General features: G+C 47.4%; 59 protein-coding genes, 3 pseudogenes and 1 riboswitch (2 of these 63 only partly in view). Of the genes and pseudogenes, 15 read left to right on the forward strand and 47 right to left on the reverse strand.

The features are described from left to right. Positions 1–97, forward strand: partial view of a Fur-regulated basic protein FbpB gene (gene fbpB / locus Y79_RS1000000120760; protein WP_016937183.1) — the 3' portion only. Its footprint begins 50 nt before the window's first position; 97 of the gene's 147 nt are visible here — the last part of the coding sequence; its start codon lies beyond the left edge, outside the window; the stop codon is at positions 95–97. Between the two features lie 25 nt (positions 98–122). Here the strand turns inward: fbpB and Y79_RS0107945 are convergent, their stop codons facing one another. The 8 genes from Y79_RS0107945 to Y79_RS0107980 all read right to left on the reverse strand — a co-directional run bounded on the left by Y79_RS0107945 (position 123) and on the right by Y79_RS0107980 (position 8,467). Next, the gene (locus tag Y79_RS0107945) at positions 123–1,268 is read right to left on the reverse strand and encodes an acyl-CoA dehydrogenase family protein (protein WP_016937184.1); all 1,146 of its coding nucleotides are present in this window, start codon (positions 1,266–1,268) and stop codon (positions 123–125) included. A 114-nt stretch (positions 1,269–1,382) separates the two neighbouring features. Beyond that, positions 1,383–1,718, reverse strand: coding sequence for a hypothetical protein (locus tag Y79_RS0107950; RefSeq protein ID WP_003156210.1), 336 nt, complete (start codon positions 1,716–1,718; stop codon positions 1,383–1,385). Positions 1,719–1,812: 94 nt separating this feature from the next. Beyond that, on the reverse strand, positions 1,813–2,553 hold the full coding sequence (locus Y79_RS0107955) for an ABC transporter permease (protein WP_099744903.1): 741 nt from the start codon (positions 2,551–2,553) through the stop codon (positions 1,813–1,815). Between the two features lie 19 nt (positions 2,554–2,572). Continuing rightward, positions 2,573–3,499 carry an ABC transporter ATP-binding protein gene (locus tag Y79_RS0107960; RefSeq protein WP_016937186.1) on the reverse strand — a complete coding sequence of 309 codons (927 nt, stop codon included), beginning with the start codon at positions 3,497–3,499 and terminating at the stop codon, positions 2,573–2,575. 99 nt (positions 3,500–3,598) lie between these two features. Next, positions 3,599–4,648 (reverse strand): AI-2E family transporter, encoded by a 1,050-nt coding sequence (locus tag Y79_RS0107965; RefSeq protein WP_016937187.1) that lies wholly within the window; start codon positions 4,646–4,648, stop codon positions 3,599–3,601. Positions 4,649–4,833: 185 nt separating this feature from the next. Next, positions 4,834–6,090 (reverse strand): C4-dicarboxylate transporter DctP, encoded by a 1,257-nt coding sequence (gene dctP, locus Y79_RS0107970; protein ID WP_016937188.1) that lies wholly within the window; start codon positions 6,088–6,090, stop codon positions 4,834–4,836. Positions 6,091–6,198: 108 nt separating this feature from the next. Then, positions 6,199–6,870, reverse strand: coding sequence for a response regulator (locus tag Y79_RS0107975; RefSeq protein WP_016937189.1), 672 nt, complete (start codon positions 6,868–6,870; stop codon positions 6,199–6,201). After that, the gene (locus Y79_RS0107980; RefSeq protein ID WP_016937190.1) at positions 6,845–8,467 is read right to left on the reverse strand and encodes an ATP-binding protein; all 1,623 of its coding nucleotides are present in this window, start codon (positions 8,465–8,467) and stop codon (positions 6,845–6,847) included. The genes Y79_RS0107975 and Y79_RS0107980 overlap by 26 nt, the downstream gene beginning before the upstream one ends. Positions 8,468–8,547: 80 nt before the next feature. Here Y79_RS0107980 and Y79_RS0107985 point away from each other — a divergent pair, with 80 nt between their 5' ends. Together Y79_RS0107985 and Y79_RS0107990 are read left to right on the forward strand one after the other, a co-directional pair. Continuing rightward, the gene (locus Y79_RS0107985) at positions 8,548–9,600 is read left to right on the forward strand and encodes a TRAP transporter substrate-binding protein (protein ID WP_016937191.1); all 1,053 of its coding nucleotides are present in this window, start codon (positions 8,548–8,550) and stop codon (positions 9,598–9,600) included. An 82-nt stretch (positions 9,601–9,682) separates the two neighbouring features. Beyond that, entirely contained in the window at positions 9,683–10,504 is an 822-nt protein-coding gene (locus Y79_RS0107990) for a manganese catalase (protein WP_016937192.1), read from the forward strand. Positions 10,505–10,528: 24 nt separating this feature from the next. Here Y79_RS0107990 and Y79_RS0107995 read toward each other — a convergent pair whose 3' ends face one another. From Y79_RS0107995 to Y79_RS0108010, 4 genes are all read right to left on the reverse strand, one after another. After that, positions 10,529–10,888: a YdbC family protein gene (locus tag Y79_RS0107995; protein WP_016937193.1), complete on the reverse strand. Its 360-nt coding sequence runs from the start codon at positions 10,886–10,888 to the stop codon at positions 10,529–10,531. Beyond that, entirely contained in the window at positions 10,882–11,223 is a 342-nt protein-coding gene (locus Y79_RS0108000) for a cupin domain-containing protein (protein ID WP_016937194.1), read from the reverse strand. Before Y79_RS0108000 ends, Y79_RS0107995 begins: the two co-directional genes overlap by 7 nt. 133 nt (positions 11,224–11,356) lie before the next feature. Beyond that, positions 11,357–11,728 carry a glucose starvation-inducible protein GsiB gene (gene gsiB, locus Y79_RS0108005; protein ID WP_003156229.1) on the reverse strand — a complete coding sequence of 124 codons (372 nt, stop codon included), beginning with the start codon at positions 11,726–11,728 and terminating at the stop codon, positions 11,357–11,359. A gap of 100 nt (positions 11,729–11,828) precedes the next feature. Then, complete coding sequence (locus Y79_RS0108010; RefSeq protein ID WP_029575266.1) at positions 11,829–12,635, reverse strand: EcsC family protein; 807 nt, start codon at positions 12,633–12,635, stop codon at positions 11,829–11,831. A 162-nt stretch (positions 12,636–12,797) separates the two neighbouring features. On the opposite strand from Y79_RS0108010, the gene Y79_RS0108015 reads away from it, so the two are divergent. From Y79_RS0108015 to Y79_RS0108025, 3 genes and pseudogenes are all read left to right on the forward strand, one after another. Continuing rightward, positions 12,798–13,163: a DMT family transporter gene (locus tag Y79_RS0108015; protein WP_016937196.1), complete on the forward strand. Its 366-nt coding sequence runs from the start codon at positions 12,798–12,800 to the stop codon at positions 13,161–13,163. Continuing rightward, entirely contained in the window at positions 13,160–13,567 is a 408-nt protein-coding gene (locus Y79_RS0108020; protein ID WP_016937197.1) for a DUF5360 family protein, read from the forward strand. Before Y79_RS0108015 ends, Y79_RS0108020 begins: the two co-directional genes overlap by 4 nt. Positions 13,568–13,624: 57 nt before the next feature. Further along, a pseudogene (locus Y79_RS0108025) lies at positions 13,625–13,840 on the forward strand (DUF2188 domain-containing protein); the annotation flags it as partial. Between the two features lie 58 nt (positions 13,841–13,898). Here Y79_RS0108025 and Y79_RS0108030 read toward each other — a convergent pair. Beyond that, positions 13,899–14,252: an SH3 domain-containing protein gene (locus tag Y79_RS0108030; protein ID WP_016937199.1), complete on the reverse strand. Its 354-nt coding sequence runs from the start codon at positions 14,250–14,252 to the stop codon at positions 13,899–13,901. Positions 14,253–14,888: 636 nt separating this feature from the next. On the opposite strand from Y79_RS0108030, the gene Y79_RS0108040 reads away from it, so the two are divergent. The 5 genes from Y79_RS0108040 (at position 14,889) to Y79_RS1000000121965 (ending at position 18,160) form a co-directional block, all read left to right on the forward strand. After that, the gene (locus Y79_RS0108040) at positions 14,889–16,166 is read left to right on the forward strand and encodes an Nramp family divalent metal transporter (protein ID WP_116746213.1); all 1,278 of its coding nucleotides are present in this window, start codon (positions 14,889–14,891) and stop codon (positions 16,164–16,166) included. Between the two features lie 107 nt (positions 16,167–16,273). Next, complete coding sequence (locus Y79_RS0108045; protein WP_029575267.1) at positions 16,274–16,540, forward strand: hypothetical protein; 267 nt, start codon at positions 16,274–16,276, stop codon at positions 16,538–16,540. A gap of 508 nt (positions 16,541–17,048) precedes the next feature. Then, positions 17,049–17,333, forward strand: coding sequence for a hypothetical protein (locus Y79_RS0108050; RefSeq protein ID WP_016937203.1), 285 nt, complete (start codon positions 17,049–17,051; stop codon positions 17,331–17,333). Positions 17,334–17,405: 72 nt separating this feature from the next. After that, positions 17,406–17,963, forward strand: coding sequence for a hypothetical protein (locus tag Y79_RS0108055; protein ID WP_016937204.1), 558 nt, complete (start codon positions 17,406–17,408; stop codon positions 17,961–17,963). Between the two features lie 17 nt (positions 17,964–17,980). Continuing rightward, positions 17,981–18,160, forward strand: a complete 180-nt coding sequence (locus Y79_RS1000000121965) for a hypothetical protein (protein WP_016937205.1) — start codon at positions 17,981–17,983, stop codon at positions 18,158–18,160. Between the two features lie 540 nt (positions 18,161–18,700). Here Y79_RS1000000121965 and Y79_RS1000000121225 read toward each other — a convergent pair. Next, complete coding sequence (locus Y79_RS1000000121225) at positions 18,701–18,862, reverse strand: hypothetical protein (protein ID WP_007410191.1); 162 nt, start codon at positions 18,860–18,862, stop codon at positions 18,701–18,703. 177 nt (positions 18,863–19,039) lie between these two features. Further along, a pseudogene (locus Y79_RS01000000120095) lies at positions 19,040–19,240 on the reverse strand (ArpU family phage packaging/lysis transcriptional regulator); the annotation flags it as partial. 168 nt (positions 19,241–19,408) lie between these two features. Here Y79_RS01000000120095 and Y79_RS0108075 point away from each other — a divergent pair. Continuing rightward, positions 19,409–19,841, forward strand: a pseudogene (locus tag Y79_RS0108075) (N-acetyltransferase family protein). A 119-nt stretch (positions 19,842–19,960) separates the two neighbouring features. Here the strand turns inward: Y79_RS0108075 and Y79_RS0108080 are convergent. The 10 genes from Y79_RS0108080 to Y79_RS0108125 form a co-directional block, all read right to left on the reverse strand. Continuing rightward, positions 19,961–21,682 (reverse strand): pyruvate oxidase, encoded by a 1,722-nt coding sequence (locus Y79_RS0108080; RefSeq protein ID WP_016937208.1) that lies wholly within the window; start codon positions 21,680–21,682, stop codon positions 19,961–19,963. Positions 21,683–21,740: 58 nt separating this feature from the next. After that, entirely contained in the window at positions 21,741–22,187 is a 447-nt protein-coding gene (locus Y79_RS0108085; RefSeq protein WP_016937209.1) for an NUDIX hydrolase, read from the reverse strand. Positions 22,188–22,240: 53 nt separating this feature from the next. Continuing rightward, positions 22,241–24,061 (reverse strand): APC family permease, encoded by a 1,821-nt coding sequence (locus tag Y79_RS0108090; RefSeq protein WP_016937210.1) that lies wholly within the window; start codon positions 24,059–24,061, stop codon positions 22,241–22,243. Positions 24,062–24,217: 156 nt separating this feature from the next. After that, positions 24,218–24,364, reverse strand: a riboswitch (cyclic di-AMP (ydaO/yuaA leader). Positions 24,365–24,498: 134 nt separating this feature from the next. Then, on the reverse strand, positions 24,499–26,616 hold the full coding sequence (locus Y79_RS0108095) for a cellulose biosynthesis cyclic di-GMP-binding regulatory protein BcsB (RefSeq protein WP_016937211.1): 2,118 nt from the start codon (positions 26,614–26,616) through the stop codon (positions 24,499–24,501). Between the two features lie 5 nt (positions 26,617–26,621). After that, positions 26,622–27,884 (reverse strand): glycosyltransferase family 2 protein, encoded by a 1,263-nt coding sequence (locus tag Y79_RS0108100; RefSeq protein ID WP_016937212.1) that lies wholly within the window; start codon positions 27,882–27,884, stop codon positions 26,622–26,624. Continuing rightward, on the reverse strand, positions 27,877–29,604 hold the full coding sequence (locus Y79_RS0108105; RefSeq protein WP_029575268.1) for a DUF2334 domain-containing protein: 1,728 nt from the start codon (positions 29,602–29,604) through the stop codon (positions 27,877–27,879). Before Y79_RS0108105 ends, Y79_RS0108100 begins: the two co-directional genes overlap by 8 nt. Continuing rightward, complete coding sequence (locus tag Y79_RS0108110; protein WP_016937214.1) at positions 29,594–30,442, reverse strand: diguanylate cyclase domain-containing protein; 849 nt, start codon at positions 30,440–30,442, stop codon at positions 29,594–29,596. The genes Y79_RS0108105 and Y79_RS0108110 overlap by 11 nt, the downstream gene beginning before the upstream one ends. Beyond that, positions 30,423–31,508, reverse strand: a complete 1,086-nt coding sequence (locus Y79_RS0108115; protein WP_016937215.1) for a hypothetical protein — start codon at positions 31,506–31,508, stop codon at positions 30,423–30,425. The genes Y79_RS0108110 and Y79_RS0108115 overlap by 20 nt, the downstream gene beginning before the upstream one ends. A 233-nt stretch (positions 31,509–31,741) precedes the next feature. Next, the gene (locus Y79_RS0108120) at positions 31,742–33,928 is read right to left on the reverse strand and encodes a DNA topoisomerase III (protein ID WP_029575269.1); all 2,187 of its coding nucleotides are present in this window, start codon (positions 33,926–33,928) and stop codon (positions 31,742–31,744) included. A gap of 63 nt (positions 33,929–33,991) precedes the next feature. Further along, the gene (locus Y79_RS0108125) at positions 33,992–34,426 is read right to left on the reverse strand and encodes a transcriptional regulator LrpC (RefSeq protein ID WP_003156263.1); all 435 of its coding nucleotides are present in this window, start codon (positions 34,424–34,426) and stop codon (positions 33,992–33,994) included. Positions 34,427–34,602: 176 nt separating this feature from the next. On the opposite strand from Y79_RS0108125, the gene Y79_RS0108130 reads away from it, so the two are divergent. Beyond that, positions 34,603–34,893: a DUF3817 domain-containing protein gene (locus tag Y79_RS0108130; RefSeq protein ID WP_016937217.1), complete on the forward strand. Its 291-nt coding sequence runs from the start codon at positions 34,603–34,605 to the stop codon at positions 34,891–34,893. 37 nt (positions 34,894–34,930) lie between these two features. On the opposite strand, the gene Y79_RS0108135 is transcribed toward Y79_RS0108130, so the two are convergent. From Y79_RS0108135 to Y79_RS0108180, 9 genes are all read right to left on the reverse strand, one after another. Continuing rightward, positions 34,931–35,740, reverse strand: coding sequence for a lipid II flippase Amj family protein (locus Y79_RS0108135; protein WP_014304362.1), 810 nt, complete (start codon positions 35,738–35,740; stop codon positions 34,931–34,933). A 498-nt stretch (positions 35,741–36,238) separates the two neighbouring features. Then, entirely contained in the window at positions 36,239–36,661 is a 423-nt protein-coding gene (locus Y79_RS0108140; RefSeq protein WP_016937218.1) for a pyridoxamine 5'-phosphate oxidase family protein, read from the reverse strand. A 6-nt stretch (positions 36,662–36,667) separates the two neighbouring features. Next, positions 36,668–37,291, reverse strand: coding sequence for a GNAT family N-acetyltransferase (locus tag Y79_RS0108145; RefSeq protein WP_029575270.1), 624 nt, complete (start codon positions 37,289–37,291; stop codon positions 36,668–36,670). An 87-nt stretch (positions 37,292–37,378) separates the two neighbouring features. Then, positions 37,379–37,882: a D-lyxose/D-mannose family sugar isomerase gene (locus tag Y79_RS0108150; protein ID WP_016937220.1), complete on the reverse strand. Its 504-nt coding sequence runs from the start codon at positions 37,880–37,882 to the stop codon at positions 37,379–37,381. A 12-nt stretch (positions 37,883–37,894) separates the two neighbouring features. Next, positions 37,895–38,755, reverse strand: coding sequence for an SDR family oxidoreductase (locus tag Y79_RS0108155; protein ID WP_016937221.1), 861 nt, complete (start codon positions 38,753–38,755; stop codon positions 37,895–37,897). Positions 38,756–38,914: 159 nt separating this feature from the next. Then, a complete protein-coding gene (locus Y79_RS0108165; protein ID WP_029575271.1) occupies positions 38,915–40,429 on the reverse strand; it encodes a class I adenylate-forming enzyme family protein in 1,515 nt (504 codons plus the stop codon). A 220-nt stretch (positions 40,430–40,649) separates the two neighbouring features. Then, positions 40,650–42,734 carry a BglG family transcription antiterminator gene (locus Y79_RS0108170; protein WP_016937224.1) on the reverse strand — a complete coding sequence of 695 codons (2,085 nt, stop codon included), beginning with the start codon at positions 42,732–42,734 and terminating at the stop codon, positions 40,650–40,652. 296 nt (positions 42,735–43,030) lie between these two features. After that, positions 43,031–43,933, reverse strand: coding sequence for an aldo/keto reductase (locus Y79_RS0108175; protein ID WP_016937225.1), 903 nt, complete (start codon positions 43,931–43,933; stop codon positions 43,031–43,033). Positions 43,934–44,047: 114 nt separating this feature from the next. Continuing rightward, positions 44,048–46,051, reverse strand: coding sequence for a penicillin-binding transpeptidase domain-containing protein (locus tag Y79_RS0108180; protein WP_016937226.1), 2,004 nt, complete (start codon positions 46,049–46,051; stop codon positions 44,048–44,050). 155 nt (positions 46,052–46,206) lie between these two features. Here Y79_RS0108180 and Y79_RS0108185 point away from each other — a divergent pair, with 155 nt between their 5' ends. Further along, complete coding sequence (locus Y79_RS0108185; protein WP_016937227.1) at positions 46,207–46,527, forward strand: antibiotic biosynthesis monooxygenase family protein; 321 nt, start codon at positions 46,207–46,209, stop codon at positions 46,525–46,527. On the opposite strand, the gene Y79_RS0108190 is transcribed toward Y79_RS0108185, so the two are convergent. The 9 genes from Y79_RS0108190 to Y79_RS0108230 form a co-directional block, all read right to left on the reverse strand. After that, positions 46,498–46,713 carry a YczI family protein gene (locus Y79_RS0108190; RefSeq protein ID WP_395941101.1) on the reverse strand — a complete coding sequence of 72 codons (216 nt, stop codon included), beginning with the start codon at positions 46,711–46,713 and terminating at the stop codon, positions 46,498–46,500. The two genes, Y79_RS0108185 and Y79_RS0108190, sit on opposite strands and share 30 nt — an antisense overlap. Positions 46,714–46,909: 196 nt before the next feature. Further along, positions 46,910–47,551: a GDSL-type esterase/lipase family protein gene (locus tag Y79_RS0108195; protein ID WP_016937229.1), complete on the reverse strand. Its 642-nt coding sequence runs from the start codon at positions 47,549–47,551 to the stop codon at positions 46,910–46,912. Positions 47,552–47,615: 64 nt separating this feature from the next. After that, the gene (locus Y79_RS0108200; RefSeq protein WP_016937230.1) at positions 47,616–48,365 is read right to left on the reverse strand and encodes an IclR family transcriptional regulator; all 750 of its coding nucleotides are present in this window, start codon (positions 48,363–48,365) and stop codon (positions 47,616–47,618) included. Between the two features lie 18 nt (positions 48,366–48,383). Then, positions 48,384–49,391, reverse strand: a complete 1,008-nt coding sequence (locus Y79_RS0108205) for a 5-oxoprolinase subunit C family protein (RefSeq protein ID WP_155816730.1) — start codon at positions 49,389–49,391, stop codon at positions 48,384–48,386. Between the two features lie 2 nt (positions 49,392–49,393). After that, positions 49,394–50,125, reverse strand: coding sequence for a 5-oxoprolinase subunit PxpB (gene pxpB, locus Y79_RS0108210; protein WP_016937232.1), 732 nt, complete (start codon positions 50,123–50,125; stop codon positions 49,394–49,396). 29 nt (positions 50,126–50,154) lie between these two features. Then, the gene (locus Y79_RS0108215) at positions 50,155–50,949 is read right to left on the reverse strand and encodes a putative hydro-lyase (RefSeq protein WP_016937233.1); all 795 of its coding nucleotides are present in this window, start codon (positions 50,947–50,949) and stop codon (positions 50,155–50,157) included. A 4-nt stretch (positions 50,950–50,953) separates the two neighbouring features. Continuing rightward, positions 50,954–52,168 (reverse strand): NRAMP family divalent metal transporter, encoded by a 1,215-nt coding sequence (locus Y79_RS0108220; RefSeq protein ID WP_016937234.1) that lies wholly within the window; start codon positions 52,166–52,168, stop codon positions 50,954–50,956. Positions 52,169–52,190: 22 nt separating this feature from the next. After that, positions 52,191–52,955 (reverse strand): 5-oxoprolinase subunit PxpA, encoded by a 765-nt coding sequence (locus tag Y79_RS0108225; RefSeq protein WP_016937235.1) that lies wholly within the window; start codon positions 52,953–52,955, stop codon positions 52,191–52,193. A gap of 200 nt (positions 52,956–53,155) precedes the next feature. Beyond that, complete coding sequence (locus tag Y79_RS0108230; protein WP_016937236.1) at positions 53,156–53,905, reverse strand: Cof-type HAD-IIB family hydrolase; 750 nt, start codon at positions 53,903–53,905, stop codon at positions 53,156–53,158. A gap of 127 nt (positions 53,906–54,032) precedes the next feature. Here Y79_RS0108230 and Y79_RS1000000121230 point away from each other — a divergent pair, with 127 nt between their 5' ends. After that, complete coding sequence (locus Y79_RS1000000121230; RefSeq protein WP_016937237.1) at positions 54,033–54,197, forward strand: hypothetical protein; 165 nt, start codon at positions 54,033–54,035, stop codon at positions 54,195–54,197. A gap of 39 nt (positions 54,198–54,236) precedes the next feature. Here Y79_RS1000000121230 and Y79_RS0108240 read toward each other — a convergent pair whose 3' ends face one another. The 4 genes from Y79_RS0108240 to Y79_RS0108255 form a co-directional block, all read right to left on the reverse strand. Beyond that, complete coding sequence (locus tag Y79_RS0108240; protein ID WP_016937238.1) at positions 54,237–54,632, reverse strand: 3-hydroxyacyl-ACP dehydratase FabZ family protein; 396 nt, start codon at positions 54,630–54,632, stop codon at positions 54,237–54,239. Between the two features lie 69 nt (positions 54,633–54,701). Then, positions 54,702–55,823, reverse strand: a complete 1,122-nt coding sequence (locus Y79_RS0108245; protein WP_016937239.1) for a mannitol-1-phosphate 5-dehydrogenase — start codon at positions 55,821–55,823, stop codon at positions 54,702–54,704. 1 nt (position 55,824) lies between these two features. Beyond that, positions 55,825–56,256, reverse strand: a complete 432-nt coding sequence (locus Y79_RS0108250; protein ID WP_012116817.1) for a PTS mannitol transporter subunit IIA — start codon at positions 56,254–56,256, stop codon at positions 55,825–55,827. A gap of 25 nt (positions 56,257–56,281) precedes the next feature. Further along, positions 56,282–56,941, reverse strand: partial view of a PTS mannitol transporter subunit IIBC gene (locus Y79_RS0108255; RefSeq protein ID WP_016937240.1) — the 3' end only. 771 nt of this gene lie beyond the right edge of the window; 660 of the gene's 1,431 nt are visible here — the last part of the coding sequence; its start codon lies off the right edge, out of view — the gene reads right to left on this strand; it ends in the stop codon at positions 56,282–56,284.

Consider the following 56,941-nt stretch of genomic DNA (forward strand, 5'->3'; position numbering starts at 1 on the left):
GGCGGCCATTATGAACAGTCAAAAGCTGATGAATGTCATTTATGACAGAATCGACCGCAAGCATCAAAAATTGCTCCGGCACAACAGCCATACATAAAAAGAGCCTATTTCAGGCTCTTTTTTTATTGCTCAAAGGCTTCCGCCGCTAATTTGCCGATCACCGCATCGTCCATCGGCGGGTTGTGAAGGCCGGCGCGGGCGTCCCGGTAATACCGCTGAAGCGGGTTGTTTCGCTCCAGGCTTTTCGCGCCGGTGATTCTCATGGCTTTATCAACAACGGAAAGGACGGCATTTGTCACAATATGTTTTGCCGCGCCGAGTTCGCTTTTGATGAAAGGGCGGCGTTTCGGGTCATCATACATTTGCGCCGCCGTGAAAAGAAACTGTCTCGCTTTTAATAATTCAAGCTCCATTTCCCCGACACGCTGCTGAACGGCCGGCACGTCTTTAATCGGTCCGTTCAGGCTGTTTGGCGAATATTCGGATGCAAACCGGACGGCATAGTCCCTTGCTGCTTGAGCGATACCCAAATAAGCAGCGGGAATGTGAAGCAGCCAGCCATTCACTTTCGCCGCTCTCGGCCCGCTGATAAGCTCCACAAGCCGCTCGTCACTGACCGTGACATCATCTAAAATGAGGTCGTGGCTTCCGGTCGCCTTCATGGCGATCATATCCCACGTTTCTTCGACCGAGACGCCCTCCTGGTCTTTATGGATGAGAAAAACACCGGTCGTTTGTTTTTCTTCAATCCATGCCGTCACAAGCATATAATCCAAAGTCAGCGAAAGGGTGGTAAAGGTTTTTCGGCCGCTCAGCACCCATTGTCCGTTCTTTTTGACAGCAGAGGTGCCGGGTCTTCCCCCTCTCGTCGGACTGCCGGTCTGCCGTTCAGTCGCTGCCCGGTTCAGGACGGCTCCCTTTTTCACCTCTTCTGTGATAAATGAAAAGACATCTTCATTCCAGCTGTTTTCTTCTCCGAGCTCTCCCATGACAGATAAATGCCAGCCGATTCCGAGAGCAACGGCCGCGTCTCCCCGCGCCAGCCGTTCCTGAAACAGCACCATATCATAAACGGAAATGCCTGCACCGCCGAAGGCCTCAGGTACCGTTAACGCTGTATATCCCGCATCCCGCAGTCTTTCAATTTTCTCCGCGGGAAAACGGCCCTCTTCGTCATCAAGCGCGGCTGTTTTTTGAAATTCGTCTGCAAGCAGGCCGATTTTTTCCATCCATTCTCTCTGCCGTTCGTTCTGTATCCATAAAGACACTGGAATCCCCCCATTATAATTCCGATAAAGTTAATAAGTATTATAGAGATTCAAGTCCCGTTTCGCAACTGTAAGGCTGTACAAAAAAACACGCTATTCCATAGAATAGCGCGTTCAGACTGCTTCCGGGCCGCGGTCCTGCTTGAGCCCGAGATAAATCAGCATATATGTGAGGTAACCCATCGTCATCACAAGCCCGCCAAAGAAAAAGCTTGAGAATATCGGCTCTTCAAACGCGGTAACCGCCGCAAGCACGATCCAGCTTGCATACAGGTAGATGATGAAATAACGGAATCCCGTCTTCATTTTATATAAGAGAAACAGACCCACTGTAGAAAACAATCCCAGCGCAAGCCTGAAATAAACAAGATGTTCGAATTGGAACATGAATGACACAAAGGAAAAACCAAGCAATAACACAATCGGTAATGCGGTAATAAAATTTCTCAAGTGAGCACCTCCGTCATTACCTTTATTATAAATCAAAATAGCATAAATTATTGATTTATCGTGATCTTTTTCACAAAAATGTCATTCCTTCACTTTAGACCCGAACATCTCGTTTGCAAAAGCTCCACCAAGCGACGGCTAAGAAGAAGACGATATGGATAATGATAATGCCTGTCGAAAATAACGGCGTCATTCCCGCAAACAGCGGTTTCGCCCCGCTCATGTATTGCGTCAGGTCCGTATTCGCGAACAACAGGAAGCTTCCCCATTTGTTTTGGAAGACAGACATAATCGTCACGAGTGATTTTGCGCCGTACAGGACGATAAATGACAGAATGACGGCCGTGGCGCTGTTACGGAATAAGGAAGAGCACAGCAATCCGAAGCATGCCATCGCAAATGCCTCGACCCAGTTCGTGCCGATTACTTTCAGTGTGTTCACAAGAAGCGTCCCTGATTCAGATGTCACCGACACTCCGAAGAAAGCCATACCGAACAGCAGAGACAGAATATAGTACGCCGCATACAGGTACAAGCTGACCAAAAGTACGGTAATGAGTTTAGATATAAAAATCCGCTCCCGCTTTACCGGACGGATTAACAAAAATTTAATTGTTTTCTTATCAAATTCAGCTGAAATGATCGTCGCCGCAATGACGATCGTTAATGCTTCAAGCAGAATATTGAGCCCGGGTGCGTACGCCATATAGCCGATGAAATTCTCGTCCGTTCCGGAGCTGATGACAAGCCGTTTAATGACGAGCGCCATAATAAACTGAAGAACGGCCATCAAAATCAGCGCCACTAATGAGACTTTACGATTAAAGAGTTTCATATGCTCATTCGCTGTCAATTTAAACATTCGTCTCCCCCTCCTCTTGAAGCGCCGCCGTCACTTTCATGAATTCATCCTCAAGCGATTCCGCATACGGCATGATGGAATACACGAGAAAGTCTTGTCCGACGAGCGCCCGGTTTAATTCCGGGATGTCCTTCTTCGCTACGGTGACGGTAATGCCCCCGCCGTTTTTCTCCGGAGCAAACTGCTGTTGGGACAGCCATTCGAATGCTTCGTCAGCAGGCTGTATGTCGAGGACGGCTTTTTCTTCTTTTTCCGCTGCGCCTCGCAGAACGACCTCTGTTTTGATTTCACCTTTTTGAATGATGATGACACGGTCGCAAAGGTCCTCCACTTCACGCAATAAATGCGTCGCAAAAAGGATGCTCGTCCCTTCAAGTTCCGCGAGCTCTTTTAAGTGATCGCGAAAATCTTTCATTCCGCCGGGATCAAGCCCGTTTGTCGGTTCATCTAAAATGAGCAGATTCGGACGGTGAAGAATGGCCTGCGCAATCCCGAGACGCTGACGCATGCCGAGGGAATACGTTTTAACTTTGTCGTGAACGGCATTTGCGAGCCCGACCCGCTCGATGACTTCCTGCAGCCTGTCCTCTTTGATGTTTTTGTGCATGTTGGCAAAGTGCTTCAGGTTTTCCCATCCCGTCAGATACGGGTAGAATTCAGGGTTTTCCACGATCGCGCCGACGGATTCCAACGCTTTTTCGAACTCAGTATCGTGCTGAAAGCCGTTAATTGTAATCGTGCCGCTGTTTTTCTTTAAAAGACCGACGATGATTCGGATCAATGTAGTTTTTCCTGACCCGTTCGGACCGAGCAGACCGATGATCTCGCCCTGCCTGACATCCATGCTGATGTTTTTCAAAATGTGCTTTTTGCCTATTGTTTTGTCAAGGCCTTCAATATGTAAAATCGGCTCAGTCATACAGCCTTCCTCCTTTTTCAAAAAAAATAAACAGTGCCCGTACATAAGGCACTGTCTGCATTATAACATCTGTCATTTATTCGTGAAGAGCCGGGGCTGTTACGTCTTCTCCGGCCCCGGTCCGGATTTTTCTTTCTCTTCATTATTGACGACATCCAGAATATCCAGAAGGAACACAAAAATCGGAATCCCGATAATCAGGCCCCAAATGCCGAAGAAATGTTCCGAGAAAATCAAAACCGTAAAGGTAAAAAAGATCGGAAGTTCCGTTTTCGCTGACATCAGTTTCGGATTGAGGAAGTACGTCTCAATCGCATGAATAACGAAAATGACCAATACGATGTAGATAACATACGCAGCGCCGCCCGTCGTATACGCGATGATACTGAGCGGGATGAGCGAAATCACCACACCCGCCACGGGAATGAGCCCGAGGAAAAAGACCATGATGGACAGGCCGAACAGCTGCGGAAAATGCAGAATGGCCAATGCGATGAAGGTGAGGATACAGTTCACCAGCGCGATAATAAATTGTGCTTCAATCACTTTGCCGAATGTTCTCGCAAACTTGCTGCCGAAAAAAGCAAGTTCATAGTAAAAGACAGACAGCTTGCTGTGCTGAAATTTTTTCATGAATTCCGTGAGCCGCTTTTTCTCGAACAGGAAAAACATGCTGAGAATCAGTGACATCACGACCTGCAAACCGAAAGTGCTGATATCGGCCAAGTATGTATACAGTACATTAAATCCTTCTTTTACATAAGAACCGATATTAATGTCACCGAACACGCTCGATATTTCATCATAAAACGGGATGACATCGGGATGATACGCGATGTGCTTGATCTGCTTAATCAGCTGTTCAATCTGCTTGGCAACAATCGGGTAGAAGACAAAACCTCCCACAGTCGCTCCGACAGCCAGCGCAATATATAAAATGGTGATGACCACCCTCTGACTGATACGGAAAAAATGGTTCAACACGTGCCGGATGACAGTCTCCAGCCGATCCATCAGAAAAGTAAAAATAAACGTAAGCAAAATCAAATTAATCATACTTCGGAATACAACTAACACCCCAGTCAAAACAAGAAAAACGGAAAAACGTCTGACACCCGGATGCTGAAAAAATTTAAAAATAGCCGCCATTTATACACTCCTGCTAGGACAAAAAGCCCTTAGATTTCATCTTTCACTCTCTAATTGTAAATTATATAACAAAATGACGCTAAGGTCTTTGTCCACCTCCTAATAAATTTAAACAAATTTATCTTTTTTACTCATGGCAGACAAAAAAAAGAACGGCATGCCGGATGCATGCCGTTCCTCCCATTTTATACCGCCGTTTTCATTTCTTTTACGGCCTGTGTGCTTTTTGCTTCGTCAAACTCATTTTCGCTCTTGGCTACGATGATCGTGGCGATTCCGTTTCCGATCAGATTGACGATCGCCCTTCCTTCACTCATAAAGCGGTCAACACCGAGGAGCAGCGCAAGCCCCTCCAGCGGGATCACCTGGAGCGCCGACAAAGTGGAGGCGAGCACGATAAATCCGCTTCCGGTTACGCCCGCCGCGCCTTTTGATGTCAGCATTAACACGAGAATGATCGTAACCTGCTGACCGATGGTAAGGTCAACGCCGAACACCTGCGCCAGAAAAACCGTCGCCATGGACAGATAAATCGAGGTGCCGTCCAGATTAAAGGAATATCCCGTCGGAATCACAAGACCGACAACCGATTTGGAGCAGCCGTAGCGCTCCATTTTATCCATCATCCGCGGCAGGACGGACTCAGAAGAGCTTGTGCCGAGAACGATGAGCAGTTCATCTTTAATAAACCGGAGATAGTTCCACAAACTGAAACCGAAAAGCTTGCAAATGATATTCAAAGCGACAAATACAAACAGGAACATTGTAACGTATACAGACAGCATCAGACTCGCCAGCGGCTTGATGGAATCAAGTCCGAAGTGCCCGATCGTATAGGCCATGGCCCCAAATGCGCCGATCGGCGCCGCGCGCATGATGTAGCCGATGATCTTGAAAAAGACGTGCGACAGTTTATCGAAGAAATCAATAATGCTTTTGCCTCTTTCACCGAGCGCTGCCAAGCCGACTCCGAATAAAACAGAAAAGAATAAGACCTGAAGAATGTCACCTTTCGCAAAAGCGTCAATCATGTTTGACGGCACGATGTGAGTGATAAATTCAATCCAATCAATTCCCTGTCCCCCGTTTTGCGTGTACTGAGAGACATCCCCTTTTTCAAGCTTGCTGTAATCAAGCCCCTCACCGGGTTTCATGATATTGACGACCAGAAGTCCGATAATAAGGGCGATGGTGGTCACGACTTCAAAATAAATAAATGCTTTTCCCCCGACTTTGCCGACTTTTTTCATATCTCCCATCTTGGCGATGCCAAGCACGATCGTCAGGAATATGATCGGTGCGATAATCATTTTTACCGCATTGATAAATGTATCGCCGAGCGGTTTCATCTGTTTCCCGGCCTCAGGCCATACAAGCCCGACGATGACGCCGATGATGACCGCCGTGATGACTTGCACCGTAAGATTTTTGAATATTTTCATCCCTGCTCCCCCTTGCCTCTCGCTGTGTCTATGCTGAAATGATAGCGTTTTCAAACGAAGAGGGGAAGCTTATGTTCATAACGGACATTTTGGTCTTTTTGGTCTCGGCTAACGGACGAATTTATAGCGGTTAACCGGCCGGCCCACTCCCCCGTACTGAATGTCGAGCTTAATCTGACCGTCTTTCTCAAGAAAATCAAGATAGCGCCGCGCCGTCACTCTGGCGATTCCGAGCGCTTTGGCGGCTTCTTCAGCTGAAAGCGGCTCCGTCTGCCGTTTCATATAGGTTATAATTTCATTCATCGTAAAATGATTTAACCCCTTCGGCAGATCCCGGGACGGATTTTGCGGAATTTTAAGCAGCGCGTCAAGCTGGTCTTGCGACATGGTGTCATGCTGTTCCATTTTCCGTTTATATTGTTTAAAGTTTTCGAGCGCCTGTCTCATCCGCTCCAGCTTAAACGGCTTCAAAATATAGTCGGCCGCGCCGTTTTGCAGCATAAGCTGGATCGTTTCTTTGTCTTTTGCAGCCGAGACGATGATGACGTCCACTTCGAGCTTTTGTTTTCTGATTTCCTGAAGCGTTTTAATTCCGTCTTTTTTCGGCATGTACACGTCTAATACCACGAGTTCGGGCCGAAGATCTTTTATAAGCCTGATTCCCTCGTCTCCGTCAGCTGCCGTGGCAATGACGCTGAATCCTGAAACGCCGGTGATAAATTCTTTATTCACCTCCTGCACCATCGGATCATCTTCAATAAGCAGCACCTTGATGTCCATCTATTGATTCCTCCCCCTTCATCGGAAATAAAATAGAAAATGCCGTTCCCTGTCCCTGCCGTGTGTCGACTTCTATGATGCCCATCCCTTTGTCGACGATCTGTTTGACGAGGTACAAGCCGTATCCCGTGCCGCCCGTTTTATTGACGGTAAACCCTTTTTCATAAATGTGCGGGATATGCTCATCTGAAATCCCGCTTCCATTGTCTTCTATTAATATCGCAAGCACTTCTTCATTTTGCTCGATACTGATGTCAATGTGTTTGTCCTCCGTGTCGGCTGTTTCGAATGCGCCGAACGCGTTTTCGATTAAATTGCCGAGCAGGACGACGATATCATGCTGGTCCACATGCACCGGAAATTGTGAAAAGCTGCTGTTTTCATCAATTTTCACAGAAATGCCGAGCTCTTTGCCTCTTTTGATTTTGCTTAACAGAAGCCCCGCCGCGGCGTCATTCTGAATGGCCTGATGAAGGAATTCTGTGACGCTTTCTTGTTCTGATGATGCCTTGAAAGCAAGCTGGAGCGCTTTTTCTGATTTTCCGAGCTGAATCAGTCCCGCGATGGTGTGAAGCTTGTTCATGTGTTCGTGATTTTGGACTCTGAGCGCATCGACAAAATTTTTCACGCCCGTCAGCTCTTCAGCCATTTTCGCCGCTTCCGTCCTGTCCTGGAATATGGCGACGGCGCCGATGACCTTCTTTTTCATGACGATCGGAATTCTGCTGCTCATGATCACCTTTCCGCTGACTTGGATTTCTTCGTTATATACAGCCCGGTTCCGCTCGACGATCTCCGGGAGCCGCGAATCTTTTAACACGTCCCAGATCAGCCTGCCGTCGGTCTCTTGTCTGACATTGAATATCTGCTTCGCTTTTTCATTAAAAATGGTGATGTGATGCTGGTTATCAATGGCGATGACACCTTCATTCATTGAGTGAAACGTAGCGGTCCGTTCTTCATACATTCTTACGATCTCATGGGGCTCCAGCCAAAACATCTGTTTTTTGATGTGGCGTGCCAGCAAAAAGGAGCCGGCCAGTCCGAAACCGAGCGCCAGCAGAACGATAAAGAGAATGTCATGTTTCAGCTGAAGAAGGATTTCACCAAAGCCGGGCAGCGTTTTACCGGCAAGGACGACGCCGATCTGATTCAGATCCCGATCTTTTATCGGATAAAAAGCGCGGACGGCAGTGCCGATTTCTCCCTTTGCTTCGGAAAAATAAATGTGCTCGGCAAACGCCGCGGCTTCGTCCTCACCCCTTGAACGCTTCCCGATCATCGTGCTGACGGGATGTGAATAACGGATATGGTCCATATCCATGACGACGATGTAGTCCGCTTCATTGATGATCCTTATTTCTTCGACCGCATGGCGCACGTCTTCCCTCTGCTTTTTCTGCTCCAGGGCGCGTTTGACATCGGTCATCTCAGATACCGTCCGCGCCGTATTCATCAGCCGTTTTTTCAGCTCGCGCTCCTCTGTATGCTGAATATTTCCGATCAGCACGATGCCGACGATCAAAAAGGTAAAAAGCACGACGATATACGAAAGTATGGTGATTTTCCAGCGGATGGTGAGCTTTTTTTTCGTCATTGGCCTCTTCCTTTCCGTCTCTTTACGAAAACGGCCCGCCCGATTATGCTTGTTATAGAAAATGGCGGAGGGGGTTTTCGATGAAAAGCTTGCTGACGTGTCTCAGCCTGATGGTACTCGGTATCGGAACCGCTTTATTCATCGGCTTTCATGATCGTTTCTCAACGGAAGAACCGTATTATGATGACGAACAGGAAGGCCTGAAAGATCAAATGGTGTTCAAATTCAGCCATGTCGTTGCTGAAAACACGCCTAAAGGGCGGGCGGCGAATAAATTCGCCGATCTGGTCTATCAAAAGTCAGGCGGAACCATTAAAGTAGAGGTGTTTCCAAACGGGAGCCTCTATTCAGATAATGAAGAAATAAACGCCCTCCAAAACGGGGACGTGCAATTCATCGCTCCCTCCACCTCAAAGCTCGGATCTCTGTCGCCTGAATGGGGTGTTTTAGATCTGCCGTACGCGTTTACAAACTATAAAGCCGTACAAGAAGGCCTAAACGGCAAAATCGGGACTCGCCTGTTCGCTTCTTTAGAAAAGCATCATTTGAAAGGCCTGGCATACTGGACGAACGGATTTAAGCAGCTCACGTCGAACAAAGGGCCTATCTTCACTCCGGACGACTTGAAAGGACAGGCGCTCAGGATCATGCCGAGCAGCGTGATCGAAGACCAATTCCGCCTGCTCGGCGCGAACCCGCGGCAGGATTCGTTTAATTCCACGTTTCAGCTCTTGGAAAGCAATCTCGTAGACGGAGAGGAAAATACGATTTCAAATATCTATTCTAAAAAATTTTATAATGTTCAAGATTATTTGACAATCAGCAATCACGGATACCTCGGTTATGCCGTGATGACCGACGAACATTTCTGGAATTCACAGACGGAAAAAACGAGAACCATCTTAACGGAGGCGATGAAAGAAACAACGGAATGGAACGAAACCTCCGCTGAGAAAATGAATAAAGACCAGCTTGAAGAAATCAAGAAGAATTCATCCATCAATATTCACATGCTGACGAAAGCGGAAAAGAAAAAGTGGATGAAACGCCTCGATCCGGTTTACGGACAATATGAACAGGTGATCGGCCGGGGGCTTGTGCAAGACTTGTTATCTTTGCGGCGCGATCCTTAGCAGGACCGATACGCCCATCTCCGTTTCATCCCTTTTCCTGATGGGGAAGTAAATAGGGACAAATAAAAAAGGAGATGGAGACATGTTTACACATACGAAAAAACTGCAGCATCCGGCAAAACCGGATCGTCCTGACCCGCTGTTCGCAAAAAAGATGCAGGAAATCTTGGGCGGACAATACGGGGAAATATCGGTCGCCATGCAATATTTGTTTCAAGGCTGGAATACACGGGGCAATGAAAAATATAAGGATCTCTTGATGGATACCGCGACGGAAGAAATCGGCCATGTCGAAATGATCGCGACAATGATTGCGAGACTGTTAGAAGATGCCCCGCTGGCGGAGCAGGAGAAAGCGGCTGATGATCCGGTCATCGGGTCCATTTTAGGCGGAATGAATCCGCATCATGCGATCGTCTCAGGACTGGGCGCCATGCCGGAGAGCAGCACGGGCGTTCCTTGGAGCGCAGGCTATATCGTCGCAAGCGGAAACCTCCTGGCAGACTTCCGCGCCAATCTGAACGCCGAATCACAAGGAAGGCTTCAAGTCGCACGCCTGTATGAAATGACCGATGATAAAGGCGTGAAAGATATGCTCAGCTTTTTATTGGCCCGCGACACCATGCATCAAAACCAATGGCTTGCGGCCATTAAAGAATTAGAAGCACAGGAAGGCCCGATCGTTCCTTCCACTTTCCCGAAGGCGCTGGAAAAGCAGTCATTCTCGCATAAACTTATCCATTTCTCAGATGGAGCAGAAAGCGCTGAACAAAATTGGCTGAAAGAAAAAGCGCCGGACGGCGAACCTTTTGAATACGAAAAGGAACCGAAAGCGCACGGCGAAATAGCGAAGCTGGATCCCGTCCCTCCTTATGTCCACAACACGCTTCCCGGACGAAAATAAAAAAGCCCTCTAAAGGGGCTTTTTTTAGGTGCGCACAACTGTCCAATCCGGTTCGTATCGGATGTCCGGGTGATGTAACAGCTCGTGAATGAAAGGTTCATCCTCTTCGTACAGCATCACTTCTATTGAAAGAATCGCAGCCTTCTGCTCGTTTTCTTCGTATATGCGGTCATGTTCGTTCTCCATAAAATGATCATAGGCCTGTCTGTTCTCCCAAACGCTGATGATCTCTGCGATGAACAGACCGTCTGCGTTTTTCCGCCAGCCGCCGGCCTGTTTGACGAAGCCATTTACACGTGATAATGCTCCCCACCGTGACTGTGCTTGCGAAAATGCTTCAGCGTTTGCAGCGTCTGTTTCACATACAATCTTTTTGATCAGCACGGCAGTTCCTCTGTGATGACTGTTTTCACATGCGTATGCTCGACACAAAGATTCACGGTTCTGACGTATGAGCGTGTACGGTGAATCGTGCCTTTCGGGATGAGCAGGCTGTCATTTGCTTTGAGCACTGCAGTTTCTTTGTCCTTAAAATCGATCAGCAGCTCACCTTCAAGAACAATGAACCATTCATCTGAGTCAGGGTGATGGTGCCAGTCATATTCTCCCGTAAACACTGCGAGGCGCACACAGTGGTCATTGATCTCCGCGATTGAAAAATTATCGTGTTTTTCTTTGACTTTATTGGCGATGGCGAGTAAATGTTGCATTTCAGACACAAGTAAAAACTCCTTTTTTCATTTATTGTACTGCAACGCCGGCCCAGATCAAGATTTTTCCAAAACAAAAAGCGATCCAGCTGATGCGCCGGATCGCTTTTGATCTGCAAGTTGTCTGCCTTTTATGCTTTTATTAGCTGCTTCGTCTGTTTCCGCCTTTTTGGCCGATTTCTTTATAAAACTCTTTGTCATGATTTTTGCTTGTAGCTTCTCCGCCTTTTTGGCCGATTTCTTGATAGAATTCCTTGTCATGGTTATTGCTTGTGGCTTCTCCGCCTTTTTCACCGATTTCCTGATAGAATTCTTTGTCGTGATTTTTGCTTGTGGCTTCTCCGCCTTTTTCACCGATTTCTTGATAGAATTCTTTGTCGTGATTTTTGCTTGTGGCTTCTCCGCCTTTTTGACCAATTTCCTGATAGAATTCTTTGTCATGGTTATTGCTTGTGGCTTCTCCGCCTTTTTTACCTGCTTCTTCTCTGCTCATTTTGTTATTATCTTGTGCCATTTTTGAATTCCTCCTTTAATTGGTGTTGGTTGTTGGTTTCCCGATTTCAGAACTGCTAAACAAAGAAAACACATTGAATGTGTTTTCGGGTGGTTTTTTATCATTCTGCATCCTTCAGCCGGCTTAGAATCCGGCGCTTTTTATAAAGCATGATGCCTGTTTCCGCGATGCTTTCTAAAGCTGAACGGTTGGCGGATGCGCCGAAGATGATGCCTGCGGCCGGAACCATTTGCAGCAGTTTTTTCGCAGCGAACGTATCGCGGTAGCTGTAAACGACTTCCCGCCAGCCCTGTATCTGCGAGGCAACGCGCTGATAGGTGCGGTCGTTTTGATCATATTGCCGTAAATCCTGCAGGATCGCTTTTTTTCCGATGACGTCACTCGATACCAGCTGAAGCAATTTGACGATAAACACGCGTTCTTTTTTGTCTTTCGGGTCAAAGCCGTAGGCAATCGCGATATCCTGCAGTGTCTTTAAAGACAGACCGAGCATCGCCGGGATGTCTGCCGCAAGCGTAAACACGCCGCCGACTCCCGTTGCGGCTCCCTGCACCGTCGCGGCCTTTACACTTGTGCGCGCCATGGCTTCTGCGATTTCGTCCATGACGGCAAGCGGCGCATTGCGAATGTCGTGAAGCGTTTGACATGTACCGTGCGGCAGCCGTTTCTGAAACTTTTTCATGATGCGCTTTTCTGATGTGAGATACTGTCCGCCTGACTGAATAAACGTTCCCGTTTCATCGAGTATGCGTCCGATTTTCCGTTGAATAAATTGCGGTGTCAGCTTGTCCAAAAGCTGAAACGGCAAGCGGGTGAATGTTTGCCAGAACATCACCCTCTGCTGCGCCTTTTCCCATTTTTGAATGTCTCTCAATTGTCTCTCCAGGTCTGTCCGCTCTTCTGTCACCCGTCCTGCACGTCCTTTCTGAATTCTTTCTTCATAGTATACCTTTATGGTGTTTTCTTACCCGACCGGGTTTTTTATTCGGAAGGGCATTCCATTATTTAATTTTCTTTAAATTCTATATATTGTATAATTTTGAATAATACGAATGAAGGAGAAGGTTGAATGCATTGGATTTATTTGAGTTTAGCGATCATTTTTGAAGTATTGGGTACGGTCAGCATGAAATTATCAAATGGTTTTACAAAACTTGTCCCCAGTATTTTATTATTATTGTTTTATATCGGCAGCCTTTGTTTTCTTACTTTGACTTTGAAATATATAAGTGTCTCCATCGCGTATGCGGTCTGGTCGGGAATGGGGATCGTACTGATTTCCTTGATCGGAATTTTTTTCTTCCATGAACAGTTCTCTGTCATAAAAGCTGTCTCTGTTCTTCTGATCATCATCGGTGTCGTTTCCTTAAACTTTATTTCTGAAAGTGAAACGTCATCAAACGGCATCAGCGTTCATACGGACAGAAACAGATGATGAAAGGGTTAAAGGTTCTCTTCCTCATTACAGATATTGGATTTATCATTTATTGGATTGTTACTTTTTTTGAGTGGATTCCAAAAAACATGGTGTTTAAAGATTATGATAACGCCATGATCATGGCTTGGAACTGGTCATTCTTTCCCTTAGATATTTTCATTTCGATAACCGGGCTGTACAGCTTGTTTCTTTATAGACGGAAACATGCGTTATGGCGCCCTTTCGCATTAATATCACTTGTGCTGACTTTTTGTTCAGGTCTGCAGGCGATTGCCTTTTGGGTATTTATCGGTGATTTTGATCTTATGTGGTGGACATTCAACCTGTACTTGCTTCTTTATCCTTTATATTTTATTCGGAAATTGCTGGCCTCTCATAAAAATAGCTGTCATTCTTTTTGATGAGGCGGTTTTCTTTTTCTTCAGGCGGGAAACACTTTTTATAAAGGAGTGATAGACATGCCTTGGTCAATGAAGGATTATCCGCAATCATTGAAGAATCTCGAGGAACCTGTGAAGAAAAAAGCGATCGAAATCGCGAATGCGATGGTGGATGAGGGATATGAAGAAGGACGGGCCATTCCCATTGCGACAAGTCAGGCGAAAGAGTGGAAAGAAAATGCCTCTAAGGAAGAAATCGATCAGCTGATGAAACACGATGATGAAACGAAGCGCGGAAATTGATCCGGTATATATGGAAAAACCCCGCTCTAAAGAGAACGGGGTTTTCTGATTATAAACCGTAATAATAAGAAAGAGTGGTGACTGACACGTAGCCTGTCGCTCCGGCATACGTGACTTTCAGCCATTTATTAGAATTGGTGTAGTGGCCTTGAACATATTCACCGGTTACCCAAGAACCTGTAATTTTCTTACCGCTTGAAAATGTTGTAATTGTTGAACAGCTGACCTTAGAGCATGAGCGCATATTAGCACCGTAAATACCGACTGTTCCCCCGCTGGCTAAAATGGAAACGTCCGGTTCAGCTTTAGGTGTAAAAGTTGCTGCTGATGCAGAGCCGCCAAAAGCGAATAAAGAAACAACAAACATCATGGCTAAAGAAAAGACCGACAAACGACGTACCAAGAAAATTCCCCCTCTTTTATCATATGGCTGGAAAGCTTTCCTGACGTTATTATACGTTTTCGCCCGGAAGACTGGAATAAGTCTAATGCTCCAACTTCTTTTCTGCGTGAATGATAAAGCACTTTCTTTGTTTCGATAAATAACAGCGGTTTATTGGACTTGAATCACTGATATATCGTTGATTCAAACATTTATTCAGAGCGTCCGGAGTTTTTCCGGAGGTCATTTGAATGGTACAGGAAGGTTTTATCTTCCAATGGAAAGGTTCATTATTATTCTATTTACCCGGCAAAATGGAGGAAATGTGCCGTCTTTTTTCAAATCTTTGCTGGCGGACGGAAGGTTCTGACGATTTATGGGACAGTGTACTCTTTCACCCTTTTTAAAATGGAGAACCCGTGCGGAAACATCGTTGAGAACGGCATCGTTTCTTTCCGAATACGATGTCTTTTTCATTTTCGGACCTTTCTCGGGCGGGATACATATCATAGATAAAACAGGGCATACATGTACTGGTTTATTGAACATAAAGAGCTTGACATCTCATATTAGCGGATTTATGATGTAGATAAAATAATTTGCACCTAGGAAACTTTTTGTTATTTAGCTAAAAATCTATCGGAATTTAGGTGAGACATAATGAGCAAAGACATCTCAGCACAATCATTGCAAGCAAAAGCCATTCAGGATGCACTTGACGGCAAAAGCAAGGGATTCAAGCGGCTTCTGCCTTTTTTAGGTCCCGCATTTATCGCGGCGATTGCCTACATTGATCCGGGAAACTTCGCTACGAATATCTCAGCTGGTTCGAAATTCGGGTATATGCTGTTGTGGGTCATCCTCTTTTCAAACTTGATGGCTTTTTTAATTCAAGTCCTTTCCGCGAAGCTCGGCATCGCGACGGGTAAAAACCTGCCGGAAATCGCCAGAGACCGGTATCCGAAATGGGTATCGGCCGGGTTGTGGATACAGGGTGAATTGGTGATCATGGCGACTGATCTGGCTGAGTTTATCGGAGCGGCCCTCGGGCTCAATCTGCTGTTCGGCATACCGATGATGGAAGCGGCCATTATCGCGGCGATCGGCTCATTCGCGATTTTAGAGCTGCAGCGCCGCGGTTACCGGGCGCTGGAAGCGGGCATCGCCGGACTTCTGTTTGTGGTGGTGATCGCCTTCGCCCTGCAAACCTTCTTCGCCAAGCCTGACGCCGCTTCCGTTCTCGAAGGGCTGTTTATCCCGAAAATTGACGGAATGGACAGTGTGCTTCTGGCAACCGGGATACTCGGCGCAACCGTGATGCCGCACGCCATTTACTTACATTCCGCACTGACACAGCGCCGTGTCGTCGGAAAAACGGATAGCGAGCGGAAAAAGATTTTTAAATTCGAGACGATTGACATTCTCATCGCGATGGTGATCGCAGGGGCGATTAACGCAAGCATGCTGATTGTAGCGGCGGCGCTTTTCTTCAAGAACGGGCTGTATGTAGAAGATTTAGACGTGGCTTATCAGCAATTCGGCCACTATATCGGGCCGGCATCAGCCGCTCTCTTCGGAATCGGGCTGCTGGCCGCGGGGCTTTCGAGCTCTTCTGTCGGCACATTGTCAGGCGACATTATCATGCAGGGCTTCATCCGTTACCGTATCCCGCTTTATTTGCGGCGTTTCATTACCATTATTCCGCCGATGCTCATCATTATCTCAGGGGTCAACGCCACAGAAGCGCTTGTATGGAGCCAGGTCGTTCTTTCATTCGGCATCTCCTTTGCGCTCGTGCCGCTGATTATGTTTACGAGCAACAGACGCCTGATGGGCGCCCTGACGAACCGTAAATGGGTGACGGCTCTCGCCTGGCTGATTGCGGTTTTGGTGATCGCGCTTAATCTGTTTGTGATTTACGATTCTTTCCGTTAGAAACACCGGCCGATATGGGCCGGTTTTTTTCTTTTGGCGCCGGCTCTCGTTCGTATCTTTTTCCGGGGGTTTTTGGTATGATAGAAGAAAAAATCGGAGTTTTGCTTATGTCAGTATTTATCCTTTTTTATCTGTGGATCGTGCCGATTGTCATCGGCATCTTCTGTTCTCTTATTGCTTATCGGACAACGGGCAAGAAACGCCTGATTCCCGGCTTTGTGATGGTCGCATTGAGTATCGTTTCCTTAATCACGGGGCTTTGGATCGGCGGAGTGAACTATCATGTGTTCATCGGGGGCATGTTTTTATTCGGTACGTTATTGGCCGGTTCCGCCTTCCCGTTTTTCTTCGCTCTTTCACGCAAAAAAAAATAAACAGGCATGCTGCCTGTTTATTTTTTTATTAACCCAAATTATAAAACCGCTCCGATCATGTGGTTCCGCCACAATCAGCCTATACATGTAGGCTCCGGCCCATGTTCTATTTCACGAAACTGCAGCTAAAATGAACCCTAGTAAAGAAGATTTTGGATCACGAGAAAAATACTGTATTAAAATCCTATTTACCCAAAAAATACCTATTGATAGAATGGTATCTGAGAGGGAAAAATGTTCAAAGCGGATCATATAGGTCCCGCCTAAATACATAGTCTTTCATTTCTCTCTACACTACATTTCTAAAGGAGGATTTCCCATTAGACACGCAGCTAAAGGCATTCTGTTTGCCGCATCTTTAGCCCTTGTAACTACTTCTTTTGTCCCCGCATCCTTAGCTAAAGAAAATCATAATAATACTGCCAATGCCACTGGAACGGCCAAATCATTTTTTTATCAGACTGATACACAATTTTCCTACGGACTAAAAGCACAAAGCGATGCATCTGTGTCAAAACCAGTCAAAGATGCAATCAGAGAAGTGCTGAAAAATAAAACAAAATTATTTAATCTTGTTGAAAGATTAGCAGGAAAGAAAATAAGAAATGAACTTGAATCTGTTTTCAATGAACACATAGAACCGGTTTTAAAGAAAATGCTGAACGAGTATGTCGCCTTAAGCTGGACTGACGTGGAAAAGAATCTTTATCTTTCACTTAAAAAGTCCGGACTTTCTGACAGCCAAGCTAAAAACCTCGCTCATTTGACAACTTTAGCAATGAAAACATTTTAAACTGATTCATAAATGATCATGCAAAGTGCTGTTAGATTCACTCTAATAGCACTTTTTCATTGGAGATTTCACATGACTATCTTTTTTACTGTTTTACTCACTCTCTTATGCTGCCTTGTTATTTCATCTCTTATTTTTATGATTCTATTAAAAAAGGAAATTGTGGATACACCACCCAACCGCTTAGCTCATGCAGCATTCATAGGGCTTATCGGATTCTCCCTGTTCTTCGCTGTAACTGTACCCAGCCTAGTTATTTATTTTGCAGCTATAACTGTAAATCATTTTTTCGGAGAATATATCTTCTATGGTTCACTTTCAGACTTATACATATTTTCTGTCGTCGGAAGTATTTTAGCTTTCATTTATATGCTAATCCTTATGGCAATTGTAAAAGGAATGACTCATGTTCTTAAATTACCTGCTTGGTTAGCCTATATCCTTGAATTCATTTTTGCATGGTCTGCTGTTTACTTCTCAATTAAATATGTTTCCAATCATATCATTGAGAACATAGCTATATTACAAGGTGGAGAAATTCTTCTTTCATTCTTCATAACTTTCTTATTTTCAGGCCTGGATATCCTTTTTACTCATTTGGATAAGATCTCAAAAGAGAAATTAAGCTAATAAAGGGGGAAATGGGTATGAAGAGCATTAAATATATATCTTATTTTTCTATTTCTTTAGTTTTGCAGGTGGTATGGCTGCTGCTAATAAAAGAAACCTCTAATATATCTCTAATAGATATGATGACGATGTCCTTTTTATTCACTCTCTTTATGTTCATCTTGGATCACATTTTTAAAGAAAAGCGGGCAAAATAGGGACTGCTTTTTTATTTTAACATTCCTTCAGCTTCGCTTTCATTTTCGGTCTGTAAATTCCGCCAGCAGCCAGACCATACATTGACTTAAAAAACAAAAAACCCTCTTCGTCATGAAAAGAGCTTCATTCATCATACGGCCGATACTTTTATCGAATGTAAATGCAAATCCCCCGCATTTACGGAGGGACAAAAATGCTCATTAATTATCTTGTGTAAAGCTCACAAACACTTGGCTTAATATGCTTCGCGGCTAAACCAACAACTCCACATCTAACTGCATTTTTTCCGACGATTTTTAAGATGGAATAGCCGCTTCTATCCACATTTTTTCAAGTAATTTTTGCAGACCTCCGGAAATAAAGTCAATAATTTTTTGTTTTAAGCAACCCATATAAGATGCTGTTGAGAAATCACTGTCAGTGTTCGGAACTCAGGAACGAATTTCCCAAAGACTAATTGCTCATTCACGATGTACTTCCCATCTTTAAGGAGGGATGCTTCATCAAAAGTGAACTGAAGTGGGGGCAGGGATTTTTTGTTAAAAACTTTTGAACATGAAATTCAAAAAAATAAACAGCACGATGATCGTCACAACAATAAAGGCTTCTCTTGTGAAGTTTTTATCATCTTCTTTTTGCTGTTTCTTTCTCTTAATCTCTTCTCTATATTTTCTTTGAACCTCTTTCTTTTTCTCATCCATTATCTAAACTCCTCTGAGTCCTTTTTTCTTTTTATCACTTGCACCCCTCCTTTCAGTTACTGCCATTTTATCGCGCAACAAATAAGTACACCAGTGAAAAAAGCCTTGACTATAAAGCCTTCTCGCACAGCTGAGACTCTAAAAGGTGAATTTAATTTAACGGATTAAAAACAGCCCTCAGATGATTCCGAGCGCTGTCGCGATATTGCAAATGGCCTGCCTTTTCACCTGATAAAACTTATCTCTTTTCAGGCCGAGCTCAATCATAATTTCTAAATCCTTTATTTTTCTTGATGACAAATATTTCTTTTCAAGAATACTGCGCTCATCTTCATCAAGACAGTTCTCTAGCGCCCTATCCATTTGCTTGGCCGTCAGTGATTTTTCCGGGAAGCGGCGGCTCATTTGAGTTAAGCGCTTCATGAGAACGGTTCCGCCTTCTTAAACAACAAACCGGTTCAAAACCAATTCAAAACTTTTCATTATTTGGAATATTTGTGTAAGTTTTGTATAACAAAAATTAACAAAGAGTGAGGGGGGAAACATATGATCATCAGGAGCGCGGAACCTTATGATGTAAACCAATTTTTTAATGTACCTGTATATCGTGGATTTTTATCAACGGCCTAAACCACCGATTGAACATATACATCGTTTGATTGAAATGCTATTTGAAAAGGACAGAGGTATTCAATTCGTTGCTGAACAAGATGGGGAACTTATTGGCTTTGCAACATTATATTTTAGTTTTAGCACGACGAAAGCAGATAAAATAACAATAATGAATGATTTATTCGTGGCAGAAAAAGCAAGAGGCACAGGAGCAGCCCAAGAACTGTTTAAAAGTTGTGAGGCATTTACAAAAGAAAACGGATATGCGCATATGTCATGGATAACAGCAACTGATAATTACCGTGCACAAAAGTTCTATGAAAAGATGGGCGGCTCCCTTGGAAATTGGCTGACCTATTCCATTTAACCCGGAATAACCTTTTTGAAGAAAAATGATATCAATAGAAGAGCCTATATGCAAACAAGCTGCACGGCAAAAAAATAAACAGGCATGCTGCCTGTTTATTTTTTTATAAGCGCCGCTTTTTAAAACAGCCGTTTCAGGCTTTTCTTGAGCGACGGCATTTCGATTTTTTGGTTTTCAAAGAAGTTTTTCAGCATGTATTTGCTGAAGCCTTTCGCTTGGCCGTAAGTGATTTTTCCCGGAAGCGGCGGCTCGTCGCCGATGACGGCGTCAATGACGACCGGTTCATTTGAGTTGAGCGCTTCATGAAAAGCGGGAGCCAATTCTTCGTGTTTCGTCACTTTGATCCCTTTTGCCCCGCAGCTTTCTGCAAAAGCGGCATAATTCACATTTTGCAGATGGGTGACGTAGTCAATGTTGCCTTTGACTTGCTGTTCATATTCAATCATGCCTAAATTTTCGTTGTTTAAAATGACAACCGTAATCGGCAGTTTATATTTAACAGCCGTCGGCAGATCCTGCATGACCATTGAAAATCCGCCGTCTCCGCAAATGGCGATGGACTGCCGCTCAGGTTCGGCAAGGCTTGCGGCAATCGCTCCCGGAAGCCCGCATCCCATCGTGGCGAGCCAGCTTGAGACGATAAAGTCCTGCTTTTTCATTTTAAAATGGCGGGCCATCCATACCGTAACTGTTCCGACATCCACTGATAGGACGGCATCCTCTGCGGCCGCATCCTGGAGCCGGGCGATGACCTGCTGCGGCTTGAGCGGATGAGTCGCCTCGGTTTCATCTTTTTCGATTTCCTTCCACCAATGCTTCATGTGCTCGGTGCAGGCGTCTAAAAATCTTCTGTCTTCTTTATATTCAATGTAATCCGTCAGCTCTTTCAGGCCCAAAGCCGCATCACTGACGATTCCCGCATTGACGGGATAGCGCTTGCCGATTTTGGCCGGATCCGAATCAAGCTGGATGGCGGGCGTATCCTCCGGGAGATAATCCCTGTATGGGAACGATGTGCCGAGCATGATCAGCAGATCGCATTCCTCCATCGCTTCGTAGGCGGGCTTTGTGCCGATTTGCCCGAGATTTCCGAGAAAATGGGGATGGCTGTCAGGTATGACCCCTTTTGCCGGCAGGGTAATGACAATCGGAGCGGCCGCTTTATCGGCGAATGCGAGCAGCTCCTCTTTTGCTGACTTTAACCCTTGGCCGGCGAGAATGACCGGTTTTTTTGCGTTGTTAATATATTGCGCGCATGTCACGAGATGTTCTTTTTTCGGCTCGATATCGGCTTTTAAATATATCGGCGACGTGTAGACCGGCTCCCGTTTGATTTTTTGCGCGAATAAATCATCAGATACGGTTAAGACGGCAACGCCTTTTTTACTGTAAGCCGTACGGATCGCCTGGTTCAGAAGATCGGGCAGCGCTTCTGCTGTATGTACTTGCTGGTTGAACACCGCCACGTCCTCAAACATTTGCTCTAATTTGATTTCCTGAAAGCTGTCACGGCCGATTTCATCTGAGGCAACCTGTCCCGCAATCGCCAGCACCGGAACACCGTCCGCTTTGGCGTCGTATAAACCGTTCAGCAGATGAACGGCTCCCGGCCCTGCGATTGAAAGGCAGACACCGATCTGCCCGGTCAGTTTTGCCTCAGCCGCGGCGGCCAGGGCTGCGACTTCCTCGTGCCGGGTTTGGATGAATGTCAGGTTGTTTCGTTCATGTCTCAATTCTTCGATAAATTCATTAATGCTGTCTCCGGGAATGCCGTATATATGTCCGACTCCCCATTGTTCAAGCAGCTCTGTCATTACGTGTCCTGCTGTTTTACTTGGCATACTGCATCCTCCTTTTACCTGTATTCATCCCCTTTTTAAAACGGGTTGAAACACGGGGCTATCTGCCTGACTTTTTTCTCAGCAGATCAAGGATGGATAACAGATGCCGGTCTTTCAGCGTTACCTTCATATTTGCCGCATCATTGATTCCGTCTTTTACTTGGCGTTTCCTGTTCGGCACCATGAACAGCGGCAGCCGGTTTGGGGAAAACCAGCGTAATGCGGCGGTTTTCGGCCCGTTCATCAGCGGGGTTCCGCCAGTAACGGCTCCGATGAACACGTGCTGTGTATCTTCAAATGCAGGCCTTTCATACTCACCGGATTTTTGCAGAATGGTCACGTTATAACCGGTTTCTTCGAAGGCCTCTCTCATGGCTGCGGCTTCAGGTGTTTCACCTTCTGCGATCCCGCCGCCGGGCAAATCCCATAAGGGAACGTCTTTTCGTTTTACGAGCAATATGTCCCGCCCGTCATTTTGAATGATGACAAACGCGCCTTGAGCCATGTCGTCCTCCTTTACAAAAAAGACCGCGGCACTAAGGCCTGCGGTCTTTACCGTTACTTTTTAAAATGATACGGCAGTGTAGCGACGATTATGTCCTTCTTCCAAAACAGCCGGACGCGGAGCAAGAAGGCTGATTGGTTGTGAAGGATGGTCTGCCAGCGTTTTTTCGTAATAAATTGCGGAAACAGCACCATCACGGAGAACTGTTCTTTTTTCGCTTTTTGTTCGACCGTCTCTAAAAACTTATCAAACGGGTGAACCAGACTGCGGTATGAGGAATGCAGGGTGACGAGGCGGACACCGTTATGAAGCTCTTCCCAGCGCTTTTCCACCTTCTTTTCGTTTTCCCTGTCAAAGGAAACATGAACCGCAATGACCTGATCCGATAATGATTTCGCATACTGAATCGATTTTTGGACGACCGTGGTGACACCGGCGACAGGCACGATGACGACGGTTCCCTTAATTTCCTCAGGCTGCTGATCAACGACCCGCAGCTGTTCGCTGACCGCGGTGTAGTGATTTTTAATAACGAAAAACAAAAAGACGACAGCCGGCATGAATAACAGCACGGGCCAGACAAGATTGAATTTTGTCGCGAATAAAATGCACAGCACCATAAATGAAATGGCGGCGCCGCATGAGTTGATCAGCATTTTTACAGCCCAGCCCTTCGGCTTCTGCCTGATCCACTTGATGCACATTCCCGTCTGCGACAGCGTAAACGGAATGAACACACCGACGGCATAAAGCGGAATGAGATGTTCCGTGCGGCCGCCGAATAAAAGAATAAGCAGGATGGACGCGATACCGAGAAAGATAATTCCGTTTGAAAAACCTAATCGGTCGCCGCGAACCGTAAACATTCTCGGCATATACTGATCGCGCGCTAAATTAAACGCCAGCTGCGGAAATGCGGAAAAGCCCGTATTCGCCGCCAGCACGAGAATCAATGATGTAACGCCTTGAATGAAATAATACACCGTATGGCGTCCGAAGGTTTCCGCGGCGATTTGTGAAATAACGGTCTCGTTAGGCTTCGGACCCGTGCCGTAGCCGTACGCCAGCACCGTAATCCCCGTAAATAAGATCGCCAGCAGAATCCCCATCATGGCCAGAGTGCGGGCCGCGTTTTTCGCCGGAGGATTTTTAAAAGCCGGGATCGCGTTTGAAATGGCTTCAACACCGGTCAGCGCCGAACACCCTGAAGAAAAGGCCTTCAGCAGCAAAAACAGCGTGATGCCCGCTACGGGCGTGCCGATCGGTGTATGCTCGGCCGGATGAACCTGGCCTGTCATGAGCTTAAACAGCCCGACGACGATCAAAAGGACAAGCGCCGCCACAAACAGATAGACGGGATACGCCAAAATGGACGCCGACTCTGACAGCCCTCTCAAATTTAAAATCATAATCAGAATCACAAGCAAAACAGCAATGAGCAAATGATGCGGGTGCAAAGCCGGAAATGCCGATGTAATGGCGTCAGTTCCGGCAGAAATGCTTACCGCCACCGTCAGAATATAATCAACAAGCAATGAGCCGCCCGCAATCAGGCCGGGCTTCTCACCAAGGTTTTCTTTAGAAACCATATAAGCGCCTCCGCCTTGCGGATAAGCGTAAATAATCTGTCTGTAGGACAGAATCAAAGCAAGCAGCAAAATAAGAACGCCGGCTGCGATCGGAATGGAATACCAAAACGCGGCCGCGCTTACCGCAGCCAAAATGATCAGAATCTGTTCCGTTCCGTAAGCAACTGATGAAAGCGCGTCTGAAGAAAGCATGGCAAGCGCCTTGAGTTTCGTCAGTTTCTGCTCTCCGGCAGCCTGTGATTTCAGCGGTTTCCCAATCAAAAATCTTTTGATTGAATGATACATTTGTTGTCTTCCCCTTTTTTTCATTTTCCGTTTGATTTACAAACCCTTACTGCTATGATGTCTCCGAATGCTGATTGCATGCCTTATTTCAGGACAGCAAAAAGACACAGAGGCAAACGGATGCCCCTGCGCCATAATCGTGCACAGGTTTCATTCATCTCCTCTCATGAACGCTTACGAGGTTAGCTGTCGGATTCGGGCTTATGAGAGTTGGCCCTACCTGAAAAAGGATTCACCCCAAGCGGCATGACGCGCCGCAAATTGGTTCCCCCGCTCTGGATACAGATTAAGCGATATAGATTATAAAAGAGATCATACTCCCGTCCCGTCCGGTTGTAAAGGGGCTTTTATGCTGTTTCAAAAATAAAAAAATTACCGCCAAAAATGGAAATAAAAATACAAAAAAAGAGGCCTGTTAACGGCCTCTTTTGCTTTCATTACTCTTCACTTTTTTCATTGTCCGCTTTTCTTTTTTTCCTTCTTGCCGTCAGCCAGATCAGGCCGGCAGCAATGATCATAAGCGCCGCGAAAACAGCGATATACGTGACGTTCAGTGCTGCGGAACGGCTTTTCGTATCAGCCGATGGACTGCTGTCATCGGATTTGATTTGCTGATGGTTCGAAAACAGCTGCTTGCCGCCCGTTTCGTTGACGACGGTTGCGGCATCGCTTGTGCTGTCTAAAAAGCTGATCAGCTCTTTTGTGACGGCCGCGCCGCTTCCTGATAACGGAGCAAAAACAGCAATACTGCTGTCTGAGTCCCAAGGTGATTTCTGTGTAAACGCGACTTGTTTCGTCGTCTCATTCAGCATCTGAAATGATGAAACATCGTAAGCGCCGCTGCGGTCTGACGGCACGAGAAGCTTAGAAGCGTTTGACTTCAAAAGCGGAATTTGCGGCAGACTTCCGATAAACACAACATTCCGGCCTTTGGCGTCCGCTTCCTTCATGTCTGATGCCATCTTCACGGTAAATGACTGCCGGGCGCCGTTTCCGAATGAATCAGCCACTAAAGAAAGCTCTTTAAGTGTCTGCATAGTCACGTCATCCGGGATGACGATCACAGTTTTCTTATTCACGCTACCCGCAAATGGGAGCGGCCATTGCCCGAAATCCGCTTTCTGCGCCGCATCGCTTACCGGATACGTCAGCGTGCTGCTTTTATCAATATAGACCCATTTGTTTTCGTCACGGTCGATACACGGATTGTTATGTTTCAAGCCTGAGGTGACAAATTGCAGATCAATGTATCTGCTGCTGCGCAAAAGTTTCGGATCAATCGGGATTGAGACGTGGTAAAAGCCGTCTTTATCCTTATTGCCGAGATCATCAAGACGCACCGCATTCGGCTGTCCGTTGACCATGACGTTCAGTTCCGCTTTCTCGGCGTCATCACCAGAATCGGCCTTCGTCCGGACCGCTTCCGACGTCTTTAATGTAAGCGAAAACTTAACCTTCCCGTCTTTATCAACAGCGGCCGCCGCAGGGTAAAAGAAATGCTCCGACGCCGTTTTGTTTGATCCGACCGTTACATTTCCCGCGCCGAAATCGTCTAAAGTCAGTTTATTGCCTGTCTTTTCAGCAGCGGGCTGAAGACGGCCGATCATCAGTGAGTCTCCGCTCAGCTGGCCTGAATAAGCGCTGTCTGTCATGACGCGGATTTTTTCTGCCAGCGTTTTGTCTGATTGTGCCGTGACAAACAGGACGGGCTGCCGTTTATCCCCGGCGGTGAGCACCCGTTCAGCGAGAAGGAGTTTGTTGTGTTCCGCTTTGATATTCCCGCGATCGAAAAGCTCTTTTATTTTGCCGTTCCAATGCTGCCCGGCGCCGATGACAATTGACGGATTGCTGATTTTGCCGGCGGCGGATTCTTTTACGTATGACACTTTCAGCCTGCTGTCAGCCGTTTTCAGAAATCCTTCTGTTTTGACTGCGGCTTCAGCTTCCGCAGAGGTCGGTTTGTCAGGAAGGATAATATCGGTTTCTTCACCCGTATTGCCTGATTGGGCAAACGGATACGGGAAATGGCTCAGATCCGCCCCCTTTGACTTGCTTGCTTCTGAAAGCACAAGGCGGCTGTCCGGATAAATCTTTATCCAGTTCCCTGACGTATCCTGCCTGACGCAGACGCCCTCTTTTAATACGCCGTAAAATTGCAATGATACGTTGTGATAGCCTTGGGCGGCTTGGCTTTTGCTGAGATTGAGCTTTACTGTTTTCCGCTTGGAGCTGCCGTCAAGCTTTATGGATTTGACCGGTTCATTATCAATGGCAATCGTTAAAGAAGACGGAGCTATTAATAAGTTTGACGCCTCGTAATCAATCAGGAGTGACTGATTGGCATTCGAAGCTCCCGCAGGAATCTGATAAGTCAGCTCCGAGCTGTCTTTCGCCCCGTAAAGAGTAATCAGATCGCCCGTCAGCGCCTGCTGCTCTTTTGCGCCTGCACTTGTTCTGAGGGCGGAACCGTCTGTTTTCAGTTCCTGGGCCGCGGCCGTCTGCCCGTTATATATCAGCAGCAAAAGGCCGGTTATCAATATGATCGCTTTTTTCAAAAAGGTCACCCGCTTTTATTTTGATTGTATCGCTCCGTTTTGTACCACTTGACTTCCTGCTTGAACAAGCGGTGCTTGATCTCTGTGAATAATGACCAGATGACAAGCACGATCCAAGCCTGGGAGTATGTAAAGTACATGAGAAATACGATAAAGAAGTTTTGTTTGTTCATTTCTGTTTTTTCAATGCTTAAAGTAATCATGACCTCGGTCATAAACAGGAAAAAGGCCAGTATCCACAAAATCATCGCCAAAAAACCGACTGCCAGATGCAGGTCGTAAAAAAGATTGATGATAAAAATCGTGTTTGACATGATCACACCGAAGAAAAACAAAAAATACGTAAAAAAGAAATAAAACAGATCGAAGATGATCCGCTTGCGTTTCAGCTTAAAAAATTGGGATAAAAACTTGAGAACGACGTATTGATTGCCGCGCGCCCATCTTGTCCGCTGGCGCCACCAGACCTTCCATGTCTCAGGCTCCTGCTCCCATGTCACAGCCGCCGGGAAAAAGCGGATATGGTACCCGAGATTATAGACGCGGATCGTCAGCTCGGTGTCCTCCGCCAGCGCCTTATCATCCCAGCCGCCAAGCCGTTCGATAATGCTCCGCCTGATGGCGAAGTTTGTTCCCGGGATGGTGGCGATTTTGAACCATTTCCATCTGCCGCCCTGCGCCATCCATTGAAAACAGATGGTTTCAATATTGATAAACTTCGTCAGGAGCGTTTTGGCCGCGTTGATGACCCGGAATTTCCCGACAACCGCTCCCGCTTTCTCATCATTCATCAGACCGAGAACCAGGTAGTACACCGCCATTTTTTCCGGCGTATTGTCCGCATCATACACGCAGATCACGTCTCCGTTCGATTCGGCAAACCCTGAGTTCAGCGCCGAGGATTTTCCTTTTCCGGCGTTCGGGGGCTTTGTGACAACCATTTTAATGAAATCATACTGACGGGAAAATTCATTGACGATGTCCCCCGTCCGATCGGAGGAATTATCGTTAACGACGATGATCTCAAGCCTGTCTTTCGGATAATACAGATTCACCATCGCCTTCAGCGTCTGCCTGATGACGACTTCCTCATTATGCGCGGGAATCAGGACGCTGACCTTCGGGAGCTCCCCCGCCTTTGCGCGCCATTTCGGAATGTTTTGTTCGAAGGTCATATAATGCCTGAATCCGCCCTGCATCAGAAACATGTGATAGAGAAGCATCACCCATATTAAACTTAATGAGATAAAAAACAGAATGTTACTCAAGGGTTCTTCTCTCCTTAAAGATTCGTTTTTTTAATGTGGCGCGCAAATAAAGGACGTAGCATGCGAACATGATGATAAACAATAACACCACGCCGGAGAGAATCCAAAGCGCTTTTTCCAGAGGCGTCTGCTGATGGTGATTGAAAAAGGATGTTATCGGGTGAATCTTGTTTTCCACATGAATGATTCCGTCTCCGTTCGTTTTGATTCTGACGCTGTCCGACGTTACCGTCTGCTTCGTTTTCTTCAGATCGAGCCACTCGCCGCCGGGGATTCGTTCCATCTGATTGACGAGCTCAGGGAGGTATTTCATGCCGAGATACGGATGATAGAAACCTCCCGCCACTCCGCCGCCGAAGTCAATCATCTGCGAGATATGATCCTCCATATCTCCGAGCGGATTTTCCTTTGAGTTATCGGCATAACCGATGGTTTCAGGGTACAGCGTCATCCCGTCCAGCATAGCCGGCTTTGAGACGAACGGAGGGGCGCCCGAGGTTTTCCACGTCGTGCCGCTGAGCTGCACTTGGCCGAAAATGCTGGAGAAATAAGAAGATGCGATTTTGTACCCTTCTTCAGACATCGTATAGTGCGGCGCTTCGAATGACAGCGGATAAAGGCCGAGCTCTGTCAGGTCATCAATCGCCTGCTCCAGCTTCGTTCTCGTGTAGATTTTCTCCTTTTCACGGAAAGGCTTCACATACGCCCGGTACGCTTTTTCATTCGGAAAATCCTGTTCCTTTTCAAGCTTGACCGGAGCATCGTCCGCATTTTCTGACGTAATCGGCTGATCCGTTTTGGCATCCCAAAATTCAAAGCCTTCTCCCGTTTCGCTGTACCGGTATGCGTGCGTATAGCCGTGGATAATGATGCTGCCGCCCATTTGCTGAAGTTTTTTCAGGACGCTGACCATTTTCGGCTTGTCCGCCAGATATACTTTTTCTCCGTTTTCCGGATTGAGGTAGACGGGAATCACCGCCAGAATAAACGGTATGTGTCGTTTATGCAGGTAAGCGCCCGCTTCGTAAAGCAATGTTTCATCTGACATCGGACTGATGTCTTCAAGCCGCAAATAAAGGAGGGTGCCGCCCTCTGATTCTCCAAACGCCTTGCGCAGTTCTTTCGCGGTCAGAAACGAATCATTTAACAGGCTGGTCACACCGAAATAATAGTCAGAGCGCCCCGTTTTCCATATAAAAGGGCGGGTGCTGCCGTCACCGGACCGGTATGTATAAAGGGGCTCCCCTTTTACTCCCGCTGCACCGAGCACGGACATTCCTTTTTCAAGCGGCATGTCTGTTTTTTCTTTCTTGCTGTAAATGCGGTATACCGTTTCTTTTTCCGTGAGGGACACCCCCGCAAATTGGCGGAATTGGCCAGCGTTATAGCCGATGCTGATAAGCTGCTGCGGCATGCTGCCGATCAGCGACATAAATGGTTTGCTGAGCTTTTTCTTCGTGACGCCGTAATAGATGACGCGCCGATTCTTTTCGAGGTCGGCGGCTGTGATATCTCCGTCGCTTTTCACGGTCACGGCGGATGAGAAATGGCCCGCGATCAAATCAAGCATTTTGACTTCAGCGGTTTCCTCTCCGTCCGCGCTTGTATAAATAATGAGAATGCCGTCCTTTTTGTCTGTTGCTCCCGCCGTACGGGGAATATAAACCGCCGAAATCATGAAGATTGCTGAGAGTAAGAGACGTATCCATTTAGAGTTCATTCATCATCATCTCGTTTTCCAGTTCATTTAAAAATTGCTCGGCCGTCTGTAAATCCTTTCGGTACGCCAAGTAACATACACGGAAGGTGATGGAGACGTATTTACCGTTTTGCAGCCGGTACGTATCCAATTCCTTTTTCAGCTTCGCCAGAACGGCCGGCATGTTTTCTTCAGGCGTATGGGTCAGCACGATGCCGAACCGTTCGGCGGACGGCCTGAATTTTTTATCTGTTTCCCGTACGCTTGACCGGATTTGACGGCTGATAAATGCCAGCAGGCGGTCGGTCTCTTTTTCTCCGTAGAGGGATTTGAATTCCTTGAAATAATGCATGTGCAGCAGCAAAAAGACAAAGGAATTGCCGTAGCGTTCCGCCCGCTTGATTTCCTCAGACAGTTCCAGCTTCATCCGGAGATGGTTGTCAAAGCCCGTCACCCTGTCGACGGCGACAAAGCTCGTGATCTCTTCCCGCAGCTGCTTCACTGAGCGCTCAAGCCCCTTGGCCAAATCGTGTATTCTTCCCGATATGTAGGAAAAAACGAGGAGCGCAATCCCCCAAACGGCCAGCATCTGCAGACCTTCGGCACCGGCAGACACCATAAAGCTCCCGGTCTGAAACCACAGGAGCAGGCTGCCGAGAACAAATAAGACGAGTAAGGTGATAACGAGCGCGTAGATCGCCCCGAACCATAAGCCGGCACCCGCGACAAGCAATGTGATGCAGGTTATCAGAAGCCCTGCGGATTGCTGTGACACATAGTAAATAAAAAAAGACAGCAACGCTAACATAACTGCTGTGTAGCTGCACAGTTTTTGTGATTCATTGAATGATATGTTCATTAAACAATTTCCTTTCAGCCAAAAGCGGCAGCAGGTTATCGAAAGAATGTGTATCGCTCCCGCTCATATAGCCGCCGTAATCAGGTTTCAGCGTGTCCAGCGTTTCAAATGAAGTCATTCTTTCATAAAGCGATCTGATGACAGCCGGATCAGCTTTTTGCTCTGTTAAAAAAAGAACGGCGAGAGCGTAAACGGACGGTGACTCGTATTGAACCGCCGGCTCCTTCGTGTCTGCGATGTACCGTCCATACAGCTGTCCGCGCGACTTCCATTCTTCTATCATCCATTTTGACAGCGCGGCGGCTTTGTCATCGCCCCGCTTCAGATTCACGGCGGCATACAGCTGGTCAATGACATTGACTTCGCTGTCATATTTGTATTCCTTAGTTTCGGTATTGAACGATTTCGGCAGAAAACCATTTTTCATGGGCGCAAGATTGAGAACATCAAGGTTCCGGTTTTCCGTTTTCTCATCGATAATCCCCTGTTCTCTGAGCATCTGTAAGGCGCCGGGGCCGACATAGGACAACGTCACGGTCTTTGATGTGGCATTTGAAGCGGCATCGTAATAATCCGTAAAATACCCCTCATTCATATTGTATTTTTTCAGAGCCTTCCCGATCTGCACCGCTGTTTTCCCGTATTCACTGTTTCCCCACAGGGTTCCGGCCTCATTCAGACAGTTCATGATTCTGAAATCGTCAATCAAGGCATTGGTGCCGTTCGCTTTATTCCCGGCAATTTTCCACGAGACGAGGCCGTTGTCCGTCAAAAATGAATCGGTAAGAAGCTGATATTGGGCTTGAAACTGCCGTTCATCTTTCCTGCCGAGCAAAAATTCCATCCATAGTCCGAGAGACTCAGATAAATATTCCGGCTCACCGGATATGTTCGTCTGAATCATTCCCCGCCCGTTCATCAATTTATGATAAATAAAATGCTCTGCGGGCTGAAGCGGTCCGGACGGTTCAGCAGCCGTCTGTTTTTCGGTGCCGGCCTCCGCGCATCCCGCCGTCAGCACAATTGAAATCAAAAGGATCATCAGACTAAAACCGAATCGTTTCACGTACCATCCTCCTATTTAGCAATTCCTTTTTTATACCTATATCTTATTTTTCACAAAGCAATTTTTACTATATAAGAAACGATAAAAGAATACTAGCATATTTTCACATTGGGAAATTTTAAAATAGGGACGCCGCCGGTTCTCCTTTTCCCTGTTTGTTTGGATTTCATTCCCAATACAGGGAAAACACGACAAAAGGCAGCATTTCTTTAAAAATGCTGCCTTTCTCTGATTTATTTATCCAGGCCGAGTTTTTTCAGCTGTTCTGCCAGCGCGTTGTTCATCGGCTCCTCTTTGTTTTGGCTTTTCATATAAGAGTTGATGTCCCGCTTGGATGCGCGTCCGGATTTATCTTTCGCCTTGCGCTTTTCAAAGACGGACAGTTTCTCCCGGTGGCCGCATACACATGCGAAGGTTTGGCCTTCGCCCTGGCCGCGAAGCTCCATTTTCTTATGACAGTTCGGACAGCGGGCGTTTGTTTTTCTTGCCAGCGTTTTCCGGCTGCCGCACTCACGATCCTGACATACGAGCATCGTGCCGCGTTTGCCGTTGACTTTAAGCATCATTTTGCCGCAATCAGGGCAGGCGGTGCCTGAAATGTTGTCATGTCTGAAAGTCTGGCTGCTGTTTTTGATTTCCTTCACCGTTTTGCCCGCATATGTTTTCATGTCTTTAATGAACACGGCGGATTTCAGTTTGCCCGCTGCGATGGCGGAGAGCTTTTGCTCCCAATCAGCGGTTAAGGCCGGCGATTTTAAATCTTCCGGGACGAGCTGTAAGAGCTGCTTCCCTTTTGACGTAATGAAAATATCTTTTTCTTTTTTCTCGATCAAGAAACTGTTGAACAGTTTTTCAATGATATCAGCGCGGGTGGCGACTGTTCCGAGTCCGCCGGTTTCACCCAATGTTTTCACAAGGTTCTTCTCTTCTCCCTGCATAAAGGCGCTTGGGTTCTCCATCGCGGATAACAGCGTGCCTTCATTAAAGCGCGCCGGCGGTTTCGTCTGACCGCTCGTTTCTTTCAATGATGAGACAGTGAGGCGCTGCCCCTGCTGAAGATCCGGGAGCGTCTGGTCTTTGTCTTCCTCATGATCGTCGTCATCCTCGTACATATCATACACGGCTTTCCAGCCAGGCGATTGAACCGTTTTCCCTTTTGCGGTAAATGTTTCGCCGCCGATATCGGCTGTGACCTTTGTTTCTTCGTATTCGAACGCCGGCATTAACACGGCGAGAAAACGTTTGGCAATCAGATCGTAAAGCTTTCGTTCTTTGTCGCTGAGGCTTGAAAGGATCAGCGGCTCCTCTGTCGGAATGATGGCATGGTGATCCGATACTTTCGCATCATTGACGAATCCTTTATGCGCTTTGACGCCCCGCTTCAGTATTTGATTGACGTACTGGGCGTACGGCTTAACTTCCATACCGTTTAAACGGTCTTTTAAAGTCGGCACGATGTCTGCGGAAAGGAATCTGGAATCCGTCCGCGGGTAAGTGACAAGCTTATGCTGTTCATACAGCTTTTGAAGCACGGACAGCGTCTCTTTTGCGGAGAAACCGAAGCGCTTATGAGCGTCCCGCTGCAATTCCGTCAAGTCGTAAAGACCGGGAGCGAAGCTTTTCTTCGCCGTTTTTTTCAATTCTGAAATGACTGCCGGCTTTCCTTGCAGGTCTTTTGCCAAACGGCCGGTCACCGTCTGATCGAACGTTCTTGTCTGCTTTGTTTTTTTATCCTGCCATGTCAGCGTCATCTGATCAGCCGCCGCGCGGAGACCGTAATAAGGAACGGGTTTGAACGCCTGAATATCCGCTTCGCGTTTGGCGATCATCGCCAGTGTCGGAGTCTGGACGCGTCCGCATGACAGCTGCGCGTTAAATTTCGTGGTCAGGGCGCGGGTCGCGTTGATGCCGACGATCCAATCCGCTTCCGCTCTGGCAACAGCGGAATGATACAGGTTTTCGTACTCTTTGCCGCTGCGGAGCTTTTGAAATCCTTCTTTAATCGCCTTATCTGTCACAGAGGAAATCCACAGCCGCTTAATCGGTTTGCGGACGTTTGCCTTTTCGATAATCCAGCGGGCCACAAGTTCCCCTTCCCGTCCTGCGTCTGTAGCGATTACGATCTGGCTGACGTCTTTCCGGACAAGCTGAGCTTTGACCGCATTGAACTGTTTTCCTGTTTTTTTAATGACGACGAGCTTTAAAGGCTCCGGAATAATCGGCAGATCCTCAAGCCGCCATGATTGAAATTCTTTGCCGTATCCTTCAGGGTCAGCGAGCGTTACCAGATGCCCGAGCGCCCATGTGACGATGTAGCGGTCGCCTTCAAGATATCCGTTTCCTTTTTTATGACATTTCAGAACGCGGGCCAAGTCCCGGCCGACTGAAGGTTTTTCAGCTAATACAACTGTTTTTGACATGCTTTTCACTTCTCTTTCTTTCACACTCATCCTGTTATTATAACAGACTTCCTCACGCTCTCTCTAATCGAGGACGTTTTTTGTGTCAATTTCTGAGAAAATGACGTGGGTCACGGTTTGGGCATACGGAGAGGTGCGGTTGATGAAGTGTTCGATGGTTTCCAGACTGTCCGCGTTAATCTTCAGCATATAACACGCCGCCCCGGCGACCCGAAAACAAAATTCAATGTTAGGAATGGATTGAATGTAGGTTTTGAATTGATCGTATTTTCCGTTTTTCACCGTCGCTTCGACAATGCAGGAGACGGGGAGCCCGATCTTTTTTTGATCAATGTCCAATGTATAGCGCTTAATAACGCCGAAGGATTCAAGCTGTCTGACACGCTCTGTGACGGACGGGGCTGACAATTTGATTTTTCTGCCCAGCTCCCGCATGGACAGGCGGCTGTCCCGCTGCAGCTCTTTAATGATGCTCAGATCCACATTATCTAGTTTCATGACTGTAGTCCTTCCTTACCCTTTTGGCTATATTATCAAGAGAAATCCGAAAAATGACAAGAACAACAGGCTGAAATCATGAAGGTTTTTTCAGGAACAGACGCGAAATGGTCATATTAGGACTGCCCTTTGCTTATAGTATAGAGGAAAAAAGATGTCCGACAGGAGGGAGCTGTATGTTACACACGCCGATCGGCAGACTTCGCACGATGGGGTTTATTGAAGGAATGTCGCTTTTGGTGCTGCTGTTTATCGCGATGCCGCTGAAGTATTGGGCTCATCATCCGCTCGCCGTCACCATTGCCGGTTCCATTCACGGCGGTTTGTTTATCATTTATCTGGCGGTGCTGGCGTATGTGGCGTTTACTGTCAAATGGCATGTGAAATGGTCAGCCGCCGGTTTTATCGCGGCCTTTATTCCGTTCGGTAATTTTATTTATGATCGCGGCCTGAGAAATTATCAATAAAAAAGCTCCTCTTCTGCAGAGGAGCTTTTTTCATGCGTTACATCCATTTCGTCACCCAGGCGATATAATAAGCGCCGGGGATGAATACGAGCTGGGCGAGAAGCGTGCCCGCGACCCTTGATGTGACCATCGTCAATGATGTCCATTTTAAGGAGACGTAGCTGCGCTTGCCCTTCGCCACATCGTCTGCCAGTACGGAGACTTTCGGGTCAACAAACACGGCCAACAGCATAGTCGCAACTCCGTTGATTAAGCCTGATGCCATCACGGCCGTCGTGCTGTGCTCAGGCGCCAGAAGGCCGGCGTACAGAGCGGACAGAACGCCGATCGTGTAAATCGACGTAATGACCATATTAATGACAAACAAGCGTTTCGGGATCATTCGGAATTGAAGCCCCTTTAAATAGGAGACTGACGGCAGTCTGATATAAGAACGCGCATGCTTAAGCCCGTTCAGTGAAAATCCTTTTTTAAATACCTGCATGACGGAGCCTCCTCCGTCCGCCAAGTGTATAATCGCCCTGGAGAATAACGCGACGAATGTCGGCAAAAGACAGATGCCGAGCATCGTTCCGACCGTGGAGCCGAATATTAAAAATCGAAACTGGGCGCCCACAACAGACAGAGCGTTTGATCCGGCGGCATCAATCAGATGTCCGGTAAACGGCTGCTGAACCATGTTTGACATGCGCGACACGATAACCATGACATTAAATAATGACAGCGCGGACGCGATAAATCCGACTCTCGCGCCGGAAAGCCGTGTTGCATAGGCAAGCGTTTCAATCGAATGTATCAGCAGCAGAAAACAGAAGATAAACAGTACTTGTGAAGTAATAACGTGCAATGTATGATTCCTCCAAATCTTTTCATACTGATTAGACTCTGCAGACTGCGGCGAGGTTTCGGCCGTTTACATAAAAAAACCGCCCGGATGTCCGGCGCGGTTTTGTCTTATTCTTTTCTTACGCAAATAAATAATATATGGTTGCCCGCCTTAGCCCGCGGGTGATTCGTATTAACAGTTCCGACAGAATCATTCTTCGAAAGTAAACACCATGGAAGTTCTTGAACACAAGACAACGAAAGCCCTACCTCTCAATCGTCACTGCGGCTCCGAAGCCGCGCCGGTGTGAATTGTAAAACAAAAAGTCTTTTTTCCATCTCTTCGTTAGGGGCGAATATCAGAAGGAAAAGAATAAGCTCAGCTTTTTTTCAAGCTGTCCGTTGAAGCCTGAAGCTTCTATATCAAAACAGAAAAAAGAAGTTTACTTTCTTTTTTATTTGCATGTTGTCACTTAGCAGTTAAGTATAACAGATTGCCCCTGAATAATCAAATGATTTATTAAAGTTCCAGCTCGGCCGGCGTTTTTTCACCCGCGTTCATGAGCTTGATCTGCTTCGGTTCAATTTCGAGAATCACCAGGTTCGGATCGTCTTTTCCGTCAAACCAGCGTTCCAGTTTCGAATCCCACAGCTTTTCTTTTAAATCTGCTGAGTTGTTCAGTTTGGCGGTTCCGGCCACTTCCACATAAGCGTCACCGAATCCGTCACAGTCATACCCTAACAGAATATGAACATTCGGATTGTTTTCAATTTCTTCCGCTTTATGAGTGTCTTTGCTCGTCGGCGTATAAATTGTTAAGCCGTCATGGAAAAATGTCATGTAGCGTGAATGCGGCTTGCCTTGCTCTACTGTCGCAAGCGAACCGACTTTATGATGATCCAGTACTTCAAGCACTTTTTCTTTGATTTCATTTTGATTCATGAAGAATCACTCCTTTTTAACGTCTCCGCTGTTACTTTTCCACATTGGGGAGACATTTAAACCAAGAAATGTGCTCTTCTGCCGTTCTTCGCTCCATTCCCGCTTCAGCATGCTGTAATTCACCGTGTCATGGTATGCGCCCTGTACGAAAATGCCTTCTCTCGTCAGTCCTTCTTTCTGAAATCCAAGCCGTTCCGCCACCGCCCTGCTTTTCGTGTTTTTTTCAGCGGCGCTGATCATGATGCGGTTCAGCCCGAGGCCCTGAAATGCATGGGTGATAACCGCCCTGCAGCTTGCGGTGATGATGCCGAATCCTTCATGCTCCCGATCCAGCCAGTAGCCGATTTCCGCTTTTTGATTGACTGTATCGACATTATGGATGCTGATCATGCCGCAAAACCGGCCCTTTACAAAAATTCCGGCGTCGAAACCATTCTCTTCCGCGTATTTATAGCGCCATTCCGGAATGATCACATCGCGGTACGTATCGATATCAGCCAGTTCTTCCGCCCAGCTGAGCCATTCGCTGAGATGGTTTTGATTTCGCTTCATAACAGAATACAATTCGTCCGTATCTTCTTTGGTAAGCAATCTGATCGTCAGATGTTCCCGGATTTGACAGGAAAACACGATCACACCTTCTTTCCTTTATTAGCCATTATACAGGTAAATTCATTTTTTTCCATACAAAAAAAGATGAGGCGTGCAGCCTCATCTTTAAATGCGCGGGTCGGTAAAAATGTCATGATCATCCGTGCTTGGCGATGACATTTCCGTAACGACGGCCCCTTCCTCTCCTGCTTGGAACCAATGTTTCGTATCCGGCGGAATGGTGTATTGTCCGCCCGGTTCCAGCACAATTTCATTCCAGACGGTGTAGTATTCCTTATCTTCTTCCGGCGGAAGGACGCTTGGGTTCTCTGCCTTTTCGCCTTCCACGTAGAGATACACCTTCCCCCAGCGGCAGCGGAATGTCTCTTGTTTTCCCTTTTCGCCGCCGACCGGCGGATGACGGTGTTCCGGACACGTCTGGCGCGGGAAGAGCACCAATTCTTTTGAACAGTAGCGGTCGGTATTCACATAAATAAACAGCTGAAGCCCGGTTTCCTCAAGCTTGCCTAAGCCGTAATCCATGATTTGAATATCTTCGACTTCATCATCAGTCAGAACGATTCCCGCTTTTTGATAGTATGCATTTACGTCTTGCTTCGATATTGTCATGCTTCAGCCTCCTTATGTGGTCACAAATCTGCCGCCGTTGACATGCAGCGTCTGTCCGGTCATATAAGATGATTCATCTGAGGCCAAGAGCACATAGCAGCCGACATGCTCAACAGGCTGGCCTGCCCGGCCCATCGGCGTATCCTGACCGAAGGAAGCGACGGTTTCTTCCGAGAATGTCGCCGGAATAAGCGGTGTCCAGATCGGTCCCGGCGCCACGGCGTTGACACGGATACCGTCGTTGACGAGCGCTTGCGCCATGGATCGCGTAAAACCGTTAATCGCGCCTTTCGTAGCCGTGTAGTCAATCAGCTGCGGATTGCCTGTGTATGGATTAATGGATGTCGTATTGATGATCGCGCTGCCCGGCTTCATGTAATCAATTGCTTTTTTAGTCAAATAAAATTGTGAGTAAAAGTTTGTCTTAAAGGTTCTGTGAAGCTGCTCGCTTGTAATGTCCTTAATGCTTTCTTTCGGATGCTGTTCCCCGGCGTTATTCACGAGAATATCAAGACGTCCGAATTCTTCAACCGTTTTTTCAACGGCTTCATTGCAAAAGTCTTCCTCACCGACATCGCCGGAGATTAACAGACATTTTACGCCTTCTTCTTCCACTCGTTTTTTTGTATCCTCCGCATCTCCGTTTTCATCAAAATAGACGATCGCGACATTTGCGCCTTCCTTTGCGTAAGCGACCGCTACGGCGCGTCCGATACCGCTGTCGCCCCCTGTGATAAGCGCGGTTTTCCCTTTTAGTTTATCAGCGCCTTTATATTCTTTGTATTCGTAAACAGGCGCCGGATTCATTTCGTTCTCAATGCCCGGCTGGCGGTTTTGTGATTTTGCAGGGAATTCCTTCGGATAGTTTTCCATGTCAAGTTCCTCCTTATTGTTCGTTGTCATATTTCTTGTCTACCTCTGCTGGCTTTTGGATAAACATGAATGAGACAGTTCAAAATGTTTTCGGAGAAAAATGTTTCACATGAAACGCAAGAAAAAAAACCCGGCCGGCAGCCGGGTTTAGGTTTTCAATTATGAACGTACCGCTTGTTTGCGGAGAACGTCTTTTCTCACTTTTCCAAGGTTGTTTTTCGGAAGTTCGCTGACGAACTCAATCTCTGGAATTTTAAAGGCAGCAAGACGTTCTTGAAGGAATCGGGTCACTTCATCTTCTGTCAGGCCTTCTCTGCCGTTTGTCACGATGAACGCTTTCGGTTTTTCACCGTAAAGCGGATCAGGGATACCGACAACCGCCGTTTCAAGAATTCCCGGCACTTGCTGAATGACCTCTTCAATCTGGTCAGGATAAATATTGTCGCCTCCGTAGATGATGACATCTTTATAACGTCCGGTGATATAGATAAATCCGTCTTCATCCACATATCCAGAATCGCCCGTATGGAACCAGCCGTCTTTCAGCACTTTCCGTGTCGCTTCTTCGTTATCTTCGTACCCTTTGAATAAAAACGGATTTGTCACAACGACTTCTCCGATTGAGCCTTGCGGAAGGACTTCGCCTGTTTCCGGATCTTCAATGCGGACGTCCACTTCTTCCATCGGTTTACCCGCAGAAGCGGCTTTATCCATTCCCATTTGCGGATTCCAAGAGCTGATGCCCCATGCTTCAGTGCTTCCGTATCCGTGCATGAGCGGAATGCCGATGTCGCGATACTGCTGGATCAGGCTGCTTGGCACCTTTGTTCCTCCAGTCATCAAATAAACGATAGAAGACATGTCAGTCTGGTGCTTTTCCCAGGCTTTCAGCAAGTATGTGTAATAGACAGGAAGCGCCATGATGGTTTGAATTTTCTCCTTTTCGATGAGCTTCAAGTTTTCTACAGGATCCTGATTGTCTGTCATAATGAATGTCGTTCCGCTCATCGTGCCGACCATCTGGCAGATAATCGCGCTCGTATGGTAATTCGGATGGCATGCTAAGAAGCGGACATTCTGCATTCTCCCCGTGTATGCCAATGTCGCTTTTACGTAGTTGTATATGCCGCCGTGAGTGATCATGCAGCGTTTCGGATTGCCAGTAGTACCCGAGGTAAACATCAGCAATGCCGTATCGTTTTCGGACACTGTTTCGACGTCCGGTGTATCGCCGGAGCCTGTCAATAAAGCGTCAAACTCAGGCGTTGTCTCCGCAGCTGTTCCGGTCACGACCTTCAGTTTAAGAGAAGATGCAAGCGCAGGAAGCACTTCTTCCATAATCTCTTTAAATTCAGTGCCGTAAAAAACAGCTTTCGGTTCACAGGCTGCTAAAATGCCTTTCATTTCATACGGTGTTAATTGCCAGCTGACCGGCACAACCACCGCTCCGATTTCAAGTGCCGCAAACATGACGATAGATGACGCGTGGCCGTTTTTACAAAGCATCGCCACTCTGTCGTCTTTTTTTATTCCTTTATCAAGAAGCGATTGCGCAAGCTGGTTGATTCGTTTTCGATATTCCGCGTAAGTCAGGGTATGCGCACCGCTTTTTACAGCTTCGATCTCTTCGCTATTTGAAATGTCGTGCAGAATCAGATGCTGTAATGTCTCCATATTTTCATCTCCCATAATCATAAATCACAAAAAACTCTGTCAGATTTTCTTCCTCACGCAACCCATTTTAAACCAAAAAATATAACTTGTAAAACTATTTTGTTTTAGAACTATTCCATTCGTGAATGATACAATAGTCCCATGTTTTAGTTTCTTCCCTTCCCCTTACCCTCATACATACAGAAAAAAACACACCCCATATGAGGTGTGCGCCATCTGTTCAGCGCTGTCCTTTTTCCTGAATGAAATGATAGAACAGCCTGTTTAAACGTTTGTATAAATCGGCCTGATCCTCAGTCTGGAAGGCTTTTATACTGGCTTCGGATTCAATGATGGCCGAGCTGACCGCACTTAATATTTCCGACCCTTCAGCGGGCATATCAGCCGGCGCCATCATCACTAAAGCGCGGCCGACGGTCAGGGAATTTCCGTCCATGCCTTTGACACTGCATGGAGCTGTCAAATCATAAATTTTGAAAAAAGGCGTGACAATTTCTTCATTTTTGAGATGGTACAGCGCCATTGCCGTTCCCGGAATGCCGAGCCCTCCCTGTTCTTCACGCTCTGCAAGGCGCTGTGCGGTTTTTCGGGCATGATGAACCAATCCTTCTTCCTCCAGCATGGCAAACATACGGTTCAAAAACAGCTCATACGCCATGTTTGAATCAATGGATTTGATCGAAAAGTTCCGCAGCACGCTTTGGATAACCGCCGCATAATGCGCCATACGCCCGGCCGCTTCCAGCATATCAGGCGTCTCCGGCTGGTTCTCTTCTCTTCTGCCGTTTCTTTTCTTGTCAAGAATCAGCGGAATCTTTCTTTTGATGTACTGCTTGACCTGATCGGCGTCTTCTTCATTTAAAAGCGGACTGACCATGACATAATCAATGTTTTCATACGGGATCGGCACGGTGGACACGATCATGTCGTACGCGGCGGTATCACGGTCCTTCAGTTCAATAAGGGAAGACATATCAAAGGAACGGATTTCCGGGAGCTCTTTTTTCAGTCTGGATGCGAGCATTTTGGACGACCCGATGCCGCTTGAACAGACGATCAGCGCTTTGATTTTCGCTTCTTCCCGTTTGATTTCCAGGGCGGAGCCGAAGTGCAGAACGATGAAAGCGATCTCATCTTCAGGAAAATGAAGCCCCGGAAAGAATTTTTCCATTCCTTCTTCTACGGCCATATACAGCAGGAAGTAGTCGCGTTTAATTTGCTGAGTCATCGGGTTGTACATGTCGATACTCTCTTTTACCCGGTTAATCGCAGGCTCGAGATGGGCGATTAAACCGTCGTATAAAGAGCCGTTTTCCGTCAGATCCATTTTAATTTTTTCTGAAATGAAGCCGATCAGCTGCTTTGTCTGCAAAGCCGTTTCAACTTCAATGTTCTCGGGCTTGAATTCGGTTTTGTATTGGCGGTTGGCGCTCCGTAAATGGATGGTGATATAGCTGATCTCAGCCTCCGGTATCGAAACGCCGAAGGCTTTTTCAAGCTCTTTTGCCATTTCGAGCGCGGAGCCGTATTCCTTCGTCTGCTGCAGCGCTTTTAGTTCAGAAGCCTCCATCGTGATGGTTTCTCCGAGTCTGATCCGCTCCATCGCAAAGGTTAAATGAACCGCCAGCGCCATATAGGAGCTGTCAGATAAGGCGATCGAAATTTTTTCCTTGAGCTGAATCAAGAGCCGGTCCATTTTCAAAAGTTCCGCTTTATTTACGACGCCGAACATTTTATCAGCAGCGTCGGGTTTTCCTTTAATATTCAATTCAACCGCTTCCAAAAAGCTTTGAATATCAAGGCGGTTGACCATGAGATTGCCGACGATTTTCCGTTTCGCATTTTCCGGTCCCGTCAGCTGAATGCCGAAGCCTCTTTTTCGGATCAGCGTCAAGCCGAAGGGCGCAATCCAAGTCTCCAGCTCATCAAGATCATAACTGATCGTCGCGTTTGTCACTTGGAGTTCGTTCGCCAGACTGTAGAGCTTGATCGGATCTTGGGACTCTAATAGTGAACATAGGATTAAAAGTTTCCGCTCCTCAGCGCTGTATTCTTGCTGTTCATAGGACAGGTCTGACAGGAGCTTCTGTTTATCCTCCGGGTTTCCCACCGCTTTCAGTCCTTTGCCGGGCTGTTTATCAAGTGCCAAACCGAATGATTCCATCAGCGGTTTGATTGTTTTTAACTCGCGGTGAACGGTTCTTGTGCTGACTTGTAAAGCTTCCGCCAGTTCATGCACTGTTTCGTACCGGTTCTGCAGTAAAAGATGTTTCATTAATTTTTGTTCTCTCGCTGTCATATACATGAAACGCGCCTCCAGATTTTCTAGTTGTGGGGGATGCGGCACATGGGGGGTGCTTCCGGGGAAAGTGTTGTAATTAAAAATATAAAACGCTTTCAATGATTATTCAACCATTTTCTAATGGCAATTTGGCACTGGTCCGTGTGACAGTATTGAATAAGAAAAATGTGTCAGATAATATGCCATGACGCTTGGTTCCTTTCATCTGAACGGCTATACTTCAAAGTGACCTTACTTGTTTTTAGACATTGCACACCACATAAACAAACGCCCGGGAAGATACCTTCCGGGCGTTTTGTTTATGGAATATCATAACCTTGGACACTTGTATAAACCCGAAACCATTGATCATGGCTGAGTGTGTAAGCTGATGCACGCACCGCGGCGGAAATGCGGCTCTGTTTTCCGCTGCCGACAATCGGCATGATGTCGGCAGGATGGGTGAACAGCCATGCGTACATGACTTCGTCAATGGACGCAGCGCCGATTTCTTCCTGTACGGAACGAAGCGCGGCGCGGATCCGGACGTCCTTATCTGATTGGCCTGTAAAAACGCTTCCGCCCGCAAGCGGTGACCACGCCATCGGCGGGATGCGTTTTTCCTGACAGAAATCCAGCGTGCCGTCATGAATATTTTCCAGCTCGTAAGCAGAAATTTCAATTTGGTTCGTGATGAGCGGATCATCCAAATAGGATTCGAGCATTCTGTACTGGTGCGCTTTAAAGTTTGACACTCCAAAATATCTGACCTTGCCCGAACTTTTCAGCGCATGAAACGCTTCAGCCACAGCTTCCGGGTCCATAAGCGGGTCGGGTCTATGAATGAGCAGCACATCGAGATAATCCGTATTCAGATTCAAGAGCGACTGCTCAGCCGACGCTAAGATATGAGATTTCGACGTATTATAATGGTGCGGCTTGTTGCCGGGCCGTTCCGGCGACTCAATGACGATCCCGCATTTTGTGACGATTTCGATTTGCTCCCTTATTGAAGGTGAAAGGGACAAAGCACCGCCGAACAGCTTTTCACATGTATAACTGCCGTATATATCGGCATGGTCGAAGGTGGTAATGCCTTGGCTGATACACCATTCAATCAGATCCAGCAGCTCTGTGTCCGAATAATTCCATTCGTTCAGGCGCCAAAGCCCGTGTATCACTCTTGAAAATTCCAGGTCTTCAGCCAGTTGAATACGCTGCATGTGAAATCCCCCTTTTTCTTAGTGAGCCCTTGTCTCTCTGTTTTCAGGAATTGCCCATGCTGTTTCATTCTGCTTCGGCGGCTGATTTTCCTTTCAGCCCGCAAAAATCGTCATTTAATGATTCTGAAACTGTTTTTTTGCTTTTTCAACGACGTAATGGCTTCCGCCGCGTTTTTTGACGTCTTGAATCATCATCGCGATCAAGAGGTCTTTCTTTTTATAATCGTAGCCGACAAACCAGCCGTTTTCTTTGCCGTCTTTATCTTCTTTTGACGTTTTCAGCTCGGCTGTGCCGGTTTTTCCGGCTACGGTAATGCCGCTTACGGCCGGCTGATATGCAGAGCCGCGCGGATCTTCAACGACGCCTCTCAGCCCTTTTGTGATTTCTTCGGCATTGGCTTTGGACACTACTTGCTTATGCCAGATTTTCGGTGTTTTTTCTCCGTCTTTGATTAATGTCGGTTTGATGAGATTTCCGTCTGTTACAAATGCGGTATAATCAGCCGCTAAGTGCAGCGGAGACATCAGCATCTGTCCTTGGCCGTAGCCCGTATCTCCGAGAAGAATCTCGGAATCAAGCTTGCCATTTGCGATTGACGACTTTTCAATCGGGAATTGGTACGGAATGTCTTCGTCAAAGCCAAATGTTTTTAATCCTTTTGTAAACGCGTCCGCTCCGGTGTCTATGGCATTTTGCGCAAAGTAGATGTTGTCCGATGTAATCAGCGCGTTTTCGAGATCCACTTCATTCAGGCGCTCTGATACGCGTGTGACATGGTAACCGCCCCAGCTTGAATCTTTCTGCCACTCTTTTCCGGTGATTTTTTTCTTTTCCGACGCTTTCAATGTGCCGTTTGTCAGGCCGACTGCCGCGGCAATCGGTTTAATCGTTGATCCCGGTGCATACAGCTTGTTGAATTTCGCTGAAAACGGATTGTCTTTATTTTCATTCAGTTTTTTCCATTCTTTGCCGCCCCAGCCGAAAATAAAGCCGTTCGGATCATAAGACGGTGCGCTGACAAGCGCGAGGGTCTCTCCCGTTTGCGGTTCAAGGGCGACTGCCGCTCCGCTGTCATCTTTCATGGAATCATACAGCTTCGTCTGCGTTTTCATATCAATCGTTACATGAATATCCTGCCCGTTTTCGGCTTTCTTTTCAGCAATGACCTCTCCCGTTTGCGGGACATAAATTTTCCAGCCGGTCGTGCCGCGCAGCTTGTCTTCGTATACATTTTCAAGGCCGGCGGTGCCGATTTTGGAGGTGTCGCTGTATTGGCCTTCTTTCGCTTTTTTCAGCTGCTCCGCTGTGATTGTTTTAATATATCCGGTCAGATGGGCCGCTTTTTCACCGTACGGATAGTAGCGGGAGCTGACTTTCGTTTTCGTCACGCCGTCTAATGCGAGCAGGCTTTTGACCTTGCTTTCATCATCCGGTCTGATTTTTTGAATCGGAACATAGGAGTCATCTTTTACCCAACCCTGATTCAGTTTGCTTTTGATATCGTCTTCAGAAAGGTCCAGTTTTTCAGACAGTTTTTTGATCACGCTGTCTTTATCCTTGCCGAGTTTTCCAGGGATAATGCCGATTTCCGGCACCTCCGTATTCACGGCCAGGCCTTTGCCGTCTTTGTCGTAGATTTGCCCGCGCTTCGGTTCTTCATTTGCGATCTGCACGGTTTTGTCATCGGAAAGCTGTTTGAAAATAAAAGAAGGATTCCAGTCGATGTTCCATGATTCTCCATCGTCTGTTTTTTCTTTTTTCAGGACGGCCGTATTTTCAAAGGCGACCTTCCCTGCTTTTGTATCCATGCTGACTTTATAATCGATGTGCTGAAGGTCATCTTTTTTCTTATCGTCTTCGTCCTGTTTTTCGGCAGTGACTTTCAGATTTTTGACCCCTGCTTGTTCATAAATGGTTTCATATCGTTTTACAAAATCCTTTTTGGATAGTTTTTTCTTTTCATCCTGGGTGAGGCTTTGGTACATTTTATCGTAATGACCGCCATTCCAGTCTTTTACGAAATCTTTCATTCTGTCTTCGGCTGACTCCGATTTCGAGCAGCCGATTAAACCTATGATTCCTGCGAGTAAAAGTAATAGGTATAATCCTTTTTTCACTGTCTATTCCCCTGCCTTCCAATTGTTATTTTCTCCTAAACCAAATGAGGCTTGCAAGGATTTTTTATTTATAGTGTTTTAAATTTTTATGTTTTTCAGCTATTTTTGTCCATATTTTTATACAATGTATCTATTAATAAAAGGGGGAGTTTCGAATGATCAGAGAAGCAGCCATGCTGCATGTAAAAGAAGGTCTTGAAGGAGAATTCGAAGCGGCATTTCGCCGGGCGGAGCCTATTATAGCGGGGATGAAAGGTTATCTGTCCCATTCCTTGTCCAAATGTATGGAGGAAACGCATAAATATTTGCTGCTGGTGGAATGGGAAACATTAGAGGATCATACAAAAGGCTTTCGCGGATCGCCGAAATATCAGGAATGGAAAGCCTTACTGCACCGTTTTTATTCACCTTTTCCCGTTGTGGAGCATTTTCAGGATCTATCAAACTCAGATTACGTGAAGCGTAAAACCGATTAAAGAGATCGACCATACAAAAACGGCGGTATATATATTGAATTTCCCGGAGCTATCGTTTTCTTTCCATTTTTCTTCCAGCCCCTGAATGAACATGACCGCACCGAGAAACACGAGCATAATCGGCTGTATGACAGATGTATGTTCTGCATACGTAAATGCGGCAGCAGCAAGTATAATAATCAGCATCGCGAGTGACAGTTTTAAAACGCGCAGCAAAAAAATCCATCCTTTCTGTTAGCATTTTTTGAACACAATTCTATTTCTGTCTTTATCCCCCATTATTCTAGCGTACTTTTTACGCGGATAGAACGAAAGTCGGACAATTTTAAGTTTGTTTTAAGGAGAACAAAAAGCGCGCTCCCGATGAAAAGGAGCGCGCGGTTTATGAGCGGGCGAGGCTTCCGTATCCGAGCCCCCTGAGAACGCATGCCATGACTTCATATCCTCTGCCGTTGGGGTGTACGCGGTCATGAGAGAGATATTCGTTCAGCTTTCCTTTGAAAGCGCTGTGGACATCGGCGATTTTGACGTGCGGCGCCGATGCGAGTGTGCTGAGGTGCGCATTATAAGAAGATATCCATTTCTCTGCAATGGAAATACCCGGGAAAGGGTTGTATAAATTGAAGACGCGGATCTCATAAGGAGACGGGTGCGGCCCTTTTAAGGCTGTGATCTTGGCTATCATCTTTTCAAAGTTCTCGTGACAGTGACTGGACACACTGGTGAACACCGAAGCGTCCGATGTTTGCTGATATTCCCGAACCGAATCGATCAAATCGTTGCCGCAGCCTGTAATGGTAATCATATCAGCAGCCTGAATCCGCCTCTGAATGTACGGCCAGGACATAAGCCCGAGAATTTCTCCCGTCTCAAGGCCTGATTTGGCAAAGATGGATACGTCGGTTTTTGTCTGTAAATCTTCTGCCATCATACGTCCGAACCGCTGAACAAAACCGGCGGAAAACGGGCCGGATCCCCTTCCCGTCGTCAAAGAATCCCCAAGCGCCGTATAAACAAGTCCCATTTTCTTTCCTCCACTCGTTACTATCGATATTGTAATGTACGCGAGTGAAGAAAAATTGGCTCGGTCAATAACCCAATTTCTCAGAAATATGCCGAGCGGCGTTTTTGACTTTTTCGGTTAAGTACGGCAGCCTGTCCTCTGAAAACCTGGCTTCAAAGCCGGCGATGCTGATTCCCGCAGCCACCTTACCTTCGTGATTGAAAATCGGCGCCCCGATCGCTGCCGTGTAATCCTCTAATTCCGAATAGCTGATCGTATATCCTGATTGTAATGACGTTTCAATGGATTGAAGCACTTCAGCCGGATTCGTCATCGTGCCTGAAGCGATTGCGGCAAGCTTTGTTTTCTGAATGTATGTGTCAATCTCCTCACGCGGCAGAAAGGATAAAATGCTTCTGGCGCACGCTCCCGCATACAGCGGCGACCGGCGGCCGATTGCAGTATAAAGCCGTACGGTTTGCGTTCCCTCAATTTTATCGACGTAAATGGCTTCATCGCCGTCCCTCATAATCAGCTGAACGGCCTCATCCACTTCACCGCACAGCTTTTCCATCACTGGCTTGGCTATTTTCCTGATGTCCAGACGGTCAGAGACGAGCTGGCCGAATTGTAAAAAGATCAGACCAAGCTGATAACGGCCATCCGCTGCCCGGGTGAGAAATCCCATTTCCTCCAGTGAACTTGCCATCCGGTGAACCGAGGTTTTCGGCATTTCCGATAGAGAAACCAGCTCATTTAAGCTCAGGCTCGGTTCGGTCAGGAATAAATGAAGCAGCTCCATTGATTTGATGACGGTTTTGTTTTTGTTTTCCATGACCTTTCATCCCCTTTGTCAGATCAGCCATTCCATTTTGAGTCTTGCTTTCAGCTCCTTCAGCTGCTGTTCCTTCTCCAACAGCAGCATTTCCGCCTCCTCCAGCGAAACAGCAGCGAACGTGATATGTTCCCCCGGCATCGTTTGGGCGGCAAGAGGAAGATCGGCGGATATGATATGCGCCATTCGCGGGTAGCCACCCGTCGTCTGTCTGTCAGCCAGCAGTATAATCGGATTGCCGTCCGGCGGCACCTGCACCGTCCCGAATGTCACAGCCTCAGATACCATTTCAAGCGGCTCCCGCAATTCAAGCGGGGCGCCCTTCAGGCGGTAGCCCATTCGGTCGGATTGCGGCGTGACCGTATACGATTCTTGGTAAAAACGCTGTTTTGCTTCTTCTGTAAACGCATGAAATTGAGCGCCTTCAAGCACGCGAATGACCGGATTTCTTTTCAGCGGCAGAAATCCTCTGCTGCTGACAGACCAATCAGGCGCTGAGAAACCATGCTGCCCGGGAGATTCGCTCAGACGGGCAGCGATCAGTTCCGAGCACTGCGTCATACCGCCGAGCGGCAGCTCATCATCTTTTTGCAGCGCTCTTCCGCAAAAGCCGCCGATCCCCGCTCTGACATACGTGCTTTTGCTTTCCATGACGGCGGGCACGTCAAATCCCCCCGCAACGGCAAGATAAGCCCGGCTCCCCATTTTACACGGCCCGAATGAGACGACGCTTGTTTCCTTTATCAAAATCGGTTTCCACAAAGGAGCTGGTTCTCCATTAATATGAAAGGCGAAATCGGCCCCCGTGACTGCAATGACCGCCGGTTCTGAAAACTCAAAGGAAGGCCCGGGCCCCATGAGCGTAATTTCCAGCCCCGCCTCTGTTTCTTTATTTCCGGCAAGAAGATTGGCGATGCGCAGAGAGATTGTATCCATTGCGCCGCTGCCCAGTACGCCGTATTTCTGATACCCTGTTCGGCCCGTATCCTGAATCGTCGTCAGAAGACCGGGTTTCATCACTTTCATGCTCATTCGGCTCCCTCCTTGATGCGGCTGTATTCTTCCGCTGAGATCCGGACGAATTTCACAGTATCGCCCGCTCTCAACAGGCTCGGCGGTTGTTCTTCAGGCCTGAAAAGCCGAAGCGGAGTGCTGCCGATCAGCCGCCAGCCGCCGGGGGTGGATATCGGATACACACCGGTCTGCATCCCTGCGATTCCTACTGAACCAGCCGGGATCGACGGCCTTGGCGACGCCTTTCTCGGCGCTCTGATCCGCTCAGACATTCCTCCTAAAAACGGAAATCCCGGCGCAAATCCGAGCATATAAACGAGATATTCGCCTTCGGTATGAATGCGGATGACGTCTTCCGGCGTCAGATCGTTCATCTCAGCGACGTCTTCTAAATCAGGACCGAAATCACCGCCGTAGCAAACGGGGATTTCCATCACCCGGCGCTCTTCCTGCCGGCCGGCCTTTATATGGCTGAGGCGTTCTGTCACTTCTTTCTTGACCAAAGCAAAAGGAGAGACGCCTTTTTTTATTTGTGAGACGGCATACACATCATAAAAGATCGTTAAGCTTGTGAATGCCGGAATACATTCAACGAAGCCTGGAAACGGCCGTTCTTCAATACAGGCGGCCGCCGCATGAACCCGGCTGTTGACTTCTTCGCTGATGTGCCCGCCAAAGCGGATGATAACGGCGGAATCACCGTGCGGCTGTATATCAAGCGCTGTATTGCCGCTATACTGCTTCATTGTCATCACCTCGTTGTTTTCTTTCTCACTTACAGAACAGCAAGCGATTCGTTCCGTATATCAGTGATCAGCATGTGCCCAGGTGAATGGGTTATCACGATATCGGGCTTTGTTTCCATGATCACCGCCTGCGGTGTAACGCCGCACGCCCAGAATACGGGAACTTCGCCTTCTTTCACCGTTACGGCATCTCCGAAGTCCGGCTGATTCAGATCGCTGATGCCGATGCTTTTCGGATTCCCGATGCGGACGGGGGCGCCGTGCACGGCGGGAAAACGTGACGTGACCTGTGCTGCGCGGACTGCCAGTCTTTCCGGAATCGGCCTCATGCTGACGACCATCTTTCCTGAAAACGGGCCCGCCGGAACACAGTCAATATTTGTTTTATACATGGGAACGTTCACGCCTTCATCAATATGCCTGATTGGAATGTGCTGATTGATAAGGGCTTGCTCGAATGAAAAACTGCAGCCGATCAAAAAGCTGACAAAATCATCCTTCCAATATGGCGTGAGATCCGTTACCTCTTCAGTAAGCACGCCATGCCGATAGATTCTGTATTTCGGAAAGTCCGTCCGGATATCAGCTCCCGGCGCCGCTATTGCCGGAACGGGTGAACCCGCATCCGTCACGTCAAGCACCGGACAAGGCTTTTGATTGCGCTGGCAGAATAAGAGAAAATCAAAGGCAAGATCCTTTTGCAAAACGACGAGATTGGCTTGTGCGTAAGAAGCGGCCAATCCCGCCGTCGGCCCGGTCATCCGCCCTTTTCTGATAAGCTGCCTGACTTCTTCGGGACTCATGTCACTCATATGTTTTTTCATGTCATCAGCCCCATAGCTGCGGCATTTGCGAGAATAATGTATAGATGCCCATAATCGCCATGACAACGACTACGATTGCCCCGGCGATCGTCAGCCAGATCGGATGTTTGTAGTCGCCGACGATTTTTTTCTTATAAGCGCCTAACAAAATCATCGCTAATGCAAGCGGCAGAATTAAACCGTTAAGCGAACCGACCGCGACCAGAATTTTGGCAGGCTGGCCGATCGTGACAAAAATGAGAGTGGATACGATGATAAAAGCGATAATTACGCCGTTCGAATGCTTTTCGATTTTTGCCGAGAACGATTTGAAGAAAGACACTGACGTATATGCGGCGCCGATGACAGACGTAATAGCCGCAGACCACATGATGACACCGAAAATTTTATAGCCGACATTTCCCGCCGCAAGCTTGAACACAGAAGCTGCGGGATTATCAGGATCAATGCGCAGGCCCTTTGAGACGACGCCGAGCACGGCGAGAAACAGAGCAATCCGCATTACAGATGTAATCAATACGCCTGTGACGGAGCTTTTCGTGACTTGAGGAATGACTTCCTTCCCTTGAATGCCTGAATCAAGCAGACGGTGGCCGCCGGCAAATGTAATGTATCCGCCGACCGTGCCGCCGACAAGCGTCACGATCGCCAGCACACTGATATGATCAGGCATAAAAGTTTTCACAACGGCGTGTCCGACCGGCGGAGCCGTCGTTACGGCAACATACACCGTCAATACGATCATGACAATTCCGGCGATCTGCATAAAACGGTCCATGACTTTTCCGGCTTCCTTTATGACGAAAATCAAAACCGCAATCGCAGCGCTGATTAAAGCGCCGATCTCCGGTTTGATTCCGAATAATACTTGAAGGCCGAGACCCGCGCCGCCGATGTTTCCGATATTAAACGCAAGTCCGCCGAGCACCACCAGAAAAGCAATGGCATAACCGGCGCCCGGAAGCACCATATTTGCTATCTCTTGGCCGCGCTTTCCGGAAACCGCGATAATCCGCCATACATTGGTTTGCGCGAAAATGTCCAAAATAATAGAGATTAAAATGATAAAGCCGAAGCTTGCCGCCAATGTATTGGTAAACGTGGCCGTCTGCGTCAGAAAGCCGGGCCCGATTGATGATGTCGCCATCAGAAATGTCGCGCCTAAAAGCAGCGACCATTTGCCGGAAGCCTTTCCGGCTGTTTTTTTCTTTTGCTCCATGCTGTCTTCCTCCCTCTGCTGCTCAGTCTTTTGAAAGCGCACTGATTTGAATGTCAGCCGCTTTTAATTCGTTTCTGATCGTTTTTGCGAATGTCAGCGCGTGGGCGCCGTCTCCGTGAATGCAGACGGTGTCCGCTTTCAGGCTTACGGCTTGTCCTTTACGTGATGTCACCGTGTTGTCTTTCACCATTTGAATCACTTGCCCGACCGCTTTTTTATCATCCTGAATCAGCGCATCCGGCTGGGAACGCGGCGTCAGCGTGCCGTCTTCCTGATAGGTGCGGTCTGCAAACACTTCGCTTGCCGTCTGCAGTCCGATTCGATCTCCCGCTTTAATCAGCTCGCTTCCGGCTAGCCCGAAAAGAATGAGTCCGGGATCAAAATGAAAGACCGCCTGAGCGATGGCCTCTGACAGACCGCGGTTGACGGCGGCCATATTATATAAAGCGCCGTGCGGCTTCACATGCTGCATCGCGACACCTTCTGCTTTTAAAAAACCTGACAGCGCGCCGATTTGGTACAGTGTCAGATCATACGCTTCCTCGGGCGTAATCGCGATCTGCCGCCGCCCGAATCCCTGAAGATCGAACAGCCCGGGATGAGCGCCGATTTTCACGCCCTTTTCCGCCGCAAGCGCAACTGTTTTGCGCATCACGCTGGGATCACCCGCATGAAAGCCGCAGGCGATGTTTGCAGATGTCACATAATCCAAAATCTCTTCATCCATCCCGATCTTATATGCACCGAAACTTTCTCCTAAATCACAATTGATGTCAATCTGAAACATAAGCTCCCTCCTGTATTGTAAGCGTTTTATATGATTATCATTCCGCTATTCGGAACGACTATTCCGAATTGTTGGATTTCACTCAATTATATCAATTCTGACACGTTTGAACATACCTTTGTCAGAAAACCTACCATGGACCTAGTCACTAATGTGACAAACAAAAAAGAGAGCCTCATCCAGAGACTCTCTTTTTTCTATTATAATACCCAGTGGCGGATTGCTTTGGCGACTCCGTTTTCCGTGTTGACATCAGTCACCCAGTCAGCGGTTTCTTTTACAATATCCTGTGCATTTCCCATGGCGACGCCGACACCCGCTTTTTCAATCATCGCAATGTCATTCAGACTGTCACCCATAGCCATCACATTTTCCATCGTAAAGCCGAGTTTTTCCGATACCTTCGCCAGCGCCGCCGCTTTATTGATGCCGAGGGCATTGACTTCGATATTGATCGGGCTTGAGTTTGTGACTTCAAGCTCCTTGTTTTCTTTCAGCTCTTTCAGCACCTCATTCCGCACATCGTCATCCTCGATTTCAAATCCGAACTTGAGCCACTGGTGATCCGTAATCGTTTCCGGGAATTCCCCTCTCCATACTTTATCGACGGTAGAGGCCCAGAAATTCGTATTGTGCTTATTTCTCAGATCCCATAATTTTTGAATATGATCGGTATGAAGAAGCTTACGCTCAACCAGCTCAAAGTTAGAATCCCAGATTTCGCTGCCGTTTGCCGTAATTAAAAAGGATGACAGCTCGAGAGACTCAGCCAGTTCGCGGCATGTCATCAGCGTGCGTCCGGTGCTGATGACGACGTGAATTCCTTTCGCCTCCGCTTCCTTGATCGCCCGCCGGTTTTCCTCCGGGATGAGCTGCTCGTCATTGAGCAGGGTTCCGTCCATATCAATCGCGATCAGTTTAATATCTGCGTCTTCTCTTTGTATCGGCATATATGTACCTCACTTTTTATAATGTAGTCGTCTCTATTTTAATACATATGACCCACAGGAACAAAAAACCGCTCCTGACGTTTGGCGGGGAGAACGTTGAGGAAAAGAAATATTGAGGTGATGGAGGATGACAGAAAGAAAACAGAAAAACAAACCGAATGAAAATCCTGAACATCATGATTTAACCGATCCGATTCCGCTGGAAGAGCTGAAGGAAAACGCCAATGACGAAAAACACAAACACGACCAAAGAGACAATTCACAGAGTGAAAGAGATTATGATACAAAATAACAGACTTGTCCGAAAGCCGCCGCTGGAGGCGGCTTTTTTTTACGATGGTGCGATAAATATGCTGATCTCAGCTTCCGCTACCGGATTCCCGGCAACGGACGCTTTCGCCCGGCCGAACACAAACCCGCGCCTCGTTCGCGTGACTTCAAACAGCAGATCCAGACGGTCTCCCGGCAAAGCGGCGCCTAATCTTTCCGCTTTCTTCACCGCGGATAAAAGACCGAGGCTGTCACCGCCGGTAATTCCCGCGCAAGCCGCCGTTTGGGCCATCGCTTCAATGACGAGTGAAAACGGCATCTCTCTTTGTGATTCGGTTATAAACCAGTCATTTTCACTGATGTTTTTGTAAGCGGCCGCCCATTTTCCGGCTTCGCTGTTTGTCGTGCCGTCAATCAAAAGAAACGGAAAACGGTGGGGTAAGAGCTTTTGAGTCATCATACAGCCTCCCTTCCCCAACATTATAACAGAAGAAAAAAAAGCCGCGTCCCCCGACGCGGATTCATCTTATTGATTGAGTTTTTTGAGCACGATGCCGTGCAGCGGCTCATGCGGCTGAATACCGCAAATGTCTTGCAGAACACCGCTCGTTCCTTTTTCCGCGATAAGCTTCTGCAGTTCAACCGCTTCCGGATCATCCTGATAGTCAAAGCGCAGGGCGGCGGCGATGCCTTCCGCCAGCGCGTTCGGTTCTTTTATTTTTTTGGCCGGACCTACTAATCTATCATTCGCTCCGAGTTTTCTGAGCGGTGATCTGGCGACTCTTGTCACATCATCCGTGATGTATTCATTTTCAAAACGGCCGATGATTTTCTTCATGTACTGCTCGTGTTCGGCTTGCTTAAAGCCGTACGCTTTCACCAAGTACTCGCCCGTTTCTGAAAGTGCATCGTACACGACACGCCGGATTTCAGGATGGTCGATGGCCTCTTTGACGGTTTTTAATCCGCGCTGATAGCCGACATACGCTGTAACGGCATGGCCGGTATTGACGGTAAACAGCTTTCTCTCGATGAAAGGCGTAAGATCATCCGTAAATATCGCACCTTTAAGTGCCGGCTGACCGCCGGCAAAGCCGGTTCTGTCTATGACCCATTCAAAAAACGGCTCTACGGATACTTTCAGCGGGTCTTCATGGTGCTGAATCGGCACGATCCGATCCACCGCAGAATCAGGGAAGCCGACCGTCCGGTTCACGAGTTCCCGCTCCGCTTCCGTCAAATGTCCGAAAACTTCTTTTTTCAGAAAACGGCTGCCGCCGATCATATTTTCACAGGCAATGATATTGAGAGGCTCAGAGGACGTTCTGCGCTTCAGCCCTTCCGCGATGGACGGGGCGATGAGTCTGAGAACGTTCGGGCCCACTGCCGTCGTAATGATCGCCGCGTCATTGATCAGCCTGTACAGCTCTTGTTCCTGCACCGCGCTGTTGATGGCTGAAACGGGGCCGATAATTTCTGTCTGCCGGCCGCCGTCGGCAAGCTCCACGGTATATTCCTTCTTATCATTGAGAAGGCCGACCATCGTTTCATTCACATCTGCAAAAACAACCTCATAGCCGGAATGATGGAGCAAAGCGCCGATAAAGCCCCGCCCGATGTTTCCCGCTCCGAAATGAAGGGCAATCATGTCAGTTCACCTCGCTGAAAATCGCGGCCAGTTCTTCTTCCGTCTTTGCACTGATCAGCCGCTCGATGTTTTCTTCCTCTGAGCAGATGATGGCGATGTTTGACAGAATGTCTAAGTGTTCATTGTTTTTTCCGGCGATACCGAAAACGACCTTTGCCGTATTGCCTTCACCGTATTCCACCCCGTCCGGAATCTGGATGACGGAAATGCCTGAATGAAGCACCTCATCCTTCGCATCTTCCGTGCCGTGCGGGATCGCAATGAAATTCCCCATGAAAGTGGATGATGTTTCTTCACGTTCGAACATTTTTTCCACGTAGCCGTTTTTCACGTAACCGTTATCAATCAACGTCTGTCCCGCCAGGCGGATGGCATCCTCTTTTGAATTCACTGTCTGGTTCAGTTTGATGTTCGCTTTAGCCAATACTTCCATGATGAAAATCCCTCTTTCTGTTTGATTAGTTTTTAAGCTTTTCAATCAGTTCATCGTATTTCGGGCTGTTCAAGAAATTATCAACCGAAATGTGCACCGCCTGCGGCAGCTTCGTTTTCGCGCGGTCAGTCAGGTCCTTATGCGTAATGACGATATCCGCGTCATTCGGAAGATTATTGATTGATGTATTTGTCACATCAATGTCAAGTTCTGCTTTTTTCACTTTGTTTCTTAAAATGGAGGCGCCCATTGCGCTCGATCCCATTCCTGCATCACACGCGAAGATAATGCGGCTGACTAGGTCAGCGGAAATATCAGCGGCGTTTTCCTGTTCTTCCTCTTTGTCTGCCAATGCGGCCGCCGCTTCGCTTTTCCTGCCTTTCATTTCCTGCATTTTTTCCGCAGCGGCTGTCAAATCTTCTTCTCCTGCTTTAGACGATTTCAGAATAAGCGCCGAGACGATAAACGATACGGCCGCGGCAACGATGACGCCCGCCAGCACGCCGAGATAGCTTCCCTTCGGTGTCAGCGCCAGTATGGCGATGATGCTGCCCGGAGAAGATGCCGCGACAAGACCCGCGTTAAAAATCGAGAATGTGAGCAGCCCGCTCGCTCCCCCGGCGATCGCCGCGAGGATCAGCATCGGTTTCATTAAAATGTAAGGGAAATAGATTTCATGAATCCC

Origin of the sequence: Bacillus siamensis KCTC 13613 (assembly GCF_000262045.1) — a bacterium.
GTDB lineage: Bacteria > Bacillota > Bacilli > Bacillales > Bacillaceae > Bacillus > Bacillus siamensis.

Excerpts from the sequence above, each read along its gene's own strand:
- Y79_RS0107955 (WP_099744903.1), bottom strand. The coding sequence starts at position 2,553 with ATGAAACTCTTTAATCGTAAAGTCTCATTAGTGGCGCTGATTTTGATG.
- Y79_RS0107960 (WP_016937186.1), bottom strand. The coding sequence starts at position 3,499 with ATGACTGAGCCGATTTTACATATTGAAGGCCTTGACAAAACAATAGGC.
- Y79_RS0107965 (WP_016937187.1), bottom strand. The coding sequence starts at position 4,648 with ATGGCGGCTATTTTTAAATTTTTTCAGCATCCGGGTGTCAGACGTTTT.
- dctP (WP_016937188.1), bottom strand. The coding sequence starts at position 6,090 with ATGAAAATATTCAAAAATCTTACGGTGCAAGTCATCACGGCGGTCATC.
- Y79_RS0107975 (WP_016937189.1), bottom strand. The coding sequence starts at position 6,870 with ATGGACATCAAGGTGCTGCTTATTGAAGATGATCCGATGGTGCAGGAG.
- Y79_RS0107980 (WP_016937190.1), bottom strand. The coding sequence starts at position 8,467 with ATGACGAAAAAAAAGCTCACCATCCGCTGGAAAATCACCATACTTTCG.
- Y79_RS0107985 (WP_016937191.1), top strand. The coding sequence starts at position 8,548 with ATGAAAAGCTTGCTGACGTGTCTCAGCCTGATGGTACTCGGTATCGGA.
- Y79_RS0107990 (WP_016937192.1), top strand. The coding sequence starts at position 9,683 with ATGTTTACACATACGAAAAAACTGCAGCATCCGGCAAAACCGGATCGT.
- gsiB (WP_003156229.1), bottom strand. The coding sequence starts at position 11,728 with ATGGCACAAGATAATAACAAAATGAGCAGAGAAGAAGCAGGTAAAAAA.
- Y79_RS0108015 (WP_016937196.1), top strand. The coding sequence starts at position 12,798 with ATGCATTGGATTTATTTGAGTTTAGCGATCATTTTTGAAGTATTGGGT.
- Y79_RS0108020 (WP_016937197.1), top strand. The coding sequence starts at position 13,160 with ATGATGAAAGGGTTAAAGGTTCTCTTCCTCATTACAGATATTGGATTT.
- Y79_RS0108045 (WP_029575267.1), top strand. The coding sequence starts at position 16,274 with ATGTCAGTATTTATCCTTTTTTATCTGTGGATCGTGCCGATTGTCATC.
- Y79_RS0108055 (WP_016937204.1), top strand. The coding sequence starts at position 17,406 with ATGACTATCTTTTTTACTGTTTTACTCACTCTCTTATGCTGCCTTGTT.
- Y79_RS1000000121965 (WP_016937205.1), top strand. The coding sequence starts at position 17,981 with ATGAAGAGCATTAAATATATATCTTATTTTTCTATTTCTTTAGTTTTG.
- Y79_RS1000000121225 (WP_007410191.1), bottom strand. The coding sequence starts at position 18,862 with ATGGATGAGAAAAAGAAAGAGGTTCAAAGAAAATATAGAGAAGAGATT.
- Y79_RS0108080 (WP_016937208.1), bottom strand. The coding sequence starts at position 21,682 with ATGCCAAGTAAAACAGCAGGACACGTAATGACAGAGCTGCTTGAACAA.
- Y79_RS0108085 (WP_016937209.1), bottom strand. The coding sequence starts at position 22,187 with ATGGCTCAAGGCGCGTTTGTCATCATTCAAAATGACGGGCGGGACATA.
- Y79_RS0108090 (WP_016937210.1), bottom strand. The coding sequence starts at position 24,061 with ATGTATCATTCAATCAAAAGATTTTTGATTGGGAAACCGCTGAAATCA.
- Y79_RS0108105 (WP_029575268.1), bottom strand. The coding sequence starts at position 29,604 with ATGAACTCTAAATGGATACGTCTCTTACTCTCAGCAATCTTCATGATT.
- Y79_RS0108110 (WP_016937214.1), bottom strand. The coding sequence starts at position 30,442 with ATGAACATATCATTCAATGAATCACAAAAACTGTGCAGCTACACAGCA.
- Y79_RS0108120 (WP_029575269.1), bottom strand. The coding sequence starts at position 33,928 with ATGTCAAAAACAGTTGTATTAGCTGAAAAACCTTCAGTCGGCCGGGAC.
- Y79_RS0108125 (WP_003156263.1), bottom strand. The coding sequence starts at position 34,426 with ATGAAACTAGATAATGTGGATCTGAGCATCATTAAAGAGCTGCAGCGG.
- Y79_RS0108130 (WP_016937217.1), top strand. The coding sequence starts at position 34,603 with ATGTTACACACGCCGATCGGCAGACTTCGCACGATGGGGTTTATTGAA.
- Y79_RS0108140 (WP_016937218.1), bottom strand. The coding sequence starts at position 36,661 with ATGAATCAAAATGAAATCAAAGAAAAAGTGCTTGAAGTACTGGATCAT.
- Y79_RS0108150 (WP_016937220.1), bottom strand. The coding sequence starts at position 37,882 with ATGACAATATCGAAGCAAGACGTAAATGCATACTATCAAAAAGCGGGA.
- Y79_RS0108155 (WP_016937221.1), bottom strand. The coding sequence starts at position 38,755 with ATGGAAAACTATCCGAAGGAATTCCCTGCAAAATCACAAAACCGCCAG.
- Y79_RS0108165 (WP_029575271.1), bottom strand. The coding sequence starts at position 40,429 with ATGGAGACATTACAGCATCTGATTCTGCACGACATTTCAAATAGCGAA.
- Y79_RS0108170 (WP_016937224.1), bottom strand. The coding sequence starts at position 42,734 with ATGTATATGACAGCGAGAGAACAAAAATTAATGAAACATCTTTTACTG.
- Y79_RS0108175 (WP_016937225.1), bottom strand. The coding sequence starts at position 43,933 with ATGCAGCGTATTCAACTGGCTGAAGACCTGGAATTTTCAAGAGTGATA.
- Y79_RS0108185 (WP_016937227.1), top strand. The coding sequence starts at position 46,207 with ATGATCAGAGAAGCAGCCATGCTGCATGTAAAAGAAGGTCTTGAAGGA.
- Y79_RS0108190 (WP_395941101.1), bottom strand. The coding sequence starts at position 46,713 with ATGCTGATTATTATACTTGCTGCTGCCGCATTTACGTATGCAGAACAT.
- Y79_RS0108195 (WP_016937229.1), bottom strand. The coding sequence starts at position 47,551 with ATGGGACTTGTTTATACGGCGCTTGGGGATTCTTTGACGACGGGAAGG.
- Y79_RS0108200 (WP_016937230.1), bottom strand. The coding sequence starts at position 48,365 with ATGGAAAACAAAAACAAAACCGTCATCAAATCAATGGAGCTGCTTCAT.
- Y79_RS0108205 (WP_155816730.1), bottom strand. The coding sequence starts at position 49,391 with ATGAAAGTGATGAAACCCGGTCTTCTGACGACGATTCAGGATACGGGC.
- pxpB (WP_016937232.1), bottom strand. The coding sequence starts at position 50,125 with ATGAAGCAGTATAGCGGCAATACAGCGCTTGATATACAGCCGCACGGT.
- Y79_RS0108215 (WP_016937233.1), bottom strand. The coding sequence starts at position 50,949 with ATGAAAAAACATATGAGTGACATGAGTCCCGAAGAAGTCAGGCAGCTT.
- Y79_RS0108220 (WP_016937234.1), bottom strand. The coding sequence starts at position 52,168 with ATGGAGCAAAAGAAAAAAACAGCCGGAAAGGCTTCCGGCAAATGGTCG.
- Y79_RS0108225 (WP_016937235.1), bottom strand. The coding sequence starts at position 52,955 with ATGTTTCAGATTGACATCAATTGTGATTTAGGAGAAAGTTTCGGTGCA.
- Y79_RS0108230 (WP_016937236.1), bottom strand. The coding sequence starts at position 53,905 with ATGCCGATACAAAGAGAAGACGCAGATATTAAACTGATCGCGATTGAT.
- Y79_RS1000000121230 (WP_016937237.1), top strand. The coding sequence starts at position 54,033 with ATGACAGAAAGAAAACAGAAAAACAAACCGAATGAAAATCCTGAACAT.
- Y79_RS0108240 (WP_016937238.1), bottom strand. The coding sequence starts at position 54,632 with ATGACTCAAAAGCTCTTACCCCACCGTTTTCCGTTTCTTTTGATTGAC.
- Y79_RS0108245 (WP_016937239.1), bottom strand. The coding sequence starts at position 55,823 with ATGATTGCCCTTCATTTCGGAGCGGGAAACATCGGGCGGGGCTTTATC.
- Y79_RS0108250 (WP_012116817.1), bottom strand. The coding sequence starts at position 56,256 with ATGGAAGTATTGGCTAAAGCGAACATCAAACTGAACCAGACAGTGAAT.